The 57,671-nt window shown below is 61.2% G+C and carries 48 protein-coding genes (1 of these 48 running past the window's edge); 38 read left to right on the top strand and 10 right to left on the bottom strand.

Annotation, left to right across the window (positions count from 1 at the left end; translation table 11 throughout):
• Positions 1 to 94, bottom strand: the 5' portion of a protein-coding gene (locus PLU72_04185) for an LptF/LptG family permease (GenBank protein HOT27366.1). 986 nt of this gene lie to the left of the window's left edge; 94 of the gene's 1,080 nt are visible here — the first part of the coding sequence; its start codon is at positions 92 to 94; its stop codon lies beyond the left edge, outside the window.
• A 76-nt stretch (positions 95 to 170) separates the two neighbouring features.
• Here PLU72_04185 and PLU72_04180 point away from each other — a divergent pair, with 76 nt between their 5' ends.
• The 21 genes from PLU72_04180 (at position 171) to PLU72_04080 (ending at position 25,151) form a co-directional block, all read left to right on the top strand.
• Complete coding sequence (locus tag PLU72_04180; protein HOT27365.1) at positions 171 to 1,487, top strand: UDP-glucose/GDP-mannose dehydrogenase family protein; 1,317 nt, start codon at positions 171 to 173, stop codon at positions 1,485 to 1,487.
• Positions 1,487 to 2,509, top strand: coding sequence for a sugar phosphate nucleotidyltransferase (locus PLU72_04175; GenBank protein ID HOT27364.1), 1,023 nt, complete (start codon positions 1,487 to 1,489; stop codon positions 2,507 to 2,509). The genes PLU72_04180 and PLU72_04175 overlap by 1 nt, the downstream gene beginning before the upstream one ends.
• 10 nt (positions 2,510 to 2,519) lie before the next feature.
• On the top strand, positions 2,520 to 3,512 hold the full coding sequence (gene galE, locus PLU72_04170) for a UDP-glucose 4-epimerase GalE (protein ID HOT27363.1): 993 nt from the start codon (positions 2,520 to 2,522) through the stop codon (positions 3,510 to 3,512).
• A 22-nt stretch (positions 3,513 to 3,534) separates the two neighbouring features.
• Entirely contained in the window at positions 3,535 to 4,521 is a 987-nt protein-coding gene (gene pseB, locus PLU72_04165) for a UDP-N-acetylglucosamine 4,6-dehydratase (inverting) (protein ID HOT27362.1), read from the top strand.
• The gene (gene pseC, locus PLU72_04160) at positions 4,518 to 5,726 is read left to right on the top strand and encodes a UDP-4-amino-4,6-dideoxy-N-acetyl-beta-L-altrosamine transaminase (protein ID HOT27361.1); all 1,209 of its coding nucleotides are present in this window, start codon (positions 4,518 to 4,520) and stop codon (positions 5,724 to 5,726) included. The genes pseB and pseC overlap by 4 nt, the downstream gene beginning before the upstream one ends.
• Complete coding sequence (locus tag PLU72_04155; protein ID HOT27360.1) at positions 5,723 to 6,511, top strand: glycosyltransferase family protein; 789 nt, start codon at positions 5,723 to 5,725, stop codon at positions 6,509 to 6,511. The genes pseC and PLU72_04155 overlap by 4 nt, the downstream gene beginning before the upstream one ends.
• A gap of 6 nt (positions 6,512 to 6,517) precedes the next feature.
• Positions 6,518 to 7,531 (top strand): UDP-2,4-diacetamido-2,4,6-trideoxy-beta-L-altropyranose hydrolase, encoded by a 1,014-nt coding sequence (gene pseG / locus PLU72_04150; protein HOT27359.1) that lies wholly within the window; start codon positions 6,518 to 6,520, stop codon positions 7,529 to 7,531.
• Positions 7,532 to 7,540: 9 nt separating this feature from the next.
• Positions 7,541 to 8,590, top strand: coding sequence for an N-acetylneuraminate synthase family protein (locus PLU72_04145; GenBank protein HOT27358.1), 1,050 nt, complete (start codon positions 7,541 to 7,543; stop codon positions 8,588 to 8,590).
• Complete coding sequence (locus tag PLU72_04140; protein HOT27357.1) at positions 8,587 to 9,396, top strand: GNAT family N-acetyltransferase; 810 nt, start codon at positions 8,587 to 8,589, stop codon at positions 9,394 to 9,396. Before PLU72_04145 ends, PLU72_04140 begins: the two co-directional genes overlap by 4 nt.
• A 136-nt stretch (positions 9,397 to 9,532) precedes the next feature.
• Positions 9,533 to 11,449: a DUF115 domain-containing protein gene (locus tag PLU72_04135; protein HOT27356.1), complete on the top strand. Its 1,917-nt coding sequence runs from the start codon at positions 9,533 to 9,535 to the stop codon at positions 11,447 to 11,449.
• Positions 11,450 to 11,542: 93 nt separating this feature from the next.
• Complete coding sequence (locus PLU72_04130) at positions 11,543 to 12,319, top strand: acyl-CoA dehydratase activase (GenBank protein HOT27355.1); 777 nt, start codon at positions 11,543 to 11,545, stop codon at positions 12,317 to 12,319.
• A 17-nt stretch (positions 12,320 to 12,336) separates the two neighbouring features.
• Entirely contained in the window at positions 12,337 to 13,854 is a 1,518-nt protein-coding gene (gene hutH, locus PLU72_04125; protein HOT27354.1) for a histidine ammonia-lyase, read from the top strand.
• The gene (hutU, locus tag PLU72_04120; GenBank protein ID HOT27353.1) at positions 13,826 to 15,499 is read left to right on the top strand and encodes a urocanate hydratase; all 1,674 of its coding nucleotides are present in this window, start codon (positions 13,826 to 13,828) and stop codon (positions 15,497 to 15,499) included. The genes hutH and hutU overlap by 29 nt, the downstream gene beginning before the upstream one ends.
• Positions 15,500 to 15,595: 96 nt before the next feature.
• A complete protein-coding gene (gene ftcD / locus PLU72_04115) occupies positions 15,596 to 16,516 on the top strand; it encodes a glutamate formimidoyltransferase (GenBank protein HOT27352.1) in 921 nt (306 codons plus the stop codon).
• A 5-nt stretch (positions 16,517 to 16,521) separates the two neighbouring features.
• Positions 16,522 to 17,835 carry an imidazolonepropionase gene (gene hutI / locus PLU72_04110; GenBank protein HOT27351.1) on the top strand — a complete coding sequence of 438 codons (1,314 nt, stop codon included), beginning with the start codon at positions 16,522 to 16,524 and terminating at the stop codon, positions 17,833 to 17,835.
• A 30-nt stretch (positions 17,836 to 17,865) separates the two neighbouring features.
• A complete protein-coding gene (aroF, locus tag PLU72_04105) occupies positions 17,866 to 18,891 on the top strand; it encodes a 3-deoxy-7-phosphoheptulonate synthase (protein ID HOT27350.1) in 1,026 nt (341 codons plus the stop codon).
• A 12-nt stretch (positions 18,892 to 18,903) separates the two neighbouring features.
• Positions 18,904 to 19,479 carry a methyltransferase domain-containing protein gene (locus PLU72_04100; GenBank protein HOT27349.1) on the top strand — a complete coding sequence of 192 codons (576 nt, stop codon included), beginning with the start codon at positions 18,904 to 18,906 and terminating at the stop codon, positions 19,477 to 19,479.
• A gap of 94 nt (positions 19,480 to 19,573) precedes the next feature.
• Positions 19,574 to 22,033, top strand: coding sequence for a CHASE2 domain-containing protein (locus tag PLU72_04095; GenBank protein ID HOT27348.1), 2,460 nt, complete (start codon positions 19,574 to 19,576; stop codon positions 22,031 to 22,033).
• An 18-nt stretch (positions 22,034 to 22,051) separates the two neighbouring features.
• A complete protein-coding gene (locus PLU72_04090) occupies positions 22,052 to 22,702 on the top strand; it encodes a hypothetical protein (protein ID HOT27347.1) in 651 nt (216 codons plus the stop codon).
• Positions 22,703 to 22,885: 183 nt separating this feature from the next.
• The gene (locus PLU72_04085) at positions 22,886 to 23,959 is read left to right on the top strand and encodes a hypothetical protein (protein ID HOT27346.1); all 1,074 of its coding nucleotides are present in this window, start codon (positions 22,886 to 22,888) and stop codon (positions 23,957 to 23,959) included.
• Between the two features lie 223 nt (positions 23,960 to 24,182).
• The gene (locus tag PLU72_04080) at positions 24,183 to 25,151 is read left to right on the top strand and encodes a hypothetical protein (protein HOT27345.1); all 969 of its coding nucleotides are present in this window, start codon (positions 24,183 to 24,185) and stop codon (positions 25,149 to 25,151) included.
• A 230-nt stretch (positions 25,152 to 25,381) separates the two neighbouring features.
• Here the strand turns inward: PLU72_04080 and PLU72_04075 are convergent, their stop codons facing one another.
• Together PLU72_04075 and PLU72_04070 are read right to left on the bottom strand one after the other, a co-directional pair.
• Positions 25,382 to 26,683, bottom strand: a complete 1,302-nt coding sequence (locus PLU72_04075) for an Nramp family divalent metal transporter (protein ID HOT27344.1) — start codon at positions 26,681 to 26,683, stop codon at positions 25,382 to 25,384.
• Positions 26,684 to 26,693: 10 nt separating this feature from the next.
• Entirely contained in the window at positions 26,694 to 27,977 is a 1,284-nt protein-coding gene (locus tag PLU72_04070) for a CBS domain-containing protein (protein HOT27343.1), read from the bottom strand.
• 212 nt (positions 27,978 to 28,189) lie between these two features.
• On the opposite strand from PLU72_04070, the gene PLU72_04065 reads away from it, so the two are divergent.
• Positions 28,190 to 29,491, top strand: a complete 1,302-nt coding sequence (locus tag PLU72_04065) for an aminotransferase class I/II-fold pyridoxal phosphate-dependent enzyme (GenBank protein HOT27342.1) — start codon at positions 28,190 to 28,192, stop codon at positions 29,489 to 29,491.
• A gap of 229 nt (positions 29,492 to 29,720) precedes the next feature.
• Here the strand turns inward: PLU72_04065 and PLU72_04060 are convergent, their stop codons facing one another.
• Positions 29,721 to 30,470 (bottom strand): hypothetical protein, encoded by a 750-nt coding sequence (locus PLU72_04060; GenBank protein HOT27341.1) that lies wholly within the window; start codon positions 30,468 to 30,470, stop codon positions 29,721 to 29,723.
• A 117-nt stretch (positions 30,471 to 30,587) separates the two neighbouring features.
• Complete coding sequence (locus PLU72_04055; protein ID HOT27340.1) at positions 30,588 to 31,970, bottom strand: hypothetical protein; 1,383 nt, start codon at positions 31,968 to 31,970, stop codon at positions 30,588 to 30,590.
• Positions 31,971 to 32,123: 153 nt separating this feature from the next.
• Between PLU72_04055 and PLU72_04050 the strand changes: the two genes are divergently transcribed.
• The 6 genes from PLU72_04050 (at position 32,124) to PLU72_04025 (ending at position 40,222) form a co-directional block, all read left to right on the top strand.
• On the top strand, positions 32,124 to 34,079 hold the full coding sequence (locus tag PLU72_04050) for a PQQ-binding-like beta-propeller repeat protein (protein HOT27339.1): 1,956 nt from the start codon (positions 32,124 to 32,126) through the stop codon (positions 34,077 to 34,079).
• Entirely contained in the window at positions 34,079 to 34,573 is a 495-nt protein-coding gene (locus tag PLU72_04045) for a GNAT family N-acetyltransferase (protein HOT27338.1), read from the top strand. Before PLU72_04050 ends, PLU72_04045 begins: the two co-directional genes overlap by 1 nt.
• Entirely contained in the window at positions 34,570 to 35,484 is a 915-nt protein-coding gene (locus tag PLU72_04040; GenBank protein ID HOT27337.1) for a CsgG/HfaB family protein, read from the top strand. Before PLU72_04045 ends, PLU72_04040 begins: the two co-directional genes overlap by 4 nt.
• Positions 35,485 to 35,600: 116 nt before the next feature.
• Positions 35,601 to 37,343, top strand: coding sequence for a hypothetical protein (locus PLU72_04035; protein ID HOT27336.1), 1,743 nt, complete (start codon positions 35,601 to 35,603; stop codon positions 37,341 to 37,343).
• Between the two features lie 12 nt (positions 37,344 to 37,355).
• A complete protein-coding gene (locus PLU72_04030) occupies positions 37,356 to 38,816 on the top strand; it encodes a HAMP domain-containing sensor histidine kinase (protein HOT27335.1) in 1,461 nt (486 codons plus the stop codon).
• Complete coding sequence (locus PLU72_04025) at positions 38,813 to 40,222, top strand: sigma-54 dependent transcriptional regulator (GenBank protein HOT27334.1); 1,410 nt, start codon at positions 38,813 to 38,815, stop codon at positions 40,220 to 40,222. The genes PLU72_04030 and PLU72_04025 overlap by 4 nt, the downstream gene beginning before the upstream one ends.
• 63 nt (positions 40,223 to 40,285) lie before the next feature.
• On the opposite strand, the gene PLU72_04020 is transcribed toward PLU72_04025, so the two are convergent.
• The 5 genes from PLU72_04020 to PLU72_04000 form a co-directional block, all read right to left on the bottom strand.
• Entirely contained in the window at positions 40,286 to 40,918 is a 633-nt protein-coding gene (locus PLU72_04020) for a hypothetical protein (protein HOT27333.1), read from the bottom strand.
• Positions 40,919 to 41,088: 170 nt separating this feature from the next.
• The gene (locus PLU72_04015; protein ID HOT27332.1) at positions 41,089 to 41,835 is read right to left on the bottom strand and encodes a glycosyltransferase family 2 protein; all 747 of its coding nucleotides are present in this window, start codon (positions 41,833 to 41,835) and stop codon (positions 41,089 to 41,091) included.
• An 83-nt stretch (positions 41,836 to 41,918) separates the two neighbouring features.
• Complete coding sequence (locus PLU72_04010; GenBank protein HOT27331.1) at positions 41,919 to 43,613, bottom strand: hypothetical protein; 1,695 nt, start codon at positions 43,611 to 43,613, stop codon at positions 41,919 to 41,921.
• Between the two features lie 22 nt (positions 43,614 to 43,635).
• The gene (locus PLU72_04005; protein ID HOT27330.1) at positions 43,636 to 44,025 is read right to left on the bottom strand and encodes a capsular biosynthesis protein; all 390 of its coding nucleotides are present in this window, start codon (positions 44,023 to 44,025) and stop codon (positions 43,636 to 43,638) included.
• Complete coding sequence (locus PLU72_04000) at positions 44,022 to 45,062, bottom strand: hypothetical protein (protein ID HOT27329.1); 1,041 nt, start codon at positions 45,060 to 45,062, stop codon at positions 44,022 to 44,024. Before PLU72_04000 ends, PLU72_04005 begins: the two co-directional genes overlap by 4 nt.
• A gap of 201 nt (positions 45,063 to 45,263) precedes the next feature.
• Between PLU72_04000 and PLU72_03995 the strand changes: the two genes are divergently transcribed.
• The 10 genes from PLU72_03995 to PLU72_03950 all read left to right on the top strand — a co-directional run.
• Positions 45,264 to 46,826, top strand: a complete 1,563-nt coding sequence (locus PLU72_03995) for a phosphodiester glycosidase family protein (GenBank protein HOT27328.1) — start codon at positions 45,264 to 45,266, stop codon at positions 46,824 to 46,826.
• Positions 46,801 to 48,687: a SpoIVB peptidase S55 domain-containing protein gene (locus PLU72_03990; protein ID HOT27327.1), complete on the top strand. Its 1,887-nt coding sequence runs from the start codon at positions 46,801 to 46,803 to the stop codon at positions 48,685 to 48,687. Before PLU72_03995 ends, PLU72_03990 begins: the two co-directional genes overlap by 26 nt.
• A 3-nt stretch (positions 48,688 to 48,690) precedes the next feature.
• Positions 48,691 to 49,482: an ABC transporter permease gene (locus PLU72_03985; GenBank protein HOT27326.1), complete on the top strand. Its 792-nt coding sequence runs from the start codon at positions 48,691 to 48,693 to the stop codon at positions 49,480 to 49,482.
• The gene (locus tag PLU72_03980) at positions 49,479 to 50,225 is read left to right on the top strand and encodes an ABC transporter ATP-binding protein (protein HOT27325.1); all 747 of its coding nucleotides are present in this window, start codon (positions 49,479 to 49,481) and stop codon (positions 50,223 to 50,225) included. The genes PLU72_03985 and PLU72_03980 overlap by 4 nt, the downstream gene beginning before the upstream one ends.
• 16 nt (positions 50,226 to 50,241) lie before the next feature.
• Complete coding sequence (locus PLU72_03975; GenBank protein HOT27324.1) at positions 50,242 to 51,624, top strand: MlaD family protein; 1,383 nt, start codon at positions 50,242 to 50,244, stop codon at positions 51,622 to 51,624.
• A 13-nt stretch (positions 51,625 to 51,637) separates the two neighbouring features.
• Positions 51,638 to 52,660: an asparaginase gene (locus tag PLU72_03970; protein HOT27323.1), complete on the top strand. Its 1,023-nt coding sequence runs from the start codon at positions 51,638 to 51,640 to the stop codon at positions 52,658 to 52,660.
• A complete protein-coding gene (locus PLU72_03965; GenBank protein HOT27322.1) occupies positions 52,657 to 54,228 on the top strand; it encodes a hypothetical protein in 1,572 nt (523 codons plus the stop codon). Before PLU72_03970 ends, PLU72_03965 begins: the two co-directional genes overlap by 4 nt.
• A gap of 4 nt (positions 54,229 to 54,232) precedes the next feature.
• Positions 54,233 to 55,501, top strand: a complete 1,269-nt coding sequence (locus tag PLU72_03960; GenBank protein ID HOT27321.1) for a hypothetical protein — start codon at positions 54,233 to 54,235, stop codon at positions 55,499 to 55,501.
• Positions 55,502 to 55,625: 124 nt separating this feature from the next.
• Positions 55,626 to 57,014, top strand: coding sequence for a hypothetical protein (locus PLU72_03955; GenBank protein HOT27320.1), 1,389 nt, complete (start codon positions 55,626 to 55,628; stop codon positions 57,012 to 57,014).
• Positions 57,015 to 57,189: 175 nt separating this feature from the next.
• Positions 57,190 to 57,671: purine-nucleoside phosphorylase (locus PLU72_03950; protein HOT27319.1), on the top strand; the 482-nt coding region annotated here is incomplete at its 3' end.

Raw genomic sequence — 57,671 nt, 5'->3', positions numbered from 1 at the left:
GATCGATGGCGATCACGACCACGAACATGAAAAAGCCGAACAGGAACGGCCCGACGAGCTGGCTGAAAATGTAGCGATCGAGTGTTTTTATCATCTGTGACGTTTGTAGTATTATGGCACTCTCGAAGGAAGTATTCAACAGCTCATTCATCGAAGGGAACCTCGAAACCATGAAGATCGGCATGATCGGCACCGGCTATGTTGGCCTCGTCACGGGAACCTGCTTTGCGGAGTCGGGAAACGACGTCATCTGCGTCGACATCAACGCGGAAAAGGTCGAGCGGCTGAACCGCGGGGAGATCCCGATCTACGAGCCCGGTCTCGACGAGCTCGTCAAACGGAACATGGCCGAAGAGCGGTTGCATTTCACGACGAAGATCGAGGAGGCCGTCGAGGCTTCTCTGATGCTTTTTATAGCTGTTGGTACACCTCCTGGCGAGGACGGCTCGGCGGACCTCACCTACGTTCTCAATGCCGCCCGCGACATCGGGCGCCACATGAAGAGTTTCAAGATCATCGTCGACAAGTCGACGGTGCCGGTCGGAACCGGCGACCTGGTCCGGAAGGTCATTTCGGAGGAGCTGGCGCGGCGCGGCGAGAACGTGCCGTTCGACGTGGTGAGCAACCCCGAGTTCCTGAAGGAAGGGAACGCGATCGACGATTTCATGAAGCCCGATCGCGTTGTCGTCGGCTGTGACGATCCCCGCACGGCGGAATTGATGAAGGAGCTGTACGCCCCGTTCGTCAGGACGGAAAAGCCCATCCTGATCATGGACGTCCGCTCGGCGGAGATGACGAAATACGCCGCCAACGCGATGCTGGCGACGAAGATCTCGTTCATGAACGACATCGCGAACCTGTGCGAGAAGGTCGGCGCCAACATCGACAACGTGCGGCGCGGCATCGGTTCCGACTCGCGCATCGGCTACTCGTTCATCTTCCCCGGCGCCGGCTACGGCGGCAGCTGCTTCCCGAAGGATGTGCAGGCGCTCGTGCGGACCGGCAACGCGAACTCCTACAAGCTCGAGATTCTCGAGGCGGTCGAGGCGGTGAACAAGCGCCAGAAAGAGGTGCTGTTCGCGAAGCTGCGGGAGGCCCTGGACGGGCAGATCAAAGGCCGGACGGTCGCGGTGTGGGGTCTCGCGTTCAAGCCGAACACCGACGACATGCGCGAGGCCCCTGCCATCGTGCTGATCGAGAGCCTGCTCGCCGCGGGCGCGGCCGTTCGCGTCTACGATCCCGAGGCGATGGACGAGGCGCGCAAAACCTTCGGCGACCGCATCACCTACGTGAAGCGGAGCTACGACGCCCTCGAGGGGGCCGATGCGCTGGTCGTCGTCACCGAGTGGAACGAGTTCCGGCGCCCGGACTTCGAGCGGATGCGCACGCTGCTGAAAAAGCCCGTCATCATCGACGGACGCAACATCTACGAGCCGGCGCGGATGAAGACGCTCGGCTTCGAATACAGATCGATCGGGAGGCCGTGATGAAAGTCATTCTGCCGGTTGCCGGGAAGGGAACGAGGCTTCGGCCGCATACTCACACCAAGCCGAAATCGATGGTCCGCGTGGCCGGAAAGACCGTGCTCGAACACGTGATGGCGAATCTCGGCCGGATCAAGGTCGACGAGGTCATCTTCATCACCGACGAGAACGGCGACATCATCGAGGAGTTCGTGCGAAAGAATTATCCGAAAGTGAACGTGTCGTTCATCGTCCAGAACGAGCGGCTGGGGCCGGCGCATGCCGTCTGGCTCGCCGAGCCTCGCATCAAGGCCGGCGACGAAGTCCTCGTGGTATTCAACGACACCCTGTTCGTGACGGACCTCACGCGCATTCCGCGCCTCTGCGACGGCCTCGACGGCCTCATCTACTCGAAAGAGGTCGAGGATTACAAACGGTTCGGTGTCAACGTCATGAAGGACGGCGTGATCGTCGACATGGTCGAAAAGCCCGACACCCCCGTCAGCAGGCTTGCCCAGGTCGGCTTGTATTACCTGAAGGACGGGATGGCCCTGATGAAATACCTGCGCACGGCGATCGAGCGCAGGCTGACGGTGAAGGGTGAATACTATCTTCCCGAGGTCTTCAAGCTGATGATTGCGGACGGCATGAAGCTCGGCGCGCCCGAGATCGATGAGTGGCTCGACTGCGGCAAGCCCGAAACCCTGCTTGCGACGAACCGGTATCTGCTGGAAAACTCGACCCGGAGTCATTACTGCGTCGAGGGCTGCGTCATCATTCCGCCGGTCGCGATCGACCCGACGGCGCAGGTGCATCACTCGGTGATCGGGCCTCACGTTTCGATCGCCGGCGGATGTAAAATAGAGGATTCTATAATAAAAGACTCCGTCATCAACGCGAACTCGGTGCTTCGGAACGTCATGCTCGAGAACTCGCTGGTGGGTGACTCGGTCGAGCTGACGGGGCTGTCCCAGCGGATCAACATCGGCGACAACAGCGTCATCGACATGGGCAGCTGCCAGCAGAACTGCCCGGTCAAGCGCTGAGACGGGAACCATGGAAGGACAGACGGCCGAAAAACGGGTTCTTGTCGTGGGCGGGGCCGGATATATCGGCTCGCATACATGCAAACTTCTGAAACGGCGCGGGTTCGCGCCGATCGTGTTCGACAGCCTCGTCACCGGGTACGAGGAAAACGTCCGCTGGGGCCCGTTCGTCCGCGGTGACCTGGCCGACAGGCCCGCGATCGACCGGGCACTCAGGGAATTTGCCCCGTCGGCCGTGATCCATTTCGCCGCGTTTTCGCTCGTCGGCGAATCGGTCACGGATCCGGGAAAATACTACCGGAACAACGTGGTCGGAAGCCTGAACCTTCTCGAGGCGATGCGCGACGCCGGCGTGAAAGACCTGGTTTTCAGCTCGACCTGCGCGACCTACGGCGTGCCGCGGACGATCCCGATTCCCGAGACGCACGAGCAGCTGCCGATCAACCCGTACGGCGCCTCGAAAATGATGATGGAGCGCATGATGAGCGATTTCGCGGCCGCCCACGGGCTGAGGTTCGTGACGCTGCGGTATTTCAACGCCGCCGGCGGCGATCCCGAGGCCGAAATCGGCGAACGGCACGAGCCCGAGACGCACCTCATTCCGCTCGTTCTCGACGCGGCCCGCGGAAAGCGGCCTCAGGTGACGGTGTTCGGCGACGATTACGAGACGCCGGATGGAACATGTATCAGAGACTACATTCATGTCGACGATCTCGCCGACGCGCATCTGCGGGCTCTCGACTACCTCCGGAACGGCGGGACCGCGAACGCGTTCAACCTGGGCAACGGGAAGGGATACTCGATCCGCGAGGTCATCCGGGTCGCCGAGCGCGTGACGGGCCTGAACATCCCCGCCGTCATCGGTGCCAGACGCGCGGGTGACCCGCCGGTCCTCGTGGGAGACGCGAGTCTCGCGAGACGGGCTCTTGGCTGGGTTCCGGAGTATGCGGATCTCGACGTGATCGTCGCCCACGCCTGGGCCTTCAGGCGTCGGCTTGCCTGAAAACCGATCGGAGGAACGAAAGATGCAGAAGGGCAAGACCCTGCTTGTGACAGGCGGAACGGGTTCGTTCGGCCACGCCTTCATCCGGTATGCGCTCGACCATCTTCAGCCGCGCAAGGTGATCGTCTACTCGCGCGACGAGTTCAAACAGTACGAGATGGAGCGGAAGTTCAACTCGCCGAAACTCCGATTTTTCATCGGCGACGTGCGGGACCGCGATCGCCTGAACCGCGCGTTTTCCGGCGTGGATTACGTCGTGCATGCCGCGGCTCTCAAACAGGTGCCAGCCGCCGAATACAACCCGTTCGAAGCCGTCCAGACGAATATCATGGGAGCGCAGAACGTCATCAGCGCCGCGCTCGAAACGGGCGTGCGCAGGGTCATCGCCCTCAGCACCGACAAGGCCTGCAACCCGGTCAACCTGTACGGCGCGACCAAGCTGTGCTCCGACAAGCTGTTCGTCGCCGCGAACGCCTACGTCGGCAGCACGCGAAACACCCGGTTCGCGGTCGTGCGATATGGAAACGTCGTCGGAAGCCGGGGCAGCGTCGTTCCGTTCTTTCGGGAACTCGCCGCGAAGAAGGCGGAGATCCCGATCACCGACGAACGGATGACCCGGTTCTGGATCACCCTCACGCAGGCGGTGCAGTTCGTCGTCGACTCGTTCGAGATGATGTCGGGCGGCGAATTGTACATACCGAAGATTCCGAGCATGAAGATTCCCGACCTTGCCGAGGCGATCGCACCCGGGTGTCCCCGGAAGGTCATCGGTATTCGACCCGGTGAAAAACTGCATGAGTTGATGATCTCGCATGATGACACGAGAAATCTCTACGAAACCGAAGAACGGTTCATCAAGTTGCCCGAATTCCATTTCTGGGAGATCAAGCAGCCGAAGGATGCCAAGCCGGTCGCGGAGGGCTTCGAATACGCCAGCAACACGAACGATCGCTGGCTCGGCATCGACGACCTTCGGAAACTCCTCCGGAGCGAGGGGCTGCTTCCATGAGCCCGCGGTTTCTCTCCTACGGCCGGCAGTCGATCACCGAGGATGATATACAGGCTGTTATTGAAACTCTGAAGTCGGACTTCCTGACGCAGGGACCGGCCATTCCCCGGTTCGAAGAGGATTTCTGCGCCCTGACGGGAGCGCGCCACGCGGTCGCCTGTTCCAACGGCACCGCGGCGCTGCACCTGGCCGCCCTCGCGACGAAAATCGTCCCCGGGGATCGCGCGCTCGTCGCGCCCGTCACGTTCGTCGCGAGCGCGAACTGCATCAGATACGCCGGCGGGGACGTCGCGTTCGCCGATATTGACGCCGAAACACTCACCCTGTCGCCCGCCTCGGCGGAAACGGCCCTGAAAAAAGCCTCAGACGAGGGACGGCCCTTCCGGGCGATCGTGACGGTCGACCTGGCCGGCCACCCCTGCGACATGGAAGCCTTCGCCGGGTTGAAGAAAAAATATGATCTGATATGGATACACGACGCCTGCCACTCGCTTGGCGGTTCGTGGAGCGACTCGGCCGGAAAGGTCTGGCGGGTAGGCGAATATCCCGAACCGGACGCCGTCGCCTGGAGTTTCCACCCGGTGAAGCACATCACGACCGGCGAGGGCGGCATGATCACGACGTTTTCGGACCAGATCGCCGACCGGTTGCGACTTCTGAGAACCCATGGCATCAGAAAGGAGCCTGCTGCGTTCGTCACTCGCGATGAGGCCTTCGACGAGAACGGCAAGCCGAATCCCTGGTATTACGAGATGCAGGAGCTGGGCTTCAACTACCGACTCACCGATATCCAGGCGGCGCTCGGATCATCCCAGTTGAAACGACTCGAGGCCGGCATCACCCGGCGGCGCGAGATCGTCGAGTGCTACCGTGCCGGGTTCGCCGGACTGAAGGGAATGGACATGCCGCCCGTGAAGCCGGGAATCGGCCATGCGTATCATCTGGCGATCGTCCGCATCGACTTCACGCAGATCGGCCGAAGCCGCGCCTGGGTGATGACCCGCCTGCGCGAGCGAGGCATCGGGACGCAGGTCCATTACGTTCCGGTTCCGATGATGCCGTATTACGCGGGAACCACGCCCGTGAGCGAGCTGCCGGAGACGCTCGCATATTACCGGCAAACCCTGTCCCTGCCCTGCTATCCTGACCTTCGCGACGAGGACGTCGAACGGGTCGTGTACGCGGTTCGGGAGGTGCTTTCATGAGCGGCAACGATCGGGTCGAAACGCAGGCGGTCATCCAGGCGAGAATGGGCTCGTCGCGACTGCCCGGGAAAATCCTGCTCGATCTGCAGGGAATGACGGTTCTCGGCCACGTCGTCAGGCGTACCCGCGCCGTTTCCCGCATTGCCCGGGTCGTCGTCGCGACGACGACGCAGCCTGAGGACGATGCGGTGGAATCCTGGTGCAAAACTGCCGGGGTGCCCTGTTTCCGAGGCTCGGCCATGGATGTCCTGGAACGCTTTGCGAAATGTGTCACCGTATGGCCCTGCCGGCGGGTGGTGCGCATCACCGCCGACTGTCCGTTGATCGATCCGGGCGTCGTCGACGACGTGATCGCGATGCATGAAACCGGTGCGTTCGATTACGTTTCGAACCTGCATCCGCCGACCTTCCCGCACGGACTGGACGTCGAGGCCCTGTCGACGCAACTCCTGAAGCGCGTCGCCGAAGAGGCGACCCTGCCGTCGCACCGGGAGCACGTGACCCTGTTCATCCGCGAAAACCGCGATCATTTCAAATTCGGAAACGTTACGTTCGGCAGGGATGCCTCCCGTTTCAGGGTCACGCTGGACCGTCCGGAGGACTACGAATTTCTGAAGGCTCTTCTGGCGCTTATCCCCCCTGCGACCGAACTTCCCTCCCTCTACGAGATGCTCCGGCTTCTCGAGGCCCATCCCGAGATCGTCGCGATCAACGGCGGCCAGGACCGCTACGAAGGGGTCAGAAAAGCCGTCAAGGCCGAAAAGCGCACCTTGACGCTGGGATGATATGAAATGCCCAGACTGCTGATCCGGGCCGACGCCGGAGAGGAGATCGGCCTCGGGCATGTCATGCGGTGCCGCACGCTTGCTCTTGCGATGCGCGATCTGGGCTGGGAGCCGACGCTCCTGACCGTCTCGGATCCCGGCAAAATATGGAGCGATATATCCGGCGCGGCCATGCCCTGGGTCCCGACGGATGGCGGATCGGCGCAGGGGTTCAAGACGGCTATGGCGGCGAAGATGCACCGGGCCGACCTCCTGGTCGTCGACCATTACGGTTTTACCACCGAGGATTTCACCGCGCTTTGGGCCGCCGGACCCCGCCTTGCCGTCATCGACGACCTGGCCGATCGCATTCTGCCCGTCGATGCCGTGATAAACCCCAATCCGGGCGCAGTCCCTGAGCCGTATGCGAAACGGGGCGTGCCGCTCTGCCTTTGCGGCGAGACGTATGCGCTGGTCCGTCCAGAGATTCGGGCTTTCGCCGGAACGCCCGTTCCGGCCGACGGGCATATTCTCGTCACGCTTGGCGGAGGCGACGTACAAAATCGGCTCATGGATATACTTGCATCTTTATCGAGCGAGGCGCGTGAAGCTCCGGTCGTCGCGGCCGTCGGGCCTGCCTGTCCCGTCGACAGACTGTGCGAATGGGAGCAAGGCGGAGCCCGACGCAGGCTCGTCAGAAACGTGGACTCGCTTCCCGGCCTTATTGGCGGGGCCGCCGTCGCCGTGACGGGCGGCGGAACGACGCTGTGGGAGACCTGCTGCATCGGCCGGCCGAGCGTCGCGGTCGTCTGGGTCGAGAACCAGAGACGGACGCTGGACATCGTCGCGAGATACGACACGGGCGTGGTCGTTGACGCCCGTTCGGACCTGCCGGTACAATCGATCGTCGAAGCCGTTCGCCGCCTGAAACGCGAACCGGTCGCAACGGCAGGCATGATCGCGCGACAGCGCGCCATGATCGACGGCTGGGGAGCGGACCGTGTGGCGGCGGCTCTCACCGCGATGATGAAAACGGGCTGAGGAGGCTGCATGCAGATAACCATCGGACATCGCCATATCGGAGACTCGAGGCCGTGCTTCATCATCGCCGAAGCCGGCAGCAATCATAACCGTGATTTCGACACCGCGATCCGCCTCATCGACGTCGCAGCAGACGCCGGGGCCGATGCGGTGAAGTTCCAGATTTTTGCGGCGGAGAAGATCTACTCGAAGAAAACTCCGATGGCCAGCTACCTGAAAGACAAGAAGCTGGCGAAGGATGGCGAAACGCTCTGGGACATCATCAAACGCCTCGAAATTCCTCGTGGCTGGACCGACCAGCTGATGAGCCATTGCCGCAAGAAAAACATCATGTTTCTCTGCACGCCGTTCGACATTCCCGCCGTCGAAGAACTCGAAGCGGCCGGGGTCGAGGCCTACAAGATCGCGAGCTTCGAGATCACCCATCTCCCGCTCATCGAGCGGGTCGCGCGGACGGGCAAGCCGCTCATCCTTTCCACCGGCATGGCCAACCTGGAAGACATCGAGGTCGCCCTGCAGACGTTCAAACAGGCGGGGGGAAGGGACGTGGCCCTGCTGCATTGCGCGATCGCGTATCCGCCGGCATACGAGAACCTGCATCTGCGGGCGATGGACACCCTCCGGCAGGCGTTCCAGGCGCCCGTCGGTTTCTCCGACCATACGATGGGATATATAACGGATGTCGCCGCCGTGGCGCGCGGGGCATGTATCATCGAAAAACACTGCACGCTGAGCCGGAATCAGGAAGGGCCGGATCATCCCTTTTCCCTCGAGCCGCACGAACTGAAGGAGATGGTGACGGCCATCCGCCAGACCGAAGCGGCTCTCGGCAGTCCGATCAAGCACCATACCGCCGCCGAGCAGGAACTATACCGCATCGCCAGGCGAAGCCTGGTGGCGGCCCGGGCCATTCCGCGCGGATCGGTTATCACGCGGGACATGATCGAGGTGAAACGTCCCGGTTTCGGTATACCGACGAGGTTTCTCGATCTCGTTGTCGGGCGCAGGGCCGTCCGTGACATCGAGGAGGACGATATTCTCACGTGGGACATGGTGTGAGAACGCTTCGCCCGTTCCGGCCCGGGGACATGGAATTGCTGCTGCGCTGGCGCAATTCCGATGAACATCGGCGCTGGTCTTTCACGGATCGTCCGATCGATCCGGCGGAACATGCCGCCTGGTTCAACCGGTTTCTCGGCGACTCCAGGCGCGTCGGATTCATCATGGAAGACGCAACGGACGGGCCGGTGGGGCAGATACGGTTCGATCCGGCGCCGTTGCCTGGAACGCTGACCGTATCGATCGGCATCGCCCCGGAGCATCTCGGAAAAGGCATCGGCACGCTCCTGCTCGGCAAGGCTGTCGAACGCTCCGAAGTCATCGAGCGCGCCGTGCTGATCCGGGCCGAGACGTTTCTCGACAACCTCGCTTCCCGGCGGATCTTCGAAAAAGCCGGATTCCGTTCTCTCGGCGATCGGGTGCGCGGCGACCGGCGGTATTTCGAATGGGTCAAGCCCGTCGGCGTCGGCCTTTCCGGGTGTGCGTGCCGCATTCTTTCCGATTCGGGATGCGAAGAGGCCGTCACGATGCGAAGGATCCTGGCTTCCCTGGGGTGCTCTGAAAAAACTGCGGGTGATGCCGGTCTCGTCACGATCCGTCTCGACGACGATTTCCGGACGGGCGAAGCGGCGAGAGACCCGGATGCGGAGGCCGTGTATGTCATACCGGCGCGCGGGATAGGTATAATATCAAAAACTATTCTCGTTTCCGAACTGCCCGTTGACGCGGCCTCTTTCGGCGGTCCGGCGATCGACAGAGCCGTTTTGCTGACCGCCTGGATCGCTCACCGGCGCAGAACGGCCTGACGACGATTCGAAGCCGGGAGTTGTACGAAACCCCGTGAAGGTATATCCTGAACGGCGAGCCGGCGCTGTGACGTTCTGAATATCCCGAAACCGGGCCGGCGCAGGTTCCGGAACCGATTGCAACCAGGAGAAGAGCATGTCATCGCCAACCCCCTACGCCAAGAACATGAAAGTCCTTCGCAAGCGGTTTCCGGTGCTCGCAAAAGTCGTCGAGATGAACGAACCGAGCCCGATCGCGTATCTCATCGAGCCGTCGAAGACGAAGGTTCCGACTCTCGCGGTGAAGGTCGGCGAAACGGTCACGCAGATTCACAGCAAGTATGACCCCGTTCGCGAAGCCGAGCAGCAGATCGCGGGGATGAATTTCAAGAACCCCAAGCTGCTGATGATTCTCGGACTGGGGTTGGGGTATCACATCAGGGCCGCGCTCGAACAGCTGAAGGAAAACTTCTTCATCGTGGTCGTCGAGAAGGACATGCAGGCCCTGACGCAGGTGGTGAAGCATGCCGACATCTCCGATCTTCTCGAATCGGAAAAAATTCGCTGGGTGATCGGCGTGCCCGAGAACGAACTGTTTGCCGTCATGAACGACATGATCAAACAGTCGGGCATATCGCTGCAGCTCTTTCTGAAAACGCTCGTCGTCTTCGATCATCCGGCGTTGTCGAAACTGCACGGCAGCTATCACACGGAAGCGGTGAAAGCGTTCCGGGAAGCGGCGCACCAGATCGTGCTGAACTACGGCAACTGCCCGAAGGACTCGATGATCGGCGTCGAGAACATCATGGCCAACCTCAGCATCATCATGCGCAACCCGGGCATCAAGGACCTGTTCGGGAAGTTCCGGAACGTTCCGGGCATCATCGTCTCGACCGGACCGTCGCTCAACAAAAACATCGAGGAGCTGCATGCGGCGCAGGGCAAATGCGTGATGATCTGCGCCGATTCGGCCCTCCGCATCCTGCTGAAACACGGCATCAAACCTCACGCCGTGGCGTCGCTCGAACGCATTCTCAAGACGGCGAGTCTCTTTGAAGAGTTCACGGAAGAGCAGCTGAAAGATATCTGGCTTTCGGCGACGCCGGTCATCATGCCGCAGACCTACGCGAACTGGAAAGGGCCGATCGTCATCGTCTATCGCGCCTTCGCCCATTTCGACTGGATCGACATCCCGAAAGGAACTCTCCCGTCCGGCGCCTCCTGCTCGAATCTTGCGTTCAAGATTCTCGAGGCCCTCGGCTGCAACCCGATCATCCTCGTCGGGCAGGACTGCGCCGTGAAGAGCGCCGACGTCACGCACGCCGACGGCGTGAGCGATGCGACGAAACTGAATCTCAAACAGCACCAGTTGTTCAAGGTGAAGGGCAACTGCGAGGAGTGGGTGTATACGACCGAGATCTTCAACATGTTCAGGAACGGCTTCGTGACCGATGTCGCCCATTACCAGGGAACATGCATCAACGCGACGGAGGGCGGCGCGTTCATCGAGGGAACCCAGGTGATGCCCCTGCGCGAAGCCATCGCGAAATACTGCACCCGACCGGTCGACGCCGTCGCCCAGTTTCGCAGCCTGCACGTTCCGACGGAAGAAGAAGTCCAGAAACTCTGGAAACGATTCAAGCAGACGATCGAGAACACCCGGATCGAGGTGGATAACGTCATCGAATACTGCGAGAAGGGCGAGAAGCGGGTGACGGACTTCGAAAAGGAGCTGGACGAGGGAGGCTTCCACGAGCTCAAGGATTTCCTCGACCGGTTTCCCACCGAGCGCCTGAACGAGATTCATGATGAACTGACGCGCGCCAGAGGGCGCATCATCATGTTCGGGAAATATTTCAATCTCTATCTCATGCATATCGTCCAGATGATCATCATCAAGTTCGAAATGGACTTCAACGAACTTCGCTCCCTCTGCGACGACGAAAAGCGCGTGAGACTCCAGGCCGTCCGCATGATGAAGCGCTGGTTCCCGATGATCGGCGACGTCTGCAAGATCGCCCGCGACCTTCTCGAAAACGCCTACGTGAAGCTGAAAGCCGAATTCGGAGAGTGAGCCGGAAGGCGGATACTGTGATATAATCCGCCCCATGGGAACGGGGCGGATACGGAATCAGACGCGCGGCGGCTCATGCCCGGGTGAACGGCAATGACGTTCGCCATCGGCCTCGATCTCGGCTCCCGGCGCACCAAAGCGGTGCTGGTCGAGGATGGCCTGATCCGCGAATCGGTCGTGTTCGAGTCCTGGGCCCTGGAAAAAGCCGTCGTCATCGACTGGGTCGGGCGCCTGCGGGCCCGGTGCGCGGCCGATGCGCTGCCGATCGGAACGACCGGCTACAGCCGCCGACCGGCGGCCGATGCGTGCCGGGGAACGGCCCTCACGGAGATCCGCGCGTTCGCCGTGGGCGCGCAGGTGCTGGCGCCGGGTCTGCGCACGCTGATCGATATCGGCGGGCAGGATGCGAAAGCGATGCACCTCGACGAGTCCGGCAAGGTCGATGATTTCGAGATGAACGACCGGTGCGCGGCCGGGACCGGCAAGTTTTTCGAGCTCGTGGCGAACAGCCTCGGCGTGCCGCTGGCCGGCTTGTCCGATCTCGCCGCGAAAGCCGCCGAACCGGCGCGGCTTTCGAGCACGTGCGCCGTGTTCGCCGAATCCGAAATCATCGGACGGCTGGCCGACGGCGTCGACCGCGCCTCCCTCGCGCGAGGCGTGTTCCGCGCGGTTGCGGAGCGACTCCATGCGATGCTCCAGCGGACCGGCTTCGGCGCCCCGGCCCTGCTCGTCGGGGGCGGCGCGAACGCCGCGCTGGCCGCCGAGCTTGGCTCCCTGCTGGGCTTCGAAGTCGGGCTTCACCCCTCAGGCTCCTTTTTCGGCGCCCTCGGCGCCGCCATGCATGCGTTACGGCCGCCCAACTCCGAATAGAACGACAAGGAAAGGTCATGATCGAACTAACCGGTACACGTCTCACGCTTGAACAGTTACGTAGGATCGCCGACGGCGAGCGGGTGTCGATCGCTTCGTCCGCCATGGCGAAGGTGCGCGAGTCGCGGGCCGTCGTCGAACGGCTCATCGCGGAAGATCGCGTCGTATACGGCATTACCACCGGGTTTGGCCATCTCTGCAACACGCGCATCAGCAGAGAAGACCTCGGCAAGCTCCAGACGAACCTGATCCGCAGCCATGCGACCGGCGTCGGAGAGCCGTTCGGCAAGGAAGAGGTGCGGGCGATGATCGCGATCCGCATCAATTCCCTTCTTCACGGGGTCAGCGGCATCCGGCCCGAGGCCGTCGAGGCCCTTGCGGCCCTTCTCAACAACGACGTGACGCCGTGGGTGCCGAGCCAGGGCTCGGTCGGAAGCTCGGGTGACCTGGCCCCACTCTCGCACATCATGCTCGTGCTGATGGGCGAAGGCTTCGTCATGGATGCCGACGGCAAGCGCGTCCCCACTGGGCCGGTGCTCGAACGCGCCGGCCTGAAGGCGATTTCCCTGCAGGCGAAGGAAGGGCTGGCGCTCATCAACGGCACATCGGTCATGACCGGCGTGCTCGGCCTCGCGGTTCAGCGGGGCATCGACGTCGCGCGGGCCGCCGACGTGATCGCGGCGCTGTCCCTCGAAGTGCTCAAGGGCTCGACGAGCCCCTACAACCCCGATTTCATTGCCCTGCGTCCCTACGAGGGCCTGAAGCAGACGGCCGCCAACGTGCTGGCCTGCGTCGCCGACAGCGAGGTGCGTTCGAGCCACGTGAACTGCACGAAGGTGCAGGACGCTTACAGCCTCCGCTGCGTTCCCCAGGTGCATGGGGCCACACGCGAGACGCTCAACCACCTCGCCGCCCAGGTCTCGATCGAATTGAACTCGGTCACCGACAACCCGATCCTGCTCAGCGCCGACACCGTCATCTCCGGCGGCCATTTCCACGGCCAGCCGATGGCGCTGGCGGCCGACTTCTTCGGCATCGCGATGGCCGAACTCGCCAACATCAGCGAGCGCCGCATCGACCGGCTCGTGAACCCGCTCGTCAGCGGCCTTCCGCCGTTTCTCGCCGGCGATGCGGGCGTGAACTCCGGTCTCATGATCGTGCAGTACACGGCGGCCTCGATCGTCAGCGAAAACAAGGTGCTGGCCCACCCGGCCTCGGTCGACTCGATTCCCACGTCGGCCTATCAGGAAGACCACGTCAGCATGGGCACCGTGGCGGCCCGCAAGGGAGCCCGCATCCTGTCGAACACGGCCCAGGTGCTCGCGATCGAATGGCTGTGCGCCTGCCAGGCCTACGAATTCCTCAAGCCCCTCGCTCTCGGAAAAGGCACCGCCGCAGCTTACGAGGTGCTGCGCGCCGCCGTTCCGCCGCTCAAGGAAGACCGCTTCCAGGCCCCCGATCTGGAGATGGCCCGGGAGCTTCTGTGGAAAGGAGATCTCGTCACCCATGTCGCAAAACGCGTCCAACTCGTCTAAGGCCCGCATCGTCCATCCGCCGACCGGCACGAAGCTCAGCTGCCGCAACTGGCTCACCGAGGCTGCCTACCGGATGATCCAGCACAACCTGGATCCCGAGGTCGCCGAGAAACCCGAGGAACTGATCGTCTACGGCGGGATTGGCAAAGCCGCCCGCACGTGGGAGGCGTTCGACACGATTCTCGCCACCCTCAGGCGGCTGAAGGAGGACGAGACCCTGCTCGTTCAGTCGGGCAAGCCGGTCGCCGTGTTCCGTTCGCACCCCGACGCGCCGCGCGTTCTGCTCGTCAACTCGATGATCGTGCCGCGGTTCGCGAACTGGGAATACTTCCACGAACTCGACCGCAAGGGCCTCATCATGTACGGCCAGATGACGGCCGGCTCCTGGATCTACATCGGCACGCAGGGCATCCTGCAGGGCACCTATGAAACGCTCGCCGCGGTCGGCGCCAAACATTTCGGCGGCTCGCTCGCCGGCACGATTACGCTCACCGGCGGCCTCGGCGGCATGGGCGGCGCCCAACCCCTCGCCGTCACGATGAACGACGGCGTCTGCATCGCGGTCGAGGTCGACCCGACCCGCATTAAGCGCCGCATCGACCACAAATACTGCGACGTCATGGTAGCCTCGGTCGAAGAAGCGATCGCGAAGGCGAAAGAGGCGAAGGCCGCGAAGAAGCCGCTGTCGATCGGCCTGCTCGGCAACTGCGCCGAGGTGCTGCCGCAGATGGTGAAGATGGGCTTCGTCCCCGACGTGCTTACCGATCAGACCTCGGCCCACGACCCGCTGAATGGATATATACCTGCAGGTATGTCTCTGGAGGAGGCTGCGAAGCTGCGGAAGAGCGATCCCGCCGCCTACGTCGAGCGGGCGAAAGATTCGATTCGCACCCACGTCGAGGCGATGCTGGCGCTCATGGACAAGGGCGCGATCACGTTCGATTACGGGAACAACATCCGCACCGTCGCGCTCGATCGCGGCCTGAAGCGCGCGTTCGACTTCCCCGGCTTCGTACCGGCCTACATCCGGCCGCTGTTCTGCGAGGGCAAAGGCCCGTTCCGGTGGGTCGCTCTTTCGGGCGATCCCGAGGATATCTACACGACCGACCGCGAGCTGCTGAAGCTGTTCCCCGAGAACGCCGCGCTGAAACGCTGGATCGAGAAGGCCGGAAAACAGGTGCATTTCCAGGGCCTGCCCTCGCGCATCTGCTGGCTCGGTTACGGCGACCGGGAAAAGGCCGGCGTGCTGTTCAACGAGCTCGTGCGTACCGGCAAGGTCAAGGCGCCGATCGTCATCGGCCGCGACCACCTCGACACCGGCTCGGTCGCCTCGCCGTTCCGTGAAACCGAAGCGATGAAGGACGGCTCCGACGCGATCGCCGACTGGCCGATCCTGAACGCGATGATCAATGCCGTGAACGGCGCGACCTGGGTCAGCGTTCATCACGGCGGCGGCGTGGGCATGGGCAACTCGATCCACGCCGGCATGGTCATCGTCGCCGACGGAACGCCGGCCGCCGAGGCCCGCATCCGCCGCGTCCTGACCAGCGACCCGGGCATGGGCGTCGTCCGCCACGCCGACGCCGGCTACGAGCTGGCCGTCGAATGCGCGAAGAGAAACGGCGTCGACATGCCCAGCCTGTGATCTTATCCCGTGCCTTGCAGGGGCGCATCCCGCTGCGCCCCTGCGAAGGTCGGACGACATGCGTGACGAACGAAAAATACATGGGAGAATATAAAAATGGAAATCATCGAAAGCATCATCAATATCAGCGAAGGCCAGAACAAGGAAAACGTTGATTATATCGTCGATTCTATCAAACAGACGCCCGGTTGTTTTCTCCTGGACTACTCGTCCGACGCGGATCACAACCGCACCGTCATCACGTTCATCGGCAACCGACAGAGCCTGATGCCCGCCGTGAAGGAACTCTACAGGCGTGCGCTCGAGAAGATCGACCTGCGCAACCACAAGGGCGAGCACCCCCGCATGGGCGCGGTCGATGTCGTTCCGTTCGTTCCGATCCAGGATGTCACGATGGAGGAGACCGTCGCCTTCAGCGTCGACGTGGCGAAGATGATCAACGAGACCTACAAGGTTCCCGTGTATCTCTACGAGGAAAGCCAGAAGCAGGCCGACCGCAAGAACCTCGCGGCCATCCGGAAAGGCGAGTTCGAGGGCCTGCCCGAGAAGATGAAGAAGCCCGAATGGAAGCCTGACTTCGGCGAGTGCGCCCCCCACGAGAGCGCCGGGGCATCCGTCGTCGGGGCCCGCATGCCGCTGATCGCCTTCAACGTGAATCTCGGCACCAGCGATATCAAGATCGCCGACAAGATCGCGAAGGCCGTGCGCGGCATCTCGGGCGGCCTCTCGTCGGTCAAGGGCATGGGCGTCGAACTGAAGGAGCGCAACATCGTCCAGGTTTCCATGAATATGGTAAACTATAAAAAATCGCCGCTGTTCCGCGTGTTCGAGATGATCAAGGCCGAGGCCGAACGCTACGGCGTGCCGATCGTCGGTTCCGAGATCATCGGCCTGGTGCCGCAGGACGCGCTGTTCGAGACGGCCGAATACTACCTGCGCTGCGAGAACTACGCGCCGAGCTGCGTGCTCGAGAACAAGATCAACGGCGTGCTGCACAGCATGCTGCCGAAGGCGTGACGACGATGACCCGTCGCGTCGCCGCCCCGAAGGCCGGCAAGCCGGCCGCCGATCTCGTCGTTCACGATCTCGACTGCGCCGTCCGGTTTCCGAAACCATACTGCGGCAAGGGCACACCGGTCGGATGGGAGATCCGGGAAGATCACCGGGTCTCGATCGCCGGTCTCGACGGCGTCATCGTCTGGATCGGCCCGTCGGACAGGCTTTCCGATGAAGTCCGGATCCTGCCCGACTGCCGGTTCGTCGAAGGCGCGGGGCTGACGGCGCTTCCGGGCTTTGTCGACGCGCACACGCATCTGGTGTATGCGGGCGACCGCAGCGGCGAGTTCGAGATGCGCATCGCCGGGAAGAGCTATCTCGAGATCATGGCGGCGGGCGGTGGCATCATGAACACCGTCGAGACCGTCCGCCGGATCGACGAGGAGGATCTCTTCGAGGAAGCCTCCGAACGCCTCATGGAGGCGATCGAGTGGGGCGCCACGACGGTCGAGATCAAGAGCGGGTACGGTCTCGACCTCGACACCGAGATCAAGATGCTCAACGTCGTGAAGATGCTCCAGGCCGAGTTCCCGATCCGCATCGTTCCGACCTTCATGGGCGCTCACGCCATCCCGCCGGAGTTCAAGAAGAACCCGGACACGTTCGTCGACCTGATCTGTCGCGAATGGATTCCGCAGGTGGCGAAATACCGGCTGGCCGAATTCAACGACGTGTTCTGCGAGAAGAAGGCGTTCGACGTCGATCAGACCCGGCGCATTCTCCTGGCAGGCCTCGAACACGGTCTCAAACCCAAGATCCACGCCGACGAGATCACCGTCATCGGCGGCGTCGACCTCGCCGTCGAGGTCGGGGCGGTCAGCGCCGACCATTTGATCTGCACCGATCGGAAGGGAATCAAAAAGCTCGCCGGATCGGGCGTCATTCCGACCCTTCTGCCGGGCACGTCCACCTACCTCATGGAACCGCATCACGCGAACGCCCGTGCGATGATCGAGGCCGGCCTGCCCGTGGCGGTCGCGTCCGATCACAATCCCGGAAGCTGTCAGTTCCTCGGCGCCGGGCTGATCCAGACGCTCGCGATGCTCCAGTTGCGCATGACGGCCGGGGAGGCGCTCATCGCCGGGACCCTGCATGCCGCGCATGCCCTTGACCTCGGAGACGAGACGGGCGCGATCGAGATCGGCCGCCGCATGGATCTGGCGCTGATCGTCGCCGATTCCTGGAAGTCGATCGGCTACCGGGCCGGCCAGAACCAGGTGCATACCGTTATAGCGAATGGCATCGTCGTCATGACGCCCGATGGTTTCGAATTGGAGTGAAGGCATCATGCGGAGCCGCGAGGTGCGTCCATGATCATTGTGCTGGCCCCCTGGGCGACGGCAGATCACGCCCATAAAATACTTGACCATGTAAAAACGCTCGGTCTCGACGCGCATCAGCTCCAGGACGAATACCGCATGATCATCGCCGTCATGGGCGACGAGCAGCCCGCGATCGATGCGGCGTTCGAGACCTGGGCCGGCGTCGAACGGGTCATGCCCGTCAGGCAGCCGTTCCAGCTCGCCTCCCGCGAGTTCAAGCCGGAAAACTCGTTCGTTCGCGTCGGCGGGGATGTCGTGTTCGGCGGCGACGAAGTGCATATCATCGCCGGACCGTGCGCCGTCGAGAATGAGGCGACCGCTCTCGCGATCGCCGAAGCGGTAAAGGCTCACGGGTGCAAACTGTTCCGGGGCGGGGCCTTCAAGCCCCGCTCCTCGCCCTATGCCTTTCAGGGGCTGGGCGAGGAAGGATTGCGCATCCTGAGCCGCGTGCGCGAAAAAACGGGCCTCAAGATCGTCACGGAGGTCCTCGATCCGCACGATGCGGAGCTCATCGCGGAACATGCCGACATGCTGCAGGTGGGAACCCGGAACATGTCGAATTTCAGCCTGCTCAAGACCCTGGGCGAAATTCGCAAGCCCGTTCTGCTCAAGCGCGGCATGAGTTCGACGATCAAGGAATTCCTGATGGCGGCCGAGTATATTCTGGCGAATGGAAACCCGAACGTCGTGCTGTGCGAGCGGGGAATCAGGACGTTCGAGAATTACACCCGGTTCAATCTCGACATCAGCGCCGTGCCTGCGATCAAACGGCTTTCGCATCTGCCGATCATCATTGATCCGAGTCATGCGACCGGCCAGTGGCGGCTTGTCGAGCCCGTCGCTCTCGCGGGCATCGCTGCCGGCGCCGACGGCGTGATGATCGAAGTCCATACCGATCCCCAGCACGCCCTGAGCGACGGAAGCCAGGCCCTCAAACCGGAGCGCCTTCCGGGACTGATCGAGAAGCTTCGCGGCATCAGCGGCATTCTCGGCCGGCGCGCATCCTTCGGTTGACGGGAGACGACAATGAGCGGTCACAAGTTCGACCCCCGGAATTTTGAAAAACTGGACAATCCCGAGCGGCTGTCCGTGTTCGATCCCGACACGCTCTTCGCCCCTCTGCGCCTTCCCGCTGGGGCCCACGTGGTGGATATCGGCGTCGGAACGGGCTTCTATTTGCCCGCGCTCAGCCGGCTGGCCGGCTCCTGCGGAACCGTCACCGCACTCGACACCGAGCCGGCGATGCTCGAGCATGCGGCCCGCAGGATCGCCGGACAGGCGTTGTCCAACGTCACGCTCATGCGGTCTGCCGAAGACGAGCTGCCCCTCGAGCGGGGAACGGTCGATTTCGCCCTCCTGGCCTTCGTCTACCATGAGATCGAGAATCCCGTCGCGCTGATGACCGACCTGCGACGAGTGCTCAAGAGCGGCGGACGGGTCTGCATCGTCGAGTGGACAAAGGCGGAACGCGACAAGGGGCCGCCTCCCGATCACGTGCCGTCCCTCGAAACCATCCGCGAACATGTCGAGAGTTGCGGCTTCGTGGTCGAGCGGGTCGAGCAGCCGAGCATCTATTGCAATGCCATCCTTCTGACATGCTGAAAGCCGTGCGAACCACGTGACGATATTGCAATCTGGCGACGCTTCCGAACCGGGAACCAGGCGATTTCGCCTGCTCGAGGTCGGAATAGGGACCTTGTTTTTCGGAATCTTCACGGCCCTTCTCCTGTCCGGCTCGCTCGACGGGCTCGAGAACCGCACCATCGACTGGCGATACCGCATGCGGGCCCTCCAGGAGCCAAAGGCGAAGATCGCCCTCGTTCTCATCACGGATGATTGCCTGCCCCAGCTGGGAAGTTGGCCGATTTCGCGCTCATTCTACGCGACGCTCGTCGACCGCCTCGCTTCCGCCGGGGCAAAAACAATAGCGTTTGATATAATGTTTGAGGATCTCTCTTCCGCCGACCCCGGAGGCGACGCGGCGTTCATCGAGAGCTGCCGCAGATTCGGCCGCGTCCTGTTCCCCCAGGTATTTTACGAGGGGTATGAAGATTCCTCGATGACGAAGCTGAGCGAGAATTATTCCCTTCCCTTCGATGGCCTCGCCGAGTCCGCCGCGGGGTTCGGGTACATCAACGCTGACTTCGAGTATCTGAACCCCGACGGCATTCTGCAGAAGACGTTTCTGACCCATCGATTCGAAGATGAATGGTATCGATGCTATTCCCTCGCGATCGCCGAACAGGTCACGGGCCGGCGTGCCGCCATCACGGACGGGGGGGTGACTCTCGGCGATACGTGCATCCCGCTCATCGACCTGCCGCCCTGGAAGCCGATAAAGGGCCTGTGGCACGGCGGAACGGGGAAAGCGGTCTACATCAATTTCCTTGGCGACAGGCAGAGAGAGCCGTTTCCGACCTGCAAGTTTTCGGATCTCGTCAGGGAAACCGCCCTTCCGGCCACCTTCTGGGACGTGTTTGCCCCGTCGGTCAGCCGTGACGCGTCGATTTTCCGCGACGCGATCGTCTTCGTCGGCCCCTCGGCAAAAGGACTCGGTGACCTCCGGATCACCCCTCACGGATTGAAGCCGGGAGTCATCGTTCATGCGAACCTGCTCGAGAACATTCTCGCGTCGAATTTTCTCGAAGCCCCTTCGTTGGCAACGCAGGTCGGTCTTCTCGTCGTGTTTGCCTCGTTCACGTTCGGCGTTCTCTGCTGGGAAGGCGCCTTCGTTGCCTCGACGGCAGTGTTTGCCGGCATGCTGTCGGTGTATGCCGGTTTCTGTTTCCTGATGTTTTCGGGCTGGCGGCTGGTGCTCCCGATGACAATCCCGCTGCTGATGTCCGTCGTCCAATACGTCGTCGTGCGGTTCGTGCAGTTGATAACCAATCTCAAGCGGGCGAACGCGATTCTCAGCGAGCAGAACATCAAGCTCGATCAGAAGGTGCGGGAACTGATGGCCCTCCACAGCGCCGGAAGCCGCTTTCCGGCGATTCTCGAGATGAGCATCCTGTCGCGGGAGGTCATCGCGAAGTTCTGCGAGCTTCGGGGCGCCGACGCCGGCCTTCTCGTTTTCTTCGAGCCCCAGTCCGGCCAGGCCCAGCCTCTGGGACAGGTCGCCGGCACGCGCGGAGAAACGTATATACAAAAATATAGAACGGAGCTTGCGGAGCGCCTCCGGACCGTCTTCGAGACGAAGCGGCCGCTGACGGTTCCGGGATCGCATTTGTACTCCTCCTATATGCCACTGCTCGTCGGCGAGGCCTGCTGGGGCGCGGTGTGTCTCCATGATACCGATGCTGAGCGGCTTCCCTGGCAAAGCGAGAATTTCTGGGCGACTCTGCTCGGCATTTCCGGCACGGCTCTCCAGAATGCCCGGTTGTACGAGATGGCGTGCGAGGTTTCCCTGGCGCGACAGGTCCAGGCGAACTTCCTTCCGAAGAAGCCGCTCGAACTGAACGGCTACAGGGTTTTCGGCCACTCGCGCCCGGCGACACAGCTGGGAGGCGATTATTTCGACTACTTCGTCGTCGATGACCGCCATCTGGTCGTCATGATCGCCGATGTCATGGGGCATGGCGTCCCGGCTGCGCTCGGCATGGCGATCGTGAAGACCTCCGTCCTTCAGCGGACGAAAGACGGGTTTTCCATCGAGAATCTCGTGAATACGATCAACTATACGCTCATGAACAGCCAGGAGCGGCGTCTCATGGTTACGGCCCAGTTCACCGTGATCGATACGATCGAACATCGGGCGACGATTTACCACCGCGGCCACGTATTCCCGTTCCGGCGAGCTCCGGATGGAACCTGGACCCAGCAGCGATGCACGATCGCTCCGCCACTTGGCGTGATGAAGCAGGCCCAGACTCCCGGCACGCCCGTCGAGATCCTTCCCGGCGAACGATGGTTGTTCTATACGGACGGACTGTACGAATCGCTCGGCGAAGGCGGAGAAGACGAAATGAAGATCGTCGCGCTCCAGACGTATCTCGGAACGCGACCTTTCATTCCGCTGACCGACGCCTGCAGCGACATTCTCGATCATCATCCGTCGTTCCTGACGGGCCAGCCGCAGCCGGACGATTACACGGTTTTGTTGCTCGAAAGGGTTTCGGATTCGGGAATTCCGGACCAGGAGAAAACAGCCGGATAGAAGGGCAGGAACTGGGCGATGTTCGAAAGAATCAGGGTGTTCGATTTCGGGACGGTGGCTATCACCTGGATCATCGTATTTTTCCTGGTGTTTCTGGGCTGGATCATCGCCGGCCAGATTCTGCGGCCGCTGCTCTTCCCGACGGCGAAAGAGGCGATGGATCCTGCGTATGCGTCTTCCTATCGCCTCGTTCCGACGCTTGTCTGCGTCGCGATCCTGTACGGGCCTTTCCTGATCGGTCTCTGGTGGTCCTGGAACAAACCGGTCGTGCTGATGATCGAACGCGACGGGGAATGGGTCCTTCGGAATTCCTTATACGTGCCGCTCCTGCGAGTTCCGCCCGAGCAGCCCCGGCAGCTCGAAGCCTGTTTCCAGCGGGAGCTTCATGAAGACTCGCTCCGCGATTATTATTACGCCGGCGATCTTCGCATTCTCATCCCTTCGCAGCCGGGAATCTCCATTCGCACCACGTGCGACGAGCAGCCCGACGGGGAACCCGATTTTTTCGCGAAGTTCGGCTACGGAACCGACACCGTCCTGCTCGAGGGGCCGCACGGCGGGAGGGCGACTCTTCTCCATACCTGGAGCGCTTCCGGCCCCGTTTTTCTCGCGGAACAATCACCCGCCGAATCGGATTCAGCCTCCCTGAAATCGAGTCCTGCAGAATGAAGCCACCCGTTCGCCCTGAGCCTGTCGAAGGGCGAACGGCCTCTCGTGCTTCGACAGGCTCAGCACGAACGGGAACGAGAAAATCGTGTCATGCAGGGATCGCCACCCTCCCTGGTGGGGTACTCCGGGATAGGCGGATTCCGGGTATAATGAGGAAAAACTCATTGAAGGGGCATTGCACGCATGCGTCTGAATCGAGTGTCGGTTCTGGCTCTCATCGTTCTCTGGTGCGGATTCTCACCGGTTTCGGCGGGCGAGTTCAAGGACTGGCTGAAACGTTCGAACGGCGAGCATTATCAGCAGAGCGGGCTCCAGATGGTCGATCCACGGGGTGACGCCTATCTCATCCGCAAACTCGACCAGATTCCCTGGAAACTGCTGAAAACCCTCGTCGGCGGCTCGTATCCACAGGCCGAGATCGAGAAGGAGCGGGAGCTCGAGGCGATCGAGACGGCCCAGAAAACCGGGCAGGCGGAAGACCCGCTCAAGATCGGCCGGACGAAACCGATTCACATTCCCCGGCTGATCAATGCCATACACCGGGTCATCCTCGAAGAGTATCCGGCCATCACGCCGGTCATGGGCGAAGAGCACAAATGGTCGTCCGAAGCCCATCGATATCTGTGGTACGGATTCTGGCACCGTGTCGGCCGGTTCATCATCGGCAAGCAGAAAGAGTTTCCAACCCTTCTGTTCATGCGCTCGAAGATCTTTCTTCTGCTTGCCTGCGGCTGGACATCGCGGTATGCCGTCACGGGGCAGGAACCCGCCCTCGAGCGGTGGATCATGAACCAGCCCGACCGGAGCATTCAGCTGCACGAACTGTTCCGCGAAAGCTATCTGCTGAACAAGGGAAACATGTATCTCACGATGCTCACCGCGGAAAACGTGCTCGCGAGCGACCCCTACCGTATCGACCGCGGGGATTCGCCGCTTCAGCAGAAGCTCGCCTATATCCGGCACGATTCTCAGCCGCTGGGTGACAACTACGGCGCCTGGTATCACTTCTTCGGCATCGGGATGTACGGCCTGATCCGGGCTCCGTTCGTCGCCCGCGCCGTCGCCGAGATCGAGAGCTTCGGCTCCCTGTTTCTCGAAGGCAAGGACAAGCAGGAAGATTATATCAACCGCTATGGCGCGATCTTCGGCCGCCAGCTCAACCGCCTGATCGAAAAGGAACTCTGGAAACAGCCGCTTCCGAAAGATGCCCGGTATGACTACATGCTTCCGCTGACGGACAAGAGCTTCAAAAAATAGATCCCTGTTTTCTTCCCCGTTGTTCCGGAAAACCCGCCGAGCAGAATGAATCGGCGGGTTTTCTTCATCCGGCGGTTCCGGGATAGGGGCTTGTACGGTTCGGCGGAAGCTGGTAAACTTTCACCGACCCCGAATCGCCCGATGTGACGCAGGAGGTACCCGACCGATGAAACGTGCGCTGTGCGCCCTGATATGCCTGTTGCCTTTGCTGGCCGGATGCGGTATGAGCAGCACTTCGAACAGCGGCTCTGCCACAACCACGACACTTTACGGCCAGCTGCAGCCGCCGGCTCTCAACGCGACGGCGCTGGTGGGCGGCTCCTCCCGCGCTTCGGCCGTGAAGGCCCAGTCGGGTTACAATACGGAGCTTCTGAAGGACTTTGCCGAGAAAGGCACCTGCAAGGTGAATGGAAAGGCCGTTTCCTTCAGCCTGAACACGGGCGACAGCTCGTTCAAGGTCACGGGGCTCGAGCCCTTTGGCGCCTATGAAATCCGCTTCGACCTGGCCAGCCTCTCGTTGCGCGCGACAAAACCATACACCGGCACCCAGATGAACATGGGAACCGTCAACCTTACCTCCACGGCAAAATCGCTCATCTACGAGGCGTATAACGCGAAAATCAGCCAGATTCAGGACTATGACATTCTGGATGAGTTCTGCGCTTCGCTTGCGACCAAACTCGCCGTGTGGCTGGCCGATGCCGGCATGACGCCTGCCACGTTCGAAGAGGGGGTGGAGGATGCGCTCGCCGACATTACGAGCCAGCATACGCTGGACAAGATTTCCCGCTTCACAGGCAACGACATGTCGGGAACCTGGACCGGTCAGGGAACGCTGTATACGAAGACGCTCGACGGAACGACGGTAGGTCACCGGGCGACCGTCAATCTGACCCTTCATGTCGAACGCAGTACGGACAAGTTGACGGGCTATGTCAACGTCGAAGTCGTTTCGAGCACGAAGGTGAACGACAATGGAATGATCCCCGTCAGCGGAAAGCGCGATTTTACCGCGACGGTCGACAAGGAAGGCGAGTTTTCGTTCGAGGCTGTCAATTCGTCCCGGACACCGGTTGAACGTTGGAAATTCGTTCTCGATGCCACCGATGCGCTGGTTTGCACGGTCGTAAGCCTGCATCCGCAGGGATACCAGTCCGGTGCCGACAACCTGCCGAAATTGCGCCAGCAGTAATACTCGTCTCATATGTTAGGCGACAACTATCGTGTATGAAACATATCGTATGCGATCTGACATGATGCAGCTGGTCGCCTTGAGCTTGTCGAAGGGCGAGAGCTGTCGTGCTTCGACAAGCTCAGCACGAACGGCATCGAGTGTGCGAGTATACGGGATGAGTGTCGTGTTCCTTTTGCGACGAGTAGGAACTCCGTTGCCGCACGTATGTGAGCCGGTGTAGGGGGCCCCTACAGGAAGAACTCCTTGAGGGTGGCGCTCAGCAGGACGAGATCGATCGCTGTAAGAATATAAAAGCTGGCCCACGAGATGCGGCTGAGCCAGGGCGGGTTCGCGTATTCTCCGAGCAGGGAGCGGTCGTCGCCGAGTTTGACGAGAAAATACAGGAAGGGCGGCAGGATCAGGCCCTGCGCCACTTGCGACACGCGCATGACGGCCAGATACAGGAAGCTGATGCCGGGAATCAGCACGATCGCGGCGCCGGTGACGAGGAGGGACGAGAAGATCCAGTAGAACCAGGGGGCCTCGTCGTAGGTCTTGTTCATGCCGCGTTCCCAGCCCATGCCCTCGCAGATCGCGAACGCCGTCGAGAGCGGCAGGATCGCGGCGCCGAACAATGACGCATTGAAGAGACCGAGGGCGAACAGGTAGCCGGCGTACGCGCCTGCGAGCGGAACGAGGGCTTTTCCGATGTCGTCGATGCCGGTGACCGCGGGGGCTCCCGGCGTGAAGTGGAGTGTGACGGCGCAGGCGACGATGATGAAGAACGAGATGACATCGGTCGTCACACATCCGAGTCCGACTTCCCATTTCGCGTCGTCGTAATCCTTGAGCGTGATCCCTTTCTCGATCAGGGTCGACTGGAGGTAGAACTGCATCCAGGGCGTGATGGTGGTGCCGATGACGCCGATCATCGTGAAGAAATACCCGGCGTCGAACCGGAATTTCGGGGTGACGAGAGCGGTCATCGCGCTTCCCCAGTCGGGCTTCGCGAGATAGGCCGAGATCGGGTAGGCGAGATAGAACACGATCGAGATGAGAAAGAACTTCTCGATCTTCTTGTAGTCGTACTCTGTGATCAGTTTCCAGATGCCGAAGGTGAGCAGGGGGATCAGCAGGTATTTGAGCCAGGTGAAGACTTCCGGATACCCCGTCGCGGTGCCGCAAATATCTATAGAGCTTGCTATTCCAGCGAATTCGCTGATGACCGTGCCGTAGTTCGCCATCAGCACGGTCAAAAGCATCCAGAACGTGACCTTCACCCCGAATCGCTCCCGAAGAAGATCGGCGAGCCCCTGGCCCGTCGCGGCCCCGAGCCGGGCGCTCATCTCCATCGTGATGATCAGCAGGACGGTGATGGGCAACAGCGTCCAGAGCAGGTCGAACCCGTACAACGCTCCGGCGAGCGAGTAGGTGGCGATGCCGCCCGAATCGTTGTCGACCGTCGCCGTGATCAGGCCGGGGCCAAGAACGGCGAGAATGGCTAGCAGACGGCGTCTGGCGCGGGCAAAGGCGAGAAAGCGCTGCGGCATCGTCCGGTCCTCAGCTCGTCAGCGCTCGCCGCTTCCACATACGCGGCATATTGTCGAGCAGCAGTTCGATCACGTCGTCGATGGTGACGACGCCGATCATCCCTCCGTCCTCGTCGAGAACGGGAAGCGCGAGCAGATCGTATTTGGAGATGAGCGCCGCGACCTCTTCCTGGGGCGTGTCGGGCGAGACGAAAATCAGCTTGTCGTTCATGATATCGACGACTTTTGCGGACGGATTGGCCACGAGCAGGTCGCGGATCGAGACGACGCCCAGCAGCTTGTCGTTCTTGTTCACGACGTACAGGTAGTAGATGATCTCGAGGTCGACCGCCATCAGCCTCAGATGCTTGAACGCCTCATCGACGGAAAACTCCTCGAAGATGGTGGCGAAGCCGACGCTCATGAGGCCGCCCGCCGTGTTCTCGGGGTGCTTCAGCAGTTCCCGTACATCGTTCGCCTCTTCGGCATCCATGTGCGAGAGAATCTCGGCGGCCTTGTCCTCCTCGAGGTCCTGGAGGATGTCGACGGCTTCGTCGGGCTCCATCTCCTCGAGAATGTCGGATGCCCGTTCGGTGGGCATCTCGGCGATGATCTGGGCCTGGGTTTCGGCTTCCGCCTCGGCCAGCGTTTCGGCGGCCGTTTCGGTGTCGAGCCCTTTCAGCAGGGAGAGGCCTTCCTGGACGCTGAGGTCGTCGAGAATGTCGGCGAGGTCGGCGGGATGGAGCTCGCGGATTTTTTGCGAGGGAACGGCGAGCTTCAGATGCGTGAAATTCGTCGGTACGCTTTCGACGATGTCCCAGCCGATGATTTCATTCTTCAGGGGGCCCGAGAACCGTTCGATCAGGGGGCACAGAAACTTTTCGAAGCCGAGACGGCGCAGCAGGCCGCGAAAGCCGACGTCGACGCCCAGCAGGCGGAGTTCCCCTTTGACTTCGGCGATCTGCAGGTCGTTCACCCGCACGACGCGCGCGTCCGATGTGTCGACGATCTGCTTGTCCCAGATGTTGCGGACGAGCACCGAGTCGGGGACGTCGGAAAGCAGAGGCAGATCCGATACCGGTTGGGCGAGTTCGAGCGAGCCGGGGGCGAACCGGGCGAACTGGTCGCGTCGCACGAGGCGGCGGTCGCCGGCATCGCATTCGATGACGATATGGGAGAGGCGAGGATACTTCTCGCCGAGGAGAAGGGTGAAATCGACGACGCGGGCCGGGACGGCGCCTTCCGCGGAACGGATGTCGGCTCCGATCAGATCGGCGAGGAAATACTTCGTTTCCTTCTCCCGGCCGTTGGGCATCAGCTCACTCCATGAACAGATATTTCCCGGACTTGATCATGATGTGCATCATACGTCTCCAACCTGCTTTTTTCCACCGTTTTCTGTACTTTTTTTCTTGCCCAGAACCGCCCGAAACTCGGGGCGTTCCGATGGGCGCCGTTGACCGGGACGGCCGATGCGGGTAAACTGGACTGTACAGAATGTCCAGAAGGAAGGAAAGGAGCATTTCCATGTCGATGCATCCCTGGTATGACAGTTGGCTCGAGCGGAAAAACAAGTATGCGCGCACGGACGAGCCGTTCCTTTCGGCCGACCAGTTCGCATCTATAGCGGTTGGAATAGGTCTGCCCAATATCGTCCAGAAGTCGACGTTCAGCTTCCGGAACGTCAAGGACGGCGCCGAACGGTTCCTCGGCGAGTCGAAGAGCGGCGAGAAGCCGTTCGCCCGCATCTACACCCGTCTTGGCAACCCGACGACCGAATACCTCGAGAAAGTCCTGTTCCGACTCGACTGCCAGCACCTGATCGATGCCGCGCTGGCCGCGGACGAACGAAAGCCCACGATTGCCTCCCTGGTCTGCGCTTCGGGCATGGGTGCCATCGCCTGCACGACGTTCGCGCTCGTGAAAAGCGGCTCAGAGATCATTTCGGGAAGCGTCTACGGCTGCACCGACAGCTTTTTCCGGTCGCTCGAGAAGTTCGGAGTGAAGACGCATTTCGTCGATACCAGCGACGTGAAAAAGGTCGAAGAGGCCCTTGCTCGGAGCCCGAACGCGGCGATGGTGTATTTGGAATCGCCCGACAACCCGACCCTGAACGTATCGGATATCCGGGCTATCTCGAAACTTGCGGAAGCTCGCCGTATACCGTTTGTCGTCGACAACACGTTCGCAACGCCCTATCTGCAGCAGCCGTTCAGGCTCGGCGCAGATATCGTCATCCAGAGCCTGACGAAATATGTGAATGGCCACTCGACGTCGGTGGCAGGCGTGGTGATCGGGCCCTGGTCGTTCATGGGCGAGTATCTGTTCCCGGTTTACAAGGATCACGGCCCGACGCCGAGTCCCTTCGACTCCTGGCTGAATTCTCAGGGACTTCAGACGCTCGCCGTGCGCATGGAGCAAATCTGCGACAGTGCAGACGAGCTTGCCCGTCGCCTCGAGGCCCATCCGCGCGTTGCGCGCGTCTGGTTCCCGGGGCTGGCGTCGCATCCGCAGCACGAACTGGCGAAACGACAGATGCGCAGAGCGGGCGGCATGATCGCCTTCGAGCTCAAGGACGGTTTCGAACCGGCCCAGAAGCTGATGAACTATTTTGCTGGATATACTACTCCCATGGAACTGGCCGTCAGTCTCGGCAGTGCGATCAGCTACATCCAGCACCCGGCATCGATGACCCACTCCGGTATCCCCGAGGCCGACCGCCTCGCGCGCGGGATCACGCAGGGGCTCGTCCGCTGGTCCGTCGGCCTCGAGGGTGTCGAGACGCTGTGGGCGGCGATGGATGAAGGCCTGAAGCTTGCCTATGCATGATGACGCTTTGCCTGACGTCGCTGACGCTCAGGTTCATGGGAGAGGCAAAGTGAGAACCCCCCGTTCGCCCTGAACGTATCGAAGCTTGTCCTGAGCCTGTCGAAGGGGGCGAGAGTCCGTTCGTGCTTCGACAGGCTCAGCACGAACGGAAACGGTGAGGTTTGAGAAGGTCCGATAGACACGAGCGGGGCCGAAGAATTCTTCGGCCCCGCTCGTGTTTGATGTCTGATTATTTGCGAAGAAGCTGCTGGAGACCGTTTTTGGCAGCGTCCATGACCTGCTTGGCCTTCCGGACGACTTCGGAGCCCTGGGCTTTCTCGACGGCTTCGCGATAGGCCTTCGAAGCCTGTTCATACTTTTCCTGGGCTTCGCGGATCAGGTTCGCCTTGGTGTCTTTCGCCTTGTCGGTGACGATGTCCACCTTTTCCTTCACGGTGTTCACGACCTTCTGCATCCCGTTGTTCAGGTCGCTCTTCACCTCGCCAACCTGGGAAGACACGGACATCGAAGGCGCCTGTGCAGCCTGTGCCTGGTTGAGAAGAACGCCGCCCGTCACTTCGCGGTCGGCCTTTTTCAGCAGGCTGAAAGCCAATTTCCCGACCAGCCCGCCAAGCAGGAAGCCGCCGACCATGCCGATGGCGCTCGGCCCGAGGGCGATGGCGCCGGCCACGCCAGCCGCTATCGCGGCGAGGTTGGACAGGCTCGCGCTTCCGTAATCGGCGATCATCCCGCCGACGATCCAGCCGGCAACGCCGCCCACGATCGTGCCGAGGGGAGGAACGATCGCCGAGGCCATCGTGGCGCCGGCAATGGCGCCGCCGACGTGGCCGGCGATCTTCACGACCGGCCTGACGAACGACCAGACCTTGGACAGCACTCCGGCATTCGCCGGAGCCGGCATGACGAACAGCGAACAGACGAACGACAGGACGACCAGAAGATGAATCGACGTATGACGCCGTAAGGCGATGCTGTTCATAAGACACCTCGCTTCGCACATGATTTCAAAAAGACGAATGTACAAATTATAAGAATCGGCTGGGGGGGTGGCAAGATGCTGACTGGAAGAAAGGTACGGAAATCAACCGTGTGATCGTCAGCGCTTGTTTGCCGCATTCATGAGCATGAGGAGGGTGGCCTGCTTTTTCGGAAAGAAGATGCGCTGGGCCCGCTTCTGCCCCATTTCCTCATACGGCGAACCGTCGGGAAAGAGGAGAAGGGTGACGTTGACGGGGCTACGCACGGGCGCGTCGGCAGCCAGTTTGGCAGAAAAGGACTTGAAATCGCCGATGGGCTGTTCCGCCGGCGGAATGCGGATGATTTCCGTTTCCGACAAGCCTGGGGGAAGGGGGGCGTCGAACGTGACCGCGCCGAGGGCCGGCGCTTTGAGGCCCATCCAGACGCCGTTCACCACCTGAATTCTCAATTGAATCGGTGCGGTGGCAAAGGCTGGGTCGGAAACGGGCGGCGGGGGCGTGACTCCCTGGCTCTCGAGCCAGTCGTTCCAGGTAAGCCCGAGATCCGTCAGATACAGGTCGGCGAGAACATACGCCCCGTCCCTGAGGATCTCGCGTCCGTTCGTGTCGCGCTGGAGAATGAACTCGCACGGCTGCGAGGCGAGCGCGGCGCAGGCCTCGGGTTTCAGGGGGGCGCTCGAGGGCGGTGCGGGAAGCCTGATGGCGGTGCAACGGCCTTCGATGATGCAGTCTGACGCCGTGCCGTCCGACAGGAGGCGGCCCATGCGGCCGCCGGCCCATCGAACCGGATCGACGCTGATTACCTCCGCCTTGAAGGGGCGAGTCTTGATCTCCCGGAGCTTGCGGTCGAGTTCCTTCTTCATCTTCCGGACTTCTGGCGGCAGGTACCCTTGCGGCAACAGGTGCGCGATCGACATCATCCCCCCTCCGCCGCCGCTTCCCGCCGTGCCAGCGCCGGCCTTCGCGACGCCCGGTGCTTTCTGTGCGCCTCCCTGGCCGTCCTTCAGCGCGGCCGACATCTCGAGAAGGCCTTGCGACTGAACCTCCTGGACGTAGGCGCGGTCCTCGAACGGCGGCTGGCGGCTGACCTTGAACTTGTAGCCCCATGACCGCAGCGTGGCGAAGTAGCTCATCTTGAGGGTTTTGAGATAGATGTCCGAGGCGAACAGGACGTTTCCCGACCTGATCGGCTTGTTCAATTCATCGTGATAGATATGGAATACGACGTCCTGCTTCTGGATACCCGCTTTCAGCCGTTGTTTGAACTCCTCGCGGTCGAGTTCGGACGTAAACTCGATCCGCGGAAGGCAGACGACCTCGGGTTTTCCATTGATCTCGCCTTGGATCAGGGTCGTCGTCATGTTCATCAGCCAGGTTCCGTTGACGGTCGATATCCGGTATTCGATCCCGGCATCGGTCTGACAGGCAGGGAAAAGCAATAACACGCAATATATAAAAGCGGTCAGCGGCGATCTGCCCGGTTTGAGGCTGCTGAAAGGCATGTTCGACGTCTCCTCTGTCGATTGAGTGATCCGCGAGTGCGCGGTCTTTAGTATAGCATGGAGCCGGGTGCGTTCCGCACTCCCCTCTTGCTCCCGGCAATGAACAGGGATACACTGAAGCGAAATGGATTCTCGGATGATACGGAGTCGGCGATGATCGGTACGACGGGGCGGGCTGGCTACCAGGAACTGTGGCAGAAACAGCTCGGCATGATCCGCATGATGCAGGCCACGAGCGAGCGCAAGGCCCTCGCGGCCCTGACCGTATCGGGGCATGTCGTCATGCTCGACCACGCCGGGCAGGAGATGTGGCGCACCTTCGTCGGGGCCGCCATGCGCACGATCAGCCTGGCCGATACGCTCGACGTCCTCGCGGTCGATGACAGCGGCAATTCCCTGCTGATCGACGCCAGGGGCCAGATCCAGTGGAAGAAGCGTCCGGCGCCGGCGGTATACGGGCTCATCAGCTCCGACGGGCACTACATCGTCCTCGTGACGCGCGAGCCGACCGTCGTTCTGGCTGACCGGCAAGGCCGCATACGCTGGACCTACCGGAATCTTCTCAAGGTTCCGGCCGCTCTCGACATCTCGGCGAGCGGGCTGACCGTCGCGTTCGCCTGTCGCGACGAACGCGGCGAGGGACTTCAGGCCGTGGCGATAGACGGTCGGCATTACGACGCATTCATGGGCCTCGACCCGATCCAGGATCTCGCCGTCAGCGCCGACGGACAGGTCACCGTCGCGCTCGACCGCGGCAAGGGTATTTTCTGCATCAACTGCGTGAAGAGCTTCGGTATCTGGAAAGGGAAGTTGAATGCGGATTTCTCCGGCGTCTCCTACGCCGACCAGACGAAACAGACGCTCCTCTATTCCCGGGAAGGCCTTCTGACCATTCTCAACGCCGAAGGCCAGCCCGCCTGGGAACACCGGTTTCCCGAGCCTCTGATCCGCGCCCGGCTGACGAGCGACGGCCAGACGATCTGGTATGCGACGCCCGAAGGCCGGGTCGGATGTCTTGTATCGACGGCTTCCCGCGACTTCAGCCGCCTCGAGTTCCTCGACGTGGAGCCCCCTCCGGCTGACGGGGCAAGCGTTCCCGCGTTCAGGAAAATCTGGCAGATCGATCTTGCCGGGGGAGCCGGGGCGTCCCGGAAGCCCTTCGTCCGCACCTGGCTCGGCGCCGACCAGATCGAGTATGCCCTGGTGTGGGACGGCCGCGATACCCTTCACTGCCGGAACGACGTCGGGGATGAAATCTGGACCGCGCGTCTCCCCGCGGGAGACGTCGCGGATATCGCCGTTTCAGCCGTCGCGGATCTCGCCATCGCGGTCGGAAAGAACGGCGTCGTCGGCTTTCGGAGCGACGGAAGCGAGGCCTGCCGCTTTTTCGGAAACTTCCGCGCGGCCCACCTGTTCGCATCCGGAGCCCTTCTGCTTCTCGACGAGAAAGGGACGGTTCACTACCACCGGCATCCCGGACAACCCGTAAAGACCATCGAGTGCGGGGAGACGGTCGCCGCCCTCCTTGGTTCCGAGCATTACGCGAGGCTTGTCGGGAAGAGTCGGGTTGCATGCGTCGATCCCGAAGGAAATATTGTTCACGATATTGAACTTCCCGCCGAGCCGATGTTCCATCGGATGGATGCATCCGGAAAAGAGCTTGTCGCGGGTCTCCGGAGCGGAGACGTGCTGGTGATCGGCGAAAAGGCCGACATCCTTCGCCGGGCGAGCGTCGAGGGCGGGGCAAAGCAGGTCGTCATCCACAAAACCGAGGACGCAATGTTCATCGGCGGCGCCGCCGGCGACGGAGTCACGATCCTCCGGAGCGGCGACGGAACGCGGATACGCCTTCCCCTGACCGGCGGCGTTTCCGGCATGTGCCTCAACAGGCAGGGGGCCGTGATTGCCACGGGAATCGACGAATTGATTCTCGTCGCGCCCGACGGGCGGGTGCTGGCAAGAACGACGTTCCCCGACAGGATCCTCCAGGTGCTCCCCTGCCGGATCGATGGAAGCGTCTACGTTCTCGGCGAGAGCGGGTTCGGAAAATACTCGCCCGGAGCCGAAGGTCGGGACACGCCTTCCGCGATCGGTTTCCTGGAAGTCTGATGGCGCCCACGGCATCTCCGCCTGTTGTCGATGTTGACCGGCTCCGGCCCGATGACCGAGCCGGGGTGGAGGGCGTCGCGGCGCTCGAGCGGGAGGCGTTCCCGGACGATGCCCAGACGGCGCCCAATCTCGCCCTGATGGCACGGGCCGGCGAAATATGGGTCGCCCGTCGCCCTGACGACGGCATCGTCGGCGAGGCGATCGTCATCGGCGGAGTGGGGGAACCGCGGGCGTTTCTTTTCAGTCTCGCCGTGACGCGCTCGTGGCGGCGCCGGGGTATCGGTTTCATGCTGATGCATGCGGTTCTGGAGTCGTTGACGGCCAGAGGAGTGAGAAGCCTCGAACTGACGGTGGATCCGGAAAACCGTCCTGCGCTGGGGTTGTATCTCTCGAGGCTCGGATGCGAGAGCGTGGAGTTCCTTTCGGATCATTTCGGGCCGGGGCGTCACCGGCAGTTGTTGCGGAAAATTCTCGGAGCCGGGGGGGCTGAATGAGGTCGTGTCGTCGAATTGCGCGTATGGTTCTCCTGATGGTCGGAATCTTTCTCGTGGTCGGGGCCCGGGTCGAGGCCCGACCGCGGATCGCCGTCCTTCCGTTCGCGAACCCGTCTGGATTCGATTCCAGCTATCCGATCGGGTCGGGGCTCGCTCAAATGCTGAAACAGCGGCTGATGCAGGCCGGAAAGGTGCTCGTCGTCGAACGGGAAGAACTGAAGGCGATGAAGGACGAGCTCAACCTCGCGCAGGACGGCTTCTTCGACGTCTCGACGATCCAGGCCAAGGGCGGGTTCCAGGGCGCCGATTACATCCTGCGAGGCAAGGTGATGGATTTCGGCCATTTCCAGCGGGACACCGGACTCGGGACCCTAGGCAAGCTCGCCGGCGGCTTCATGCACACGAAGGTCACGGCATACGTTCGCCTCAGCGTCGAAGTGATCGATCTGAAGAACGGCCGGCTCGTGTTTTCCGACAATGCCGAAGCCCGTCACGACAAGACCGGAGCGGTTCTTCTCGCCGGCGACCTGAAAAAGGCCCTCGGTGCGGCTCTGAAACTCGGCTCCTCCGAGTTCGACGCGTCGATGATCGGCCAGGCCACGAGAAAGGCGCTCGATCGGGTGATGTCGCGCCTGAACGGCCTGTTTCGGCTGGAGGCCCGGGTGCAGGCGGTCAGCCCGGAGGGCATCGTCATCGACATGGGAACCTCGAGCGGCCTCTCGGAGGGCCGGGAAGGCGTCTTGTATGGGGTGACGGAGATCCGTAACCGCGCAGGCGTGGTTGTCTGGTGTTCGAAGAAAGAGCTCGGGACCGTCCGCGTCACGGACGTGCAGCCCGACGGCTCGATGGCGACGGTTCCGCCGGGCGTCACGGCATCGGAAGGGGATATCGTTTCCTTCGAGGCCCGGTGAGCGTTTCCTGAAAGAATCTTTCAGCGGCATTTCCTCGCTCGTATTGCGGGGGGCGGGCTACGATTGGTAGAATAGAGTGTACGGGACTTACTCATGCCCCGTCAGGAGGTAGTGCCATGATCCGTCGACCGGTGCGCCGCTCAGGGCTTGCATTGTTTTTTACGATCGCGACGATCGTCGTGATCAGCATTATCGTCTACGGCATGATCCATTTCATGCGGGGCGAGGTCCATCTGACTGAGAATTACGTGGACAGCACCTGCGCCCTGCTGTTGGCCGAGGCCGGCGTTGAGGAGGCCCTGTTCACGATCAAGAGCCGGATGAACGACCCCGAAAACGCTTTCTACAAGCTGATCGCCAAGAGCGAGGAGGGGAGCGTCGACATCGACATGTCCCGCCTCGAAGGGAAGGATTCTGCCGTCCCTCCGCTGATCCGCGACGGAAAGATCAAGACGCGCGTCACCTGGAAGCGCAATCCTGACGCCTCGAAGGAACTCGAGGCGAAGGGCCTTCCGCCCGACGTCCTCCGGAGCGGCCTCATCGTGATCAACTCCCGCGGCACCTACCACCGCACCAGCCGCCAGATCGAAGTGAAGAAGACGTGCAACGCCATGCTGGTTCAGTCGCCGTTTCCCGGAAACTCGGTCGGGATGATCGCCCCCGAACACGGTCTGTATCTGAACAAGACTCACCAGGATTCCTTCAAGATCCTTCCCTTCGACTTCTGGGATCCATGGGGATTCACCGTGAAGGGCGGCAAGGTGTTCATGCGCGACGGCGCCCGGGTCGATCTTCCCAAGTGGTTGATGCTGACCGACCTTCGCAAGGATCTCGACAACCCCTGGCTCGACATGGGCATCGGCTGGACGGGCTGGAACGGCGGCGCGAACTTCGCCGGCGCCGACTCGATCGAGTATCAGAACGACGCGGTGACGCGACAGTATTATAAGTGGATGGGCCTGTTCCACTGGCCCTGGTGGTCGAAAGTGAATAATGAGGCCTATAATTCGAACACGAAAAAAGTCCAGGCTTACGAGACGAGCAAGATCAACCTGTACGACGAGGACGTGTACCGTCGTCTGTCGAACAGGATGGTCGACCCCGAGAAGACGCCGAGCCAGGCGAAATACTTCACCGATGTGAATTTCCGCGAGGCGTTCGGCCGCAACGAGGTGACCTACCGGAAGGTGGTTCCCCTCTACGGCTGGGGCGACTGGCGGAATGTGCCGAACAAGATCACGCGGTTTCTCGGCAATCCGACGCGTGCGCACGACACGTCGCACGCCGTCGAGATCAATGGTCTGACATATATAAAGGGCGATGTATATATAGAGGGATGGATGAAGGGCAAAGGCCTGCTCGTCGTCGAGGGGAACGTCTACGTCGGCGGCGACATCCTGACCATGACCGACGACGACGGCAGCAAGTCGGCGCTCGGCATCATCGCCATCCGCGACAAGGAGCGCGATACCTCGACCGAGAATCCGACGACCGGCAAGATCGTCTACAAGCCCCATCACGACAGCGACTGGTCGCGGCTTGGCGTCACGCATCCCTTCGTCAACGTGAGCCCGCGATGGGAAGGCTGCTTTCATGCCGCCGGCGGGTTCGAACTGGACACCGAGTCGAAGATGCAGAAGATGATCAACCTGCACGTGGTCGGGAACCTTTCGACCGATTATTTCGACCGGCGCAAGATGCCGAACGACATCAAGGTCACCTATTACAACTGGCAGGAAATCCTTTCCCAGTCGAGTTACGACTACATGGTCGACAAGCCGGTTCGATACGGAACGAAATATAATATGGCCGTCATGAAAGAGTTGATCGGCTGGAAAGAAGTGGAAGCGACCTTATAACCGGGCGCCTCCATGCCGCGCCTGAGGCTGCTACCGAGATCGCTGTTCGGACGTCTGTTCGCGACGATGCTCGGAATCGCTTTCGCGCTTCTTCTCGTGTCGGCGGCTCTGCTATACAGGCAGTCGTTTGCTCTCCTGGACGACGAGGCCGGTCGGAACCTGGAAGCGATGGCGCGACGGCTGATGGCGGAATGGAACTCGCGTATTCGCGAGCAAACCGGGGGCGACTTGTCGTCCGATCTCGAACGACTGCTTTCCGCGGGAGGAACTGCGGCCTGGATCAACAACGTATACTGGGTGGAGTTCCGTGATCACAGCCCGCGGTTCGTTGCGTCGTATTCCGTGAAAATGCCCGGGGAGACGGACCTCCTGCCTCCCTCCATCGAGGACGTCGACGACCTGATCGAGGACGGCATGTTTGCGCTCGAGGAGGGACGCGCGTTCTTTCCAGATCCGGGGATGCTGAACGTGGCGCGCAGGTGCAAGATCGTGCTGGTTCCCCGCCTCGATCGCGACGGGATCCTGAGCGGCGTCGTGGGCGTCGAGGCAGACCTCAGGTATATGGAGTTGTTCGGGGTGATCGGGCGTGCGGCCGTTTCCGCGTTGCTGTGGGCCGTTCCCCTGTGTGTCGTTGCCGCCATGTTCCTCGCCGGAAGCGTGTCGCGCAGGGTCGGCATGCTGGTGACGAGCCTCGAGCGCATCGGCAGGAATGAGCCGCCGACTTCCGAACCTCTCGGAATCTTCGAGCTCGACCGGCTTCGCGAAGGGTTGTGCCGATTGTACGAGCGCCTGTCCGAGCGCGAGACGCAATTGCGAAACATCCACGCGGAGAGGATCCGCGAACTCGCGCTCATGGGAAGCGCCATCGCCCACGAGGTGCGGAATCCGCTCTCAGCCATCGGGATGCACCTAGGGTTGTTGAAGCGAAAATACCTGCCAGAGGGCGCCGATGCCGAGCCGTTCAAGGAAATCCAGGGACAACTGGAACAGCTGAAAATCCTCGTGGACAGGTTCCTGGGCTATTCGCGCGACGTGAAGCCCGTGCGTGAGCGGTTCCGGCCTGCGGACCTTCTCCGTGACGCAATTTCCGCGAGAGTGCCCACGGGCGGCCGGGTCGATATCCGGTGTCCTGAGGTCGAGGTCGAGGGTGATATCATGATGTGGCGGCAGATCGCCGAAAATCTGATCGACAATGCCGTTTCCGCATGTTATCCGAAGCCCGTTGAAATGAATATAGACATATATCGTAAAAATGATATGGTATGCTTCTCGTTCGCCGACGCCGGCCCCGGAGTTCCTCAGGAGCTCGTGCCAAGGCTGTTCACGCCGTTCGCGACGGGCAGACCCGGCGGGCACGGGATCGGCCTTGCCCTCGTGCGGAAATTCGTGGAGGCCCATGATGGGTCGATACGGTATGAATCGGCCCCCGGCGGAGGGGCTGCATTCCTCATCGAGGTGCCGGTCAGGACATGAACATTCTCGTCGTCGACGATAACCGCTCGCTCGTCAAAGGTCTCTGCACCTTTCTGGGGCAGGAAGGCCATGCCGCCGTTCCCGTCGGAACGATCGCCGAGGCCCGTTCCGAGATCGCCGCGCGGCCGTTCGATCTGGTCATCACCGATCTGAAACTCCCCGACGGCGAAGGGCTCGAGGTGATCCGCGCCGCCCGCGAAGCCGAGAAACCCGCCGAAGTCATCCTCATGACGGCGTTCAGCACCATCGAAACGGCCGTCGCCGCGATGAAACTCGGCGCGCTCGATTACCTCACCAAGCCGGTGCCGCTCGAGGAGTTCGCCTTTCGGATCGCGCGCGTCGCCGAACGCCGACGATCGGCCGAACAGGCCGACACGCTCAAGAGAGCCAACGCCGCGTGGCGGGCTATCGAGGGGCTCGAGGACCCCCTGGCGACGATGGTCGGCGAATCGGACGGCATGAAAACCGTGAAAGGCCTGATACGCAAGGCGGCGGTTTTTCCCTCGACGGTCCTGCTGTGCGGCGAAACCGGCACGGGAAAAGAAGTGGCGGCCCGGGCCATCCACGGCCTTTCGCCGTGGGCTGAGGGGCCGTTCGTGCGCGTCAACTGCGCCTCGATCCCGGCCACGCTGTTCGAGTCCGAACTGTTCGGACACGAGAAGGGGGCCTTCACCGACGCCCGGGAAAAGCGGATAGGGAGATTCGAAGCGGCCCGCGGCGGCACGCTGTTTCTCGACGAAGTCGGCGAAGTTCCGCTCGAGCTCCAGTCGAAGCTTCTGAGGGCTCTCCAGGAAAAGGAAATCGTGCGCGTCGGCGGTTCGAAGCCGATCAGGATCGAGGCCCGCATCGTGGCGGCCACGAACCGGGATCTGGAATCCATGGCCGTCCGGGGAGAATTTCGCGAGGATCTGCTCTACCGGCTTGCCGTCGTCCGGATAACCATGCCGCCGCTCCGGGAGCGCCCCGATGACATAACGCTCCTGCTCGAACACCTCCTGGGCCAATTCAGGCGGGAATTCGGCAGGCCCGGGCTCAGGCTCGATCCTGCCCTGCTGCCCATCCTGCGCGCCCACCGCTGGAGAGGAAACATCCGGGAACTGCGCAACGCCATCGAGCGTGCCGCCGTCATGGCCGAATCGGACCTCATGGGGCCTCGGGACTTCGGGATCGCTTCGATCGAAACCGGCGCGCCGTCGGCGGAACAGTCTTCACCCGCTCCCGTGTCTCCGGACAGCGGTCTGACCGAAGCCCTGGAAGTCGTCGAACGCCGCATGATTCTCGAGGCGCTCGAACGGTCCGGCGGGGTCAAGAGCAAGGCAGCCGAAGAGCTGAAGATTCCGAGGACGAACCTGCTGTATCGCATGAAAAGGCTTGGCATCGCCGGGTCCGACGATAATCACGGCTGAAGAGAAACCGGGCCCGGCCTTGGCGGCCGGACCCGGCGATACGCGAACCTTGCTCGAGCGCGATCAGTTGAACTTGGCCAGGACTTTCTGGTAGGTGTCGTCGAGTTTCTTCTGAACCTCCGCCGAAATCTTCGTGATCTCCGCGGAAATATCCTTCTGAGCGGACTCGAACGCCGACATGACCTTTGCCTTGTCCGCATCATTCAGATGCGCGATCCGCTGCTGGAATTTTTCGCGGCGCTGCGTGGCGCGCTGTTCGAACTGCTCTCGGCGTTTCGTAATGCGGGCCTTGAGTTCCTCATACCGCTTGGTGATCTTTTCCTTGGCCTGGGCCGAACGATCGGCGGTTCCGCTGGCGACGCCTTCCGAAGCCCGCTTGTTGCGACGCTCGGCAAGACGGTCGGCACGCGATTCCAGCTTTTCGAGACGTTCGGGAAGCTTCGCGAGACGTTCTCCGATGCGGCCGAGAATTTTTTCCTTCATCTTCCCGATCCGCTCGATGATCTGGTCGGCGGTCATCTTCTCGCGGTTTTTGAGCCCCTTGCGAAGCCCCTGCCCCTCATCCGCCGGCCCGATCATCTCGGTGTCGTCGTCCTTCCCCATGTCGCCGCCCGTCGCCGCCGCCGGCTGGGCATACGCAGCCGCGCTCAACGAAAAAAGACCTGCCATCAACAGCATCGTCCAGAATTTCTTCATATTCTCCTCCTGAATTGTTGTGCTTGATGCGGACACGATGAATAACGCATCCGGCATGCCAGGGCGAAAAATCCTGCGACGATCGATGCTTTGAGGATGCCGTCGAGCAGGGACGTCAAAAAGAGGACGTTCCGTGGTCCTGGCGCGTCAAAAAGTTGACGCGTTGTCGCTCACTGCTGAGAGGCGGCCGGCTCATTCCTGAAGGCGTCTACTTCTTCCGGTGTTCCCAATGCGTGGACTCTTGAAAAAGGAATCTCGTGGATGCGGACGATGCGGCCCTGGCTGATCAGGTGATTGTACAGAGGAGCAACATATCTTTCGCCCCGCTCGAGATGTTCGGGGATAGAATAGTATTCGGTGTATATACTTTCGTAGAGGGTAGCGGACGAAAACCAGTAGAATCCGATGGTCGCATGCGGCGACACGCGCACTTTTTCGCGGACTTCCACCGCTTCGCCGCGGTCATTCGTCCTGACGAAACTCCAGCCGTCCCCCTTTCCAGGAAAACAGGGAATCCATCCGTCGCAGGCTGGAACGTCCCGCGGGAGGAACAGGGGCTCGACGAACGTGTCGATGTTGTAGATGGAGATCGGAAGAGCCGGATTTTCGATGCCCGGAAACGCGCGCATGGCGGTCGTCGCCTGGCCGTCCGTGGGCGCGTCCAGTTCGACCAGAAGATGGTCGGCAATCCCGAGATCCCGGCAGGATTGCTCGATGAATCGGCCGGCCCGGTCCTCCGCCCGTGCGATGAAGTGAAAGCGGACATCCCCGCCGAACCAGTTGCGAAGGCTTTCCATCGCCCATGAAAAGAGCGTCCGTTCCCTGACGACGATCTGATACTTGGGAACCGTGTAGCCTGCCTGTCGAAATCTCATGCCCAGGCCGGCCATGGTGACGATCATGTGGTGTGCAGGCATATGCCCTCCCGATATCATGTGTGAAATAGTAAAAAATATATTATTACGACGGTGAGCGCTCGAACCGTTCTTGTCTCTTGACGTCAACGGATGACGCGGGGGCGCGCATCGATTCCGTCAAGCGTTTTCTGGAAAAGCAGAAGTCCTTGGGCAAGAAACGCTTCCTGCGAATCGAAACGGTCGGCATGCAGAGGAACCATACTCAGGAACAGCAGACACTCGATGAAGCGGACCGTCGCCAGGTCTTTCGGCCAGCCGCGCTGCAACCATGCGGAAAAGAGGGCTTTGACCTCTCGCTGGCGGGAATTCAGATGCGGCGCGAAGCGATACTCGCCTTGTTCCCAGGCGTGGTCGAAAAGACCGTTCACGAGAAAGTCGTAATCCCCCTCGAAACTGTGGGCGAGCTTGGCGAGATCGTATCTGCGGTCTCCGTAGAGTTCGATTTCGCCGAATTTGCCGCGCGGATCGATGAGCCGGAGGATGGTGTTCCGCTGGTCGAACAGGATATTGCTGAGACAGAGATCGCCATGAATGAGGGAAAAGCGGGTCCTATTATAGAGGCTGATATTCTCCGCTACCTCCGATAACCGGTTCAACACCGACGGGAGTCCGGCGCAGCTGACTCCGTTGATGACGACCGTATCGGTGCAAAAGCCGGCGAAGGCGGGATCGCTCGGCAGGTTCTGGAGCCTTTCTCTCGTTTTCCCTTCGTACATTTCCCGCATGGCCCTGACCAGGACATCCGGACTTGAAGGGACGAAGGAATACTCTTCGAAATCCTGCAGCAGGCGGCCCAGGGCGATGAGAATCTGGTTCCAGGTGCTGATGGAACAGTCCCCAAACAGATACAGATCGTTGAGGGCCGGATACCCGTAGAACTCCATTTCGACGAACGGGTTTCCGACATGCAGGTTGTAGTCGAAAACGCGGGGAGCAACGTGCTGGAGACCTTTGGGCAGTTTCAGATACCACGTTATCTCCTCGATGAACTTCTTGGCGTGAGCGCTTGTTTTGCGCAGGATGCCGCGATCCTGGTCGATGCAGATGTGGTTGAAGAACCGCCGGCCGAGGAAAAACTGTTTCTTGGTCTTGTAATAGGTGTCCAGATGCCCGAAATCACCCCAATTGTCGATACGCTGAAACTCCTTCTCGCCGGAGGGAAGCCTGTTGAAATAGGCTACCAGCGCCCTGTAAAAGGGATCCAGTTGATGGGGATGCGCGTCGGCCAGTTGCTGCCTGAGTTCTTCGACGAAATCTCCGATGCGGCCGATCGAAAACGCGCCTATGAAGATCATCCAGTCCTGGGAGGGGCCTTCCTTGTCCGTATCCTTTTCGCGGATATCGCGAATGTTCTTCCGCTCATCGATCTTGAACGTCGTCCAACGAAAGGTGTCCGGAAGACTCGCGTATCCCACGGCGTTCGCCGCCGCGAGCGGGGTGTCGATAAACGTGTCGGCGAAATTGATGACCAGTTTTTCCGGCAGAGCGGGGAGTTTCTGAATAGCTGTAAATATTGTGTCGCCCAGGCTTCGCGTCAAGCCCACGTCCACCGCCTCGGCATGAAGGTCGGGATGGCGTTCCAGAAATCCGGAGACATGATCCGCCCCTTCGTGAACCGCAACCAGAACTTCGTATCCCGCCTTCACATACGGCTCTGCGATGTGCTGGAGAGCCGGCCTGCTGCCCAGCGGGACCATGCCGGACGCGATGCGCCCGAACTCCGTCTGAAGTTCGGGTGGAACGAAGCGGGCACTTGGAAGCAGGAGCAGATGTTTCACGATCGTTTTTTCCTGGCGGAGTTCAGGGAGTTCTTCCCAGCAGCGCCTGAATCTCTTCGTAGCTCAACCGGAGGAATTCGTCGGGGCGGATGGTCTGATCGTCGACGTAAAATCCCCCCTTGCCGGACCACGGCTTCCCCAAGTGGATTTCGTCATACGGGATGGCATGGCGGTCGAGCCATTCCATGGTGAATTTCCCGGTGTTTGCGACGATCAGACCCACGTTTCCGTCATAGGTCTGCATGTTCCGGGCGCTATAAAGAATGATATAGAATCCTCGCTCCTTGTATTCCCGAAGTTTGGCAACCACGTCCGGATAGGGTACAAGGTCGGAATACGACTGGTCGGGTTTTTTGACAGGGCAAAGCGTCCCGTCGATGTCGATGACGATGCAGCGTTCTCTGCAGATCACGAAATTGCTCCTTGTGCCGTGGGTGTTCCGAATGCCTCCGCTCGATCTTTCTCGAGAAGCGAACGAATGAAACGCCGTAACGGGTGATTCAGATACCGCTCGACCCGCTTGACCCCGTAGAGATGCCCGACATCGTAAGACGTTGAAGGATCGATGTCCAGAGCGGATTTTACCGCCGGCTTCTCGAGTGACCCTTTCCGATATATCTGCAGGAAGGCCCGAGCGAGCTTTTTCGCCTCACCGAGGGCTTTTTTATACCATTCCCCCGGCGAAGGGGGAATATACCCCGTTCTTCGGTAGTTTCTGTAAGCTTCTTTCAACGTCGCCTTCGAGAGAGTCTGACTTCGGATCAGTTCCACGACTTCGGGAACGATCTCGGGAAGGCCGATGAGCTCGCTGAAGACATACGGTCGCCCTATCCGGTTCGCAAGTTTTGCCGCGAGGGTGGGGTAATAGGTTTCCACCCGCTCGTAGTTCTCCGCCGGGACCGAGAAGTCGTAATGGCGATCGATGACGTCGACGATTTCCTGAAACATCTCCCTCCGGTAGAAGGTTCCCTCTGCTTGTGACGTCAGGATCTCCGACACGCCGAAATGCCTGCGGATATTTCGAAACGCTTCATCGCGAAAAACGCGGGGAGCAGCCACCCATGTTGAGTCAGGGGAGAGGACTCCCAGACCGCAGGCGGCGTCCAGATCTTTCATCCAGTCCGTTGCCCCACGCCTGACGAGCAGGTCGTTGCTCGAGTGGATGATGAAATGATCGAACTCGACCTTCCCGGCGGCAAAACGGAAGTTCGAATTATGAACATGGACGAAACTTCCCCAGCGCGACCATGTCGGCAGATGGTCGGGATTGACCAGGACGCCGTCCAGTTCGGTGAAATCCCGCTTGAACAGCCCCCAGAACGGCCAGACAAAGTTTCCGCTGACATGGAGAACGATCCAGGCATCCGGAAGGTAAAACCGGATATTGCGTATCTGATCGAGAATTACGTCCGGCTGTTCGTGAACCGGAATGGATACGCAGGCCTTCATGAAAATTGCCGCCTCGTTTCACGCTGAATGAAAAACAACGCTTGTGATGACGTGAGAAATATAGCAGGAACGGCATTTCCATGACAACTGAGGGAAATGCCGCGGAGCGTTTTTCGGCCGTCACATCCTGTATCTCACCTCGTTCGGCAAATCTGCCGATAGCAGATGTGAATAATCCTCGGACGAAAGGGGGTGGGGCCGGTGAAAGACTCCCTCAAGCTGTTCATGGGACTGTTGCTCCTCGGGCAATTGTTCCTGGTTGGGGCCGCCTCGAAAGACCAGGGAAAGAGCTCGGGGCCGTCGGAGAAGGCCGTCGTCGTCGCCATGTCCCCCATTGCGTCCGAAACGGCTCCCATCGAAGAAAAGAAGAGGGCTCCAAAACCGCCGATGACCGCGGCCGTGCCGTCGGAAGAGAAGCCTCTCAGGAAGCCTGTAACCCTCCTGGGCGTGACGCATCGTGCCGACGAGCCTTATCAGGCTCTGGACTTCGATTTTTCCGGCTCCATGTCTTTACAGGTGCCGACGAGATTAGGAAAACTCCTTCGCGTCCGCATCTCTCCGCCTCTGACGCCGATCGTCCCCGAAACGGAACGCAGCATCTCTGCGTTGTTCGAGTCGTTCCGCTATTTCAGCGCCCCGACCTATACGGAACTCGTTTTTGCAGGGAAGGGCGGATTCGGTGACCCCATCCTTGCCACGGGGCCGGTCGGCCTTCCGCGCCTGACGATTTTGTTCCGCGCCGGCGAAGGCGAGTTCCCCCTCGCGGGCGGTGAACAGCTGGCTCCCGGGGTGGTGTATTACACCGACCGTACGGCCACGAAAGCCGGCCCGGCCGACGCGCATATCCTCAGGGTCGATCCGCTGGCGAAGAATCTCGCCGTCTTCCCCGTCCTTGCGAATGAAGGGATCTGCCAGAAGGAGATTCTCTCCTCCATGGCGAAGCGCTACAAGGCGGTAGCCGGCATCAATGCCGCGTATTTCACCCACAACGGAGACCCGATCGGAACCCTGATCATCGATCGGCGCCTCATCAGTTCGCCGCTCTATGCGCGATCGGTGTTCGGCCTCGCACGCTCCGGCCAGCCTCTGTTCGGCAACCCGGATTTTTCGGGCACTCTCAGGATCGGCGGCCTCGCCGTTCCGATCGATGCCGTCAATCAGCCTCGGAACGGCGATCAGCTTGTGGTGTATACGCCGGAATATGCCCGCAGCACGCTGACGGACGAGGCTGGGGTCGAACTCGCCCTGATCAAGGGGCGGGTGATCGGTATCCATAAGGCCGACACGCTCATCCCGCCCGACGGCGTCGTGGTGTCGGCCGGCGGCGAAAAAGCCCGCTTGCTCGCGGGGGTCAGGCTGGCCCAGATGGTCAACCTCGACTATCAGGTCCTTCCCCCGTGGAGCGACGTTCAACACGCGGTCTGCGGCGGTCCGCGCCTGATGACGGACGGGCGCATCGACATCAACGGCCATGCCGAGAAGTTCGATGCTTCCATCCGGAACGGGCGGCATCCGAGGACGGCCGTCGCGCTCACAGCTACCGGAGATCTGCTGTTCATCGTCGTGGACGGGCGATCGAAACGCAGCGCCGGGATGACCCTGGCCGAACTGGCCGCCTATATCAAAAAACTCGGCGGATTACGCGCCATCAATCTCGATGGCGGCGGCTCCTCGTCAATGTTCATCCGTGACCGGATCGTGAACAGGCCCTCGGATGGAAAGGAACGGCCCATTTCCAATGGCATACTCGTTACGACACGCTGACGCGCGTTCCCTGCTCTCCTGCCGGCTGCTCGTGCTGCTGGCTGTTTTTGCCGTTATCGGCTCTCAGGGGATCGCGGCAGAGGAGATGTTGCTGCTCAGGGATCTGAAGGTCGGGATGAAAGGAATCGGCAAGACCGTTATCCACGGCCGGGAAATCGAAACCTTCAACGTCGAAGTGATGGGCATTCTCGCGAACAACAAGATCAACGAGAATGTCCTGATCAGCGGAAAGTCGATCCTGGTGCGCGTCGCCGGGAAAGTGATCGACGACGCCGGCGGCATCGCCGCCGGCATGAGCGGCAGCCCGATTTACATCAACAACAAGCTCGTCGGCGGCCTCAGTTCCGGGTGGGTCATGACCGATCACACCGTCGGACTCGTCACGCCGATCGAGGAGATGCTCGAAATCTGGGATTATCCCCTGATGACCAGCCGATCAGCCGATCCGGACGCCCCGGTACGCTGGAGTTGCTCCGAACCGATCCGCTTAGGCGGCAGAGAGATCCGGAGCATCATCGAGTGTGACGATCCCGAATCGCTTGGAAGGGATGTCGCCCAGGACGAAGCCGTGTTCATGCGCGCGGCGGCCCCCGTCGTCATTCAGGGACTGTGTGAGAAAGCCGTCGGCGTTTTGAACGGTCGGAACAGGAAATTCAAGATGGTGCCGGTGCCGGCGGGCGTGGGTCCGTTGCCCTCCCTGCCGGCAATCCCGAGCCAGGCTTCGGGCGCTTCCGGCATCTCCGATCCTCTCGAGCCCGGCTCGGCGATCGGCGTGCAGCTCGCTCGCGGCGACATCAATCTGACGACGCTCGGAACCCTCACATATCGCGATGGGAAGCGGATTCTGGGGTTCGCCCACCCCTTCATGAAGAAGGGGAACGTTTCGTTCCTGATGACGGGAGCGCATATCTATCACTGTTTCTCGAGCGTCGAAATGCCCTTCAAGATCGGCGCGCCGACCGACGTGCTCGGCATCATCACCCAGGATCGGGAAAAGGGCATCGCGGGCGAGGTCGGCCGCTTTCCCGCCATGATCCCGATCCAGATCGATGTGACGGACAAGGATCTCAAGCGAACGAGAAGCATCAATTTCCAGATCGTGCGCGATCCGGAAGTGCTGACCTCCGTTCTGGAATCGACCCTCGTTCAATCTATAGAGGGAGTTATAGATCGCGGCGGCGAAGGCACGGCGCTGATGGGGATCGCCCTCGAATGCACCGGCAGTTCCGGCCAGAAATACAATCTGCGCCGGGAGAACCTTTTTTACTCGCGGGACGACATCGTCGGATCGCTGATCGAAGAGGTGACCGGCTTGTTTGATACCCTGACCGGCAACGAGCTCGAAGAAGTCTGGCCGACCCGCCTGATGCTCAAAATCGAAGTCGAGAAGCGGCGCCGCACGATGACGGTCGAGAAGGTCGAGGTGAAGAACACCTCGATCACACCAGGCGGCATGCTCGAGGTGTGGGTCTCGATGCGGCCATACCGTGAAAAGAGCGTTGTTCGGAAAGTGCGGCTGCCGATTCCCCTCGAAATCGGCAAGGAGAATCTCACGCTGACCGTGTACGGGCTCACGATGAACCGGACGGACGAGGGCGTGTCGTCCGACGCACCGTCGAAAGACAGTGGCAAGACGGGTCGCGAGAAGGTCCGGCTCGAGGAGGCGGCGCATGACACCTTCGAAAGCTCGATTCGCTCCTGGGTGAGCGCACCGCGCAACTCGGATCTGGTGTTTCAGCTCGCCGTGGAGGGCGACGAATCGAAAAAAGTGAAGATCGACGGCAGAGACTTTCTCACCGAATCGACCAATCTGGTCGTGCTGGGACGGGTCGACAGCACGATCACCCTGAGCGAGGACTGAACCGTGATCCTTGTAAACCTGGCTCGCAGCTTCGTTGAACTGTTCGGGAACCTGTCGCTCCTGTTCCTCCAGTCGCTGTACTGGACGTTTCACAGCCTGCGGAACGGCAGATTCGGATTCGGCAATCTCATCGAGCAGATGTCCAGGATCGGCGTCGACTCGCTGCCGATGGTCATGATCACCGGCTTTTCGACGGGCGCCGTTCTCGTCGTCCAGATCGGGTATCAATTCACCCAGCTCGGCGCCGAGCGATACGTCGGCGGGGTCGTCAGTCTCGCGATGGCCCGCGAACTTGCGCCGATTCTCACCTCGATCGTCGTCGCGGGCCGCGTCGGATCGGCCATCGCGGCCGAGCTCGGCACCATGAAGATCACCGAGCAGATCGACGCGCTCGAGACGATGGCGACCAATCCCGTCGATTATCTCGTCGTGCCGCGGTTCTGGGGCTGCACGATCATGCTGTTCATGCTGACGATCTTCACGAACATCGTCGGCGCGATCGGCGGCTCGATCGTCGCGGTCTACCAGATCGGCCAGACTCTGACCACCTTCAGCGACTCGATCCTCCAGAATCTCAAGATCTACGACCTGATGGGCGGCCTGTTCAAAGCGATGGTGTTCGGCGCCCTGATCGGCATCATCGGCTGCTACAAGGGGTTCACGACCGAAGGCGGCGCCGAGGGCGTCGGCAAGAGCACCACGGGCGCCGTCGTGCTCGCGATCATGTTCATCCTCGCCGTCAACTACTTCCTGACCGTCGGCATCAATAATTTCAACATGGCATACCTGCAATGATCATCATCTCGAACCTGTCGAAAGCGTTCGGTCCCAAACGGGTGCTGAGCGGAATAAATCTAAAGATATACAAAGGCGAGTCGCTCGTGATTCTCGGCCCGTCGGGATGCGGCAAAAGCGTGCTCCTCAAGCATATCATCGGCCTGCTCAAGCCTGACGAGGGCCAGGTGCTCATCGACGGCGAGGACATCACGAACTTCAGCCAGATGCGCCTCGACGCTCTGCGTATGCGCATGGGCATGCTGTTCCAGTCGGCCGCCCTGTTCGACTCGCTCACGGTCGAGGAGAACATCGCGTTCGGCCTTCGCAAGCACACGAACCTCTCGAATCTCGCGATTCACCACATCGTCTCGGAAAAACTCGAGATGGTGGGATTGCCGGGTTCCAACAACCTCATGCCGAGCGAACTCTCGGGCGGCATGCGCAAGCGCGTCGGCCTCGCCCGCGCCATCGCGATGGAACCGGAGATCATTCTCTACGACGAGCCCACGACCGGTCTCGATCCGATCATGACGTCGGCGATCGACGAACTGCACCTCAGCCTGAAGAAACGACTGGGCGTCACCTCGATCGTCGTCACGCACGACCTCGGCTCCGCCTATCGGGTCTGCGACCGTCTGGCGCTGCATTACGGCGGCAAGATCGTCGCCATCGGCACGAAGGAAGAGATCATCAATTCCCCCGATCCTGTTGTCCAGCAATTCATCCGCGGCGAAGCCAAGGGTCCCATGACGCTCCTGTGAAGGCGAGGAAACAGCAATGAACTCAACATTCAAAGTCGGAATCATCACTCTCATCGCCACCTTCCTGCTGGTGTACATGGTGTTCATCATCGGGGACATCCAGCTGACGGAGCGCGGCTATCGCTTCTACGTGACCTTTTACTCGGTCAACGGCCTGAGTACCGGGGCTTCCGTCTCGATGGCCGGCGTCAAGATCGGCAAGGTCGAGACCATCGAGATTCGCGACGACCAGGTCGTCGTCAAGTGCTATATCCGTGAAAAACGCCATCGGATCCGGAATCGCAATACCTTCACGATCGGAACCGCCGGCCTGATGGGCGAAAAATTCATCGAAATCGTGCCGACCCGCGACCAGTCGGCCCCCTATGTCCAAAACGAAAGCGTCGTCGAGGGAACCGACCCGACACGCATGGAGGAACTGTTCGAGCAGGGAAACGAGCTGCTCAAGAAACTGCAGAGCCTGACCGCCTCGGCCAAGGATATCGTCGGCGATCCGGAACTGAAGCAGAGCACCCGCGCGATCTTCAAGAACGCCGAAACCGCCTCCAAAAACGTCAACAAGATCATCGAGTCGGTGCAGGATCGCACCGACAGGATCGTCGAGCATCTCGAGAACGTCCTCCGCAAGGTGGACGAGGAGGTCGACGCCAACCGCCAGTCGATCCGCGACATCGTGAACAACATGAAGGACTTCAGCAAGCGCATCGGCGAGATCTCGAGCGAAAACAGGGAAAGCCTCAAGGAAATCGTCGACAACGTGAAGACCGTGTCCGACCGCCTCGACAAGATGATCGAGGAACTCAACCGTGATCAGAAGCTGACGAACGACGTGAAGTCGACGGTCGAGTCGCTGCGCAAGGCCAGCGAAAACGCCAAGGAGATCACCCGCGAGGTGAAGGAGATCGTCACCGAGAAGGATATCCGCAGCAAGATCAAGACGGGCCTCGACGACGCGCACAAGATCGCCCAGGCCGTCGACAAGGTGTTTCTGAATATCAAGCAGACCCGCATCGACTTCAAGTATTTGCTTAGATATAATAAAGAAGAAGACACCTTCTTCAGCGACATCATGGTCGACATCTGGCCGAGCGAAAAGAGTTTCTACCGCGTCGGCGTCGAAGACATCGGCGGGGATCCGCTGTTCAACCTGATGGTCGCCCGCGACCCGCAACAGCGGCTGATCAAGCGTGCCGGCGTCATCAGCTCGAAGGTCGGCCTCGGTGTCGACTACCAGTGGGCGCAGGACATCAACTACAGCCTCGACGTTATCGACACCCGCGATCCGACCGTGCGCTTCACGAGCGGGTATGCGATCCGGCCGGGACTGAAGTTCCAGCTGCGGGTCGACGACGTGACCGACAAGAAGGACGTGAACTTCGCGATCGAATACAAGTTCTGACGAAGGGCGAGCCATGACCCTACTGAAAACGGACGGAAAGCCGCGTATCCTGATCGTCTCCACGGGAGGCACGATCACGATGGTGCGCGGGAGCGACGGCGGTCTCGCTCCGTGCTCCGATGCCGGAATGCTGCTGAACAAGGTACCCGAACTGCGGCAACTGGCGGAGATCGAGGTGCTTCCGCTGGTGAATCTCGACTCTACGAACCTCCAGCCCGCGTTCTGGCTGGATCTCGCGAAGGCGATCTACCGGCGGCTCGACGCGTGCGACGGCGTCGTGATCACGCACGGTACCGATACGCTCTGCTACACGGCCTCGGCCCTTGCGTTCATGCTGCAGGAACTGCCGAAGCCCGTCGTGATGACCGGTTCGCAGGTCCCTCTCGACGAGATCGGATCCGACGGTCGGGCGAACCTGATCAATGCTGTGCGCGTCGCGTGCGGCGACGTGGCGGAGGTGCTGGTCGTGTTCGGGGCGCTGGTGATCCGGGCGGCCCGGGCCAAAAAAACCTCGGCGTTCGATATGCAGGCGTTTACATCGGTGAATGCCCCTCCGGTGGGCACGATCGGCCTGACGATCCGAATGGACGACGGGCTACGCATGCGCGGAAAGCGCCGGGCCCTGCTGAGGGCGTTTTTGAATCCGGACGTGGCGATGCTCCCGGTGTATCCGGGCCTGAAGCCCGAGGTCGTGTCGCATCTCGTCGCGACCCACGCGGGACTCGTTCTCGAGGGATACGGCGCAGGGCATATTCCGAACGCGGAAGGGGCGTCCCTGGTTCCCGCGATCGCCGAAGCGACGGCGCGGCGCGTTCCCGTCGTCGTCTGCACCCAGTGCCTCGTCGGTTCGACCGAAATGGAACTGTACCAGGTCGGCAGGTCCGCGCTCCTGGCGGGGGCGATCCCGGCCATGGACATGACGCCTGAAACGGCCCTCGTCAAGCTCATGTGGGTGCTTGGCCAGACGGACGATCCGGCGACCGTCGGATCGCTCATGCAGAAGGCTTTTGCAGGAGAACTTCACGAGATCGCATGAACGGACGACGATGCCCCGAATGCGGGAATGAACTGCAGCGGCAGGCGGTGTTCTGCACGACCTGCGGAAGGGATCTCGCGTCGCTTCTCGATACCCGTCGTCACCGGACGCTGCTGTTCGGCACTCCCGTTTCGCTGGTGATCCTCGGAATCATGCTTGCCTGGGATATCGGCTGGGAGTCCCCGCTCGAATCCGGGGCCGACCTGGGCATGATTCTGGCTCTCGTCTACATCGGCGGCGCCGTAGGCCTATGGCTGGCCGCCGCGACTTCAGGCAGAGCTCCCGACATGATCTCGGCCTGGCGGGGAGGCGTCTATGCCGTTTCTCTGCTTCCGGTGACCGTCCTGATCGGAATGACTCTCGAACAGGCTATTCTTGGCAACGGACACCCCGGCATTACCCTTGCCGACGAACCGTATCTGATGCTGGGAATCGAGTTCTGCATATTTATAGCGTTCTATATTGCCGGTGTCGTCGGAGGTGTGAGTCGCCTTTCTCGGACGGAGATGCCGCCGATCGGGTTTCTTCCGGCGGCGGCCGATGGCGGCGAGCGCTCCCCGGGGCGCCAGGTCCCCTCGGGTTCTGCCGACGAAGGGCTGGCCGCGCTGATCGGGTATGGCAACGGCGTCGGCGCCTCGAGCCGGTCGCCGGGGATGGCCCGCCTGCTGGGGCTTGCCCTTTGTCTGGCTGCCCTGGGACTGGCGATACTCCCGGCTTCATCGAGGCTCGTCGTCCAGGCCCGGATCGCCGTGCTTCTCGGCCGGCACGAACGTGCGCTCGCCTGGACCAGGGACGCGCTGGCGAGAAGTCCTCAGGATGCCTCGGCCCATCATCTGCATGGGCTTCTACTGCTGGCCCGCGGGCGAGATGCCGACGAAAAGGCGGCAGGACTCGAGCATCTCCGGAAGGCGGTCCGGGCCGAGCCCCGGGCGGCCAGATACCATCTGGCGCTGGGCATGGAGCTGAACGGTCTCGGGCTCGCTTCCGAGGCTGTCCAGGCGGCATCGGAGGCCGTGAAACGGCATCCGGGCGAATATCGGCTGTGGATGCTGCTCGCCGACATTCTCACGTCCCAGGACAGGCGGAACGAGGCCGTCGACGCCTACAGAAAGGCGGTCGATCTCGAACCGCAGGATCCCGTTCTGCTGAACAACCTGGCGTTCACCCTTCTCGAACTCGATCGGGAGCCTGCGTTTGCGCTCGAGCTGGCCAAAAAATCCGTCGATCTCCAGCCCGGGTACGTCTTCAACCTGGACACGCTTGCCTGGGCTCTTCACAAGAACGGCCGATCGAATGAGGCCCTCGAAGTCATGTTTCGGATCAGGGAATCGGTGGCGACCCCCTCCGCGGAAATCGAGTTCCACAACGCCGTCATCTGTCGGGAAATGAACCTGCTCGATGCGCCGCGCGCCGTGTTCGAACGCATCGCGGCGCGACCGGACGCGAACGCCGTTCCCGGGCTGAAACGGCAGATCGAAGCGGTCCTCGCGACGTTGCCCGCGCAGGCGGAGGCCGCCGCAGGCCAGGCTTCGTCCACGGCGGCGCCGGCCGGCGCCGAAGGGCGGTGACGACATGAAACGTGCGTGCGGACTGATGCTTCTGATTGCCTCGGCCCTGCTGCTGTGGACGGGAAACGGGGAAGCCGCGCTCAACATCGACACGAGCTACGCAGGCCGGTATCGCGGCACCCCGCAGTATGAGAAGATGCTCGCGGATCTGCCGTTCGTGTATCAGGAAGCCCTCCAGAAGATCAAACGCTCGCTCGGCGTCCCCGTTCCGGACCGCCTCGAGGTGATCGTCGTGTTTTCGGACGAACTGACCCACAACGGCCTCAGGCTGCGGGGAAAGAGGCGTTCTGTCCAGTCCGCCGGCCGCAGGATCCTGCATTATATCTATCTCGATCTCGAATTCCTTGTCACCGGCCAGGCGACGCTGATCGAGGAGATGACCCACGAGTTGACGCATGCCGTCATGGCAGACGTCACCGGCCTTGCCACCTACGAGGGAATGCCGATGTGGATCAAGGAAGGGACGGCCGTGCATGCCGCCGACCAGGGGCTGGCCCGGATCAAGGCGCTGATGCGACGGGGATTCAGCCTGGCCCAGTTCAGCAACGAGGATGAAAGCGACGACGGCAATCCGATATCGCTGGAGCGATACGTCGAAAACTATTTGAAGGTGCAGTTCCTCCTGAAAACCTTCGGGAACGAGGCCCTGCACCGGTTCATCAACAGGCTTCTCGAAAGCGGGGACGTGGCGGCCGAACTCGATTCGTGCTTCAACGGCCTCTCGGAAGAGGTCATGACGAAGTATGCTAAAGATTATATAACGAAGACCCTCGTCGCGAACGCGCGGCCGAAACACGCCCGCGACCAGTTCCTTCAGGGCGTGAAATTCTTCGAGGAGGGCGAGTATCTCTCGGCTCGCCTCGCTCTCAACGATGCGCTCTACGGCGGCCTGAGCGAGGACGAGTTCCAGAAGGCCGCGTTCCTGCTGGCCGAGTGCTACATCCAGGAGCGGAACCCGCAGGCGGCGTTCACGTTCCTGCAGCGCGTTCGCCCGGATCCGAAGCGCATTCCCGTAGACCGATACCGGTTTCTGAACGCCTACACGCAATATGCGATGGGCCAGACGACCGAGGCGTATTTCGGCTTCAGATCCGCATTCGAGGGAACGAACAACGTCGCCGTGAAGGAGGGAGCTCTGTATTACCTGATCCGCATTCTGATCGAAGTCGGCAATCTCGAGGAGGCGAACCGCGTGCTGACGCACCTCCGGAGCGCCTTTCCCCGGAGCGCGTACGTGCCGCTGGCTGATGCCGTGTATGCGGCGGCCCGATGAAAATGTGGTGATAAATATAAATGCATAAGTATGCAAAATGTTCCGGCGCATGTCGTCTTCGTGCCATGAGGACAACGGAACATTCGGTGCCTGATATAAATAACGATGGATGTGAGGAAGACGCATGCTGAAAAAACTGGTGATTCGAATGATGGCTGTCGTGGTGATCGCGTCCGGGATCTCCGCGTGCTTCGCCCAGGGAGCCGGCCGGGCATACGAGGAGGCGATCAAGAGCCGCGCGACGGGAACCATCGAGGAAGTGACGGCGAAATTCATGGAAGCCGCGGAGCAAACTTCGGACAAGACGCAGAAAGGCTTCGTGCTGTCGAGCCTCGCCGAATTCCTGATGGAAAAAGAGGAATGGGCGTCGGCGGCGAATGTCTACCAGCGGGTGATGCGCGAGGGGGCCGACGCCAACATCCCCGGCGCCTGTTATGGAGCCGCACAGGCCTGGGTGATGATGGGCAATCATGACCATGCCAAAAAACTCTGCAAAATGCTGAAAGCGAAATATCCCGCGAGCGGCATCGAGGAGTTCGCCAACCAGATGAAAGCGGATGCGCCCGACAGCGTTCATGCGCTGCTGGCCGAGTATCTGGCGGAGTTTGAGGGAGTGACGGGAGAGGACGTCGATGTGACGGCCCTTCCGGGGGAGAAAGAGCCGGTGGCGGAAGTTCCTGCCCCGGGGGAGCCGGCGCCGGCTGCCGCTTCGACGAGCGAACCCGCTCCGGCCGTCCCGGTCGCCTCAGCTGCGGAACCGGTCGCAGAAGAGACTGCCGAGGCGGTTGTGGAAGAAAAAGGCGTGAGCGGGCAGCCCCGGATAACGCTTCAGTTTCGCGGATGGCAAAGCGATCTGTCCGGAAGAATGGAATCGAGAGGGATGAACCTGGATCTGGCGGATGAGACGAGCATCGACGAGCAGAACCGGTTCGCGATGAAGGCGGCCTGGAATATATCCAGGAGGAACCAGCTCCGGTTCGATTACATGCATTTCGATCACAGCGGCTTCCTGAAAAAGAACATGACGTTCGACAACCTCAATTACGGGTTCGGCGCGTTGCTGAATATCGAGGCGCGGTTCTTCGACGCCGGATTCGCTCGTCTGATCAGGGAAACCGGGGATGTGGCGTGGCGGATCCTGTTCGGCGGAAAGATGAGTCATGCGTTCATGCATGTCGAACAGCGGGTTTCCGGCGGTTTCAGGTCCGGCGAACTGAGCCAGGACTTCCCGATCCCGTACGTCGGCTTCGAAGGCCATGGAAAGATCAATGCGAACGCCGCCTTCAACGCGTCCCTGAAATACTTCACGGTGGAGCAGGGTGACACGGCGGGCGATCTGACCGATCTCGACATGGCTTTTCTGATCGGCCGGGATTACGCGAAGATGCCCTCCGAAACCGAGTGGTACGGCTCTCTCGGCTATCGATATTTCCTCCTTCGGGGGAGAACGGCCGATGAGACGGTGAAGGTCAGCTACGCGGGCCCCACGTTCGGCGTCGAAAGCAGGTTCTGAAGCTCAGGGGTGCTGAAAGGCGACGCCCCGGGCGGCAGTCGGTCAGACCGGTTGCCGCCCGGGGCGTTTTCCGTCGAAAACGGGCTGCCGCGCCCCGGCGCCGTTTGACAGTCCGGAATGGCCGTGTTAGGCTTCGGGTCTCGATTTGAACGAACTTTTCGACGCGGGGGAAGGTATGAAGACCAAACTGGAACAGGCTCTTGCGATGCTTCGCGGGAGGATCGCGACGCCGCCGGCCGTGGCCGTCGTGCTCGGCTCGGGACTGGGAAAATTCGCCGAAAAGGTCGAAGATCCGGTCGTGGTCGAGTATCGAGACATCCCGCATTTCCCCGTATCGACCGTGAAAGGCCACTCGGGCCGCCTCGTCTGCGGCCGCGTCGGCGGAAAGCAAGTCGCCGTCATGCAGGGCCGGTTCCATTACTACGAAGGTTACAGCATGGCCGAGGTCACCTTCCCGATCCGCGTTCTTCGAGGACTGGGGTGCGCCGACCTGATCATCACCAACGCCTCCGGCGGCCTGAACCGGACCTTCTCGGTCGGCGACCTGATGGTCATGACCGATCATATCAACCACATGGGCGACAACCCCCTTCGCGGAAAGAACGACGACAGCGTCGGGCCGCGGTTCCCGCCGATGCAGGGCGTATACACGCCGGA

Source organism: Candidatus Ozemobacteraceae bacterium (genome assembly GCA_035373905.1).
In the GTDB taxonomy this organism is placed as follows: Bacteria; Muiribacteriota; Ozemobacteria; order Ozemobacterales; family Ozemobacteraceae; genus MWAR01.
This window is presented reverse-complemented; position numbering and strand designations above follow the sequence as displayed.

What these genes read in the sequence shown, in the direction of transcription:
- PLU72_04080 (HOT27345.1), top strand. Translation starts at nt 24,183, where the DNA reads ATGAGCAGCACTTCGAACAGCGGCTCTGCCACAACCACGACACTTTAC.
- PLU72_04025 (HOT27334.1), top strand. Translation starts at nt 38,813, where the DNA reads ATGAACATTCTCGTCGTCGACGATAACCGCTCGCTCGTCAAAGGTCTC.
- pseC (HOT27361.1), top strand. Translation starts at nt 4,518, where the DNA reads ATGAGCCCGCGGTTTCTCTCCTACGGCCGGCAGTCGATCACCGAGGAT.
- PLU72_03990 (HOT27327.1), top strand. Translation starts at nt 46,801, where the DNA reads ATGGCATACTCGTTACGACACGCTGACGCGCGTTCCCTGCTCTCCTGC.
- hutI (HOT27351.1), top strand. Translation starts at nt 16,522, where the DNA reads ATGACCCGTCGCGTCGCCGCCCCGAAGGCCGGCAAGCCGGCCGCCGAT.
- PLU72_04180 (HOT27365.1), top strand. Translation starts at nt 171, where the DNA reads ATGAAGATCGGCATGATCGGCACCGGCTATGTTGGCCTCGTCACGGGA.
- PLU72_03980 (HOT27325.1), top strand. Translation starts at nt 49,479, where the DNA reads ATGATCATCATCTCGAACCTGTCGAAAGCGTTCGGTCCCAAACGGGTG.
- PLU72_04000 (HOT27329.1), bottom strand. Translation starts at nt 45,062, where the DNA reads ATGAAGGCCTGCGTATCCATTCCGGTTCACGAACAGCCGGACGTAATT.
- PLU72_04090 (HOT27347.1), top strand. Translation starts at nt 22,052, where the DNA reads ATGTTCGAAAGAATCAGGGTGTTCGATTTCGGGACGGTGGCTATCACC.
- PLU72_04135 (HOT27356.1), top strand. Translation starts at nt 9,533, where the DNA reads ATGTCATCGCCAACCCCCTACGCCAAGAACATGAAAGTCCTTCGCAAG.
- PLU72_04065 (HOT27342.1), top strand. Translation starts at nt 28,190, where the DNA reads ATGTCGATGCATCCCTGGTATGACAGTTGGCTCGAGCGGAAAAACAAG.
- PLU72_04070 (HOT27343.1), bottom strand. Translation starts at nt 27,977, where the DNA reads ATGCCCAACGGCCGGGAGAAGGAAACGAAGTATTTCCTCGCCGATCTG.
- PLU72_04175 (HOT27364.1), top strand. Translation starts at nt 1,487, where the DNA reads ATGAAAGTCATTCTGCCGGTTGCCGGGAAGGGAACGAGGCTTCGGCCG.
- PLU72_03960 (HOT27321.1), top strand. Translation starts at nt 54,233, where the DNA reads ATGAAACGTGCGTGCGGACTGATGCTTCTGATTGCCTCGGCCCTGCTG.
- pseB (HOT27362.1), top strand. Translation starts at nt 3,535, where the DNA reads ATGCAGAAGGGCAAGACCCTGCTTGTGACAGGCGGAACGGGTTCGTTC.
- PLU72_04060 (HOT27341.1), bottom strand. Translation starts at nt 30,470, where the DNA reads ATGAACAGCATCGCCTTACGGCGTCATACGTCGATTCATCTTCTGGTC.
- PLU72_03970 (HOT27323.1), top strand. Translation starts at nt 51,638, where the DNA reads ATGACCCTACTGAAAACGGACGGAAAGCCGCGTATCCTGATCGTCTCC.
- pseG (HOT27359.1), top strand. Translation starts at nt 6,518, where the DNA reads ATGCCCAGACTGCTGATCCGGGCCGACGCCGGAGAGGAGATCGGCCTC.
- PLU72_04100 (HOT27349.1), top strand. Translation starts at nt 18,904, where the DNA reads ATGAGCGGTCACAAGTTCGACCCCCGGAATTTTGAAAAACTGGACAAT.
- PLU72_03975 (HOT27324.1), top strand. Translation starts at nt 50,242, where the DNA reads ATGAACTCAACATTCAAAGTCGGAATCATCACTCTCATCGCCACCTTC.
- hutH (HOT27354.1), top strand. Translation starts at nt 12,337, where the DNA reads ATGATCGAACTAACCGGTACACGTCTCACGCTTGAACAGTTACGTAGG.
- PLU72_04030 (HOT27335.1), top strand. Translation starts at nt 37,356, where the DNA reads ATGCCGCGCCTGAGGCTGCTACCGAGATCGCTGTTCGGACGTCTGTTC.
- PLU72_04045 (HOT27338.1), top strand. Translation starts at nt 34,079, where the DNA reads ATGGCGCCCACGGCATCTCCGCCTGTTGTCGATGTTGACCGGCTCCGG.
- PLU72_04075 (HOT27344.1), bottom strand. Translation starts at nt 26,683, where the DNA reads ATGCCGCAGCGCTTTCTCGCCTTTGCCCGCGCCAGACGCCGTCTGCTA.
- PLU72_04055 (HOT27340.1), bottom strand. Translation starts at nt 31,970, where the DNA reads ATGCCTTTCAGCAGCCTCAAACCGGGCAGATCGCCGCTGACCGCTTTT.
- PLU72_04145 (HOT27358.1), top strand. Translation starts at nt 7,541, where the DNA reads ATGCAGATAACCATCGGACATCGCCATATCGGAGACTCGAGGCCGTGC.
- PLU72_04155 (HOT27360.1), top strand. Translation starts at nt 5,723, where the DNA reads ATGAGCGGCAACGATCGGGTCGAAACGCAGGCGGTCATCCAGGCGAGA.
- PLU72_04040 (HOT27337.1), top strand. Translation starts at nt 34,570, where the DNA reads ATGAGGTCGTGTCGTCGAATTGCGCGTATGGTTCTCCTGATGGTCGGA.
- ftcD (HOT27352.1), top strand. Translation starts at nt 15,596, where the DNA reads ATGGAAATCATCGAAAGCATCATCAATATCAGCGAAGGCCAGAACAAG.
- PLU72_04020 (HOT27333.1), bottom strand. Translation starts at nt 40,918, where the DNA reads ATGAAGAAATTCTGGACGATGCTGTTGATGGCAGGTCTTTTTTCGTTG.
- PLU72_03965 (HOT27322.1), top strand. Translation starts at nt 52,657, where the DNA reads ATGAACGGACGACGATGCCCCGAATGCGGGAATGAACTGCAGCGGCAG.
- aroF (HOT27350.1), top strand. Translation starts at nt 17,866, where the DNA reads ATGATCATTGTGCTGGCCCCCTGGGCGACGGCAGATCACGCCCATAAA.
- PLU72_04035 (HOT27336.1), top strand. Translation starts at nt 35,601, where the DNA reads ATGATCCGTCGACCGGTGCGCCGCTCAGGGCTTGCATTGTTTTTTACG.
- PLU72_04085 (HOT27346.1), top strand. Translation starts at nt 22,886, where the DNA reads ATGCGTCTGAATCGAGTGTCGGTTCTGGCTCTCATCGTTCTCTGGTGC.
- PLU72_03955 (HOT27320.1), top strand. Translation starts at nt 55,626, where the DNA reads ATGCTGAAAAAACTGGTGATTCGAATGATGGCTGTCGTGGTGATCGCG.
- PLU72_04050 (HOT27339.1), top strand. Translation starts at nt 32,124, where the DNA reads ATGATCGGTACGACGGGGCGGGCTGGCTACCAGGAACTGTGGCAGAAA.
- galE (HOT27363.1), top strand. Translation starts at nt 2,520, where the DNA reads ATGGAAGGACAGACGGCCGAAAAACGGGTTCTTGTCGTGGGCGGGGCC.
- PLU72_04130 (HOT27355.1), top strand. Translation starts at nt 11,543, where the DNA reads ATGACGTTCGCCATCGGCCTCGATCTCGGCTCCCGGCGCACCAAAGCG.
- PLU72_04015 (HOT27332.1), bottom strand. Translation starts at nt 41,835, where the DNA reads ATGCCTGCACACCACATGATCGTCACCATGGCCGGCCTGGGCATGAGA.
- hutU (HOT27353.1), top strand. Translation starts at nt 13,826, where the DNA reads ATGTCGCAAAACGCGTCCAACTCGTCTAAGGCCCGCATCGTCCATCCG.